The sequence below is a fragment of the Bacillus paramycoides genome (assembly GCF_001884235.1).
Lineage (GTDB): Bacteria > Bacillota > Bacilli > Bacillales > Bacillaceae_G > Bacillus_A > Bacillus_A paramycoides.
In genome coordinates this window covers 173,015-230,685 of sequence record NZ_MAOI01000101.1, presented here as the reverse complement: position 1 = coordinate 230,685, position 57,671 = coordinate 173,015, and the positions used below count along the sequence as shown (strand labels likewise).

Below are 57,671 nucleotides of genomic sequence, written 5' to 3'. Positions count from 1 at the left end.
TCTTTCTCCCCATGTTGTTCTGCATATCTTTGATCCTGATGTTGAGGGGAAAATGGTTGTTGTGGGTAAGGCGGTTGATTATTATAGAACATTTTTATTCCTCCTTCATGATGATGCCTACCACCTAGTGTATGGGCGGACAAGAAAATATGTGATGAAAAAATGCGGGCGTGTTACAATAAGAAACTGGGTGAAGATAAAATGATAAAACAAGAAAAAATTCAAAAAACAATAACTTTCGTAAAACATATTTTAGAAAAAGATGCGAGTGGGCATGATTGGTATCATATTGAACGAGTACATAAATTGGCGATTTCTTTATCCGAGCAAGAAGGGGGAAATCGTTTTATAATTGAAATGGCGGCATTACTTCACGATGTAGCAGATGAGAAGTTAAATGAGAGTGAAGAGGCAGGAATGAAAAAAGTTTCTGATTGGTTAGAAGATTTACATGTTGAACAAGAGGAAAGTAAACATATTCTCCACATTATTGCGAATATGTCCTTTAAGGGTGGCCATGGTGGCAAAGTGGAATCAATTGAAGGGGAAATTGTTCAAGATGCGGATCGTTTAGACGCTCTTGGTGCAATTGGAATAGCTCGTACGTTTGCATACGGAGGAGCGAAAGGGAGATTAATGTATGATCCAAATATTCCTCCTCGTGAAGTGATGACGAAAGATGAATACCGAAAAAATAACGATCCATCTTTAAATCATTTTTATGAAAAACTTTTAAAACTAAAAGACTTAATGAACACGAACGCAGCAAAACGAGAGGCTGAAGTACGTCATCGTTATATGGAAGAGTTTATTGAACAATTTATGAAAGAGTGGAATGCGCAAATATGAAAATGTTAACTGTGGAGAACTTATCGAAATCATACGGAGAAAAACCGTTATTTGATGGATTATCATGTAGTATTACAGAAGGACAACGTGTCGGAATTATTGGTGTAAACGGTACTGGTAAATCGACATTATTAAAAATTATTGCAGGGTTAGAAACTCCTGATACAGGTGATATGACGCATTCACGTGGTTATACAATTAGTTATTTATCACAGCAACCAGAGTTTGATGAAAAACTAACAGTATTAGAGCAAGTGTTCCATGGTGATACACCTTTAATTCGTCTTCTTCGTGATTATGAAAAAGCATTATTAAATATCGAAAAAGATCCAAGTAATGAAAAAGTACAGGAACAATTATTTGCAGTGCAGCAACGTATGGATGCAATGAGTGCATGGGAAGCAAATGCAAGTGCGAAATCTCTTCTAACGAAATTAGGAATTACAGATTTCACTGCAACTGTTGGAAATTTATCTGGTGGACAGAAAAAACGTATCGCAATGGCACAATGTTTTATTGAAACACCTGATCTATTAATTTTAGACGAGCCTACGAACCATCTTGACCATGAGACAGTTGAATGGTTAGAAGAATATCTAGCAAGATATACAGGTGCGGTATTACTTGTAACCCATGATCGTTATTTCTTAGATCGTGTGACAAACCGTATTTTTGAATTAGATAACGGTAAACTATATAGCTACGAAGGAAACTATAGTACATTTTTAGAAGCGAAAGCACTTCGTGAAGAGCAAGAATCGGCACAAGAATCAAAACGCCAAAATTTATATCGTCGTGAACTTGCTTGGATTCGCCGTGGTGCAAAAGCCCGTTCTACGAAACAAAAGGCGCGTATTCAGCGTTTTGATGAGCTAAAGGGACAAGAAGGACCAGCTGCAAAACAGTCAGTTGATATTGCACTAAGTGGAAGTCGTCTAGGAAAGAAAGTACTTGAGTTAAAAGATGTAACGAAAAAATTTGGCGATAAGACGGTACTACATAATTTTAATCATATTGTGAAACCAGGCGATCGTATCGGAATTATTGGGGCGAATGGAAGCGGGAAATCTTCTCTATTAAATATGCTTGCAGGCAAGTTATCTCCTGATAGTGGTGAAGTTGAAGTAGGACAAACTGTAAAAGTTGCTTATTATACGCAAGAAAATGAAGAGATGAATTTAAATCAGCGTATGATTGAATACATTAAAGAGATTGCAGAAGTTATTCATACAACAGATGGAAAAGTAATTGGTGCATCTCAAATGTTAGAACGTTTCTTATTCCCGACGCATTCACATGGTACACCGCTTGGTAAACTATCTGGTGGTGAAAGAAGACGTTTATATTTATTACGTATTTTAATGGGAGAACCAAACGTACTATTACTTGATGAACCTACGAATGATCTAGATACACAAACATTAACAGTACTGGAAGATTATTTAGAAGATTTCCCAGGTGTCGTTTTAACTGTATCGCATGACCGTTATTTCTTAGATAAAGTAGTAGATGAACTGTTCATCTTTACTGGTGGAGGCGAAGTGCGTGAGTTCCTAGGTAGTTATACAGATTATTTAGAAATGGAAAAAACGAAAGAACTTATTGAGAAAGCGGAAGTTCAAAAAGAGAAAAAAGTAGTAGAAGAAGCTCCAAAACAACAACGTAAACGTAAACTTTCATACAATGAACAACGTGAATGGGAAACAATTGAAGATACAATTGCCGAACTAGAAGAGAAACTTGAGTCAATTGGAGAAGAACTTGCGAAAGTTGGATCTGACTTTACAAAGGCACAAGAATTATCTGAAGCACAGCAGAAAACAGAAGAAGAGCTAGAAAAAACGATGGAAAGATGGAGTGAACTATCAGACATCGTTGAAGGATTAAAATAAAAACAAGCTGCATATATTGAAAAGTAAAGAGAAAAACTTTACACTATTGGTAGAACCTATTTTAGGAGGGGGAAAAATGAGAACATCTAATCCAATGTTGAAAAAAGAGGCATTCCGTAAAGAAGGAGCAAATGCTTCTGCGATGACTATTGGCGGAACAGTAGGCAAAACGTTTATCATGCTTATCTTACTGCTTGCAACGTCTGTCTATTCATACATACAGATGACGCAAGGTACGATGAAGATGCCAGTATTAATTGGTGCTTTAGTTATTGCGGCAATCGTTGCGTTTGCGTCTATATTCTTCCCGCGCATATCACCTATCGGTGCGCCAATCTATGCAGCGGTAGAAGGGGTAGTGTTAGGAAGTATTTCAGCGGTTTATACAATGAAATTTGGCGATACTATCGTTTTAAACGCTGTATTACTAACAATTTCTATTCTATTTGCGATGTTAGTTTTATATGCAACGCGCGTAGTAAAAGTAACTGATAAATTCCGTACAGGTGTAATTGCGGCGACAATGGGAATTATGGTTATGTATTTAATCGTATTCTTACTAAACATGTTCGGTGTAACTGTTCCGTATATTCACCAAGGTGGTACAATTGGTATTATCATTAGTGCAGTTGTTATCGTAGTTGCTGCATTAAATTTATTACTAGATTTCGATTTAATCGAAAGTGGTGCACGTAGCCAAGCTCCAAAATATATGGAATGGTACAGTGCAATGGGTCTAATGATGACTCTAGTATGGTTATACTTAGAAATTCTTCGTTTTGTTTCTTACTTTACGAAAAATGACTAATGAAAAAATCCTGCATGAAATGTGCAGGATTTTTTTATTTTCAAAGATAAATTGACAACATGGTATAATATCGACTCGAATTGAAGGGGATGGAATATGATGAAAGAGAAAAAAGGGATTATGAAAAAACTATTTTCTAAAAGTTTTTTCATAGAACTAGATGACGCTTTAACGTATCCATCGACGGAAGTGATTTGTTCGGCTATTGATAGATACGCGACTGAGTGTAATGAACAACTAAAGTTTGAGAGTAAAGTAAAACCGATTATTTTTTATTTAGAAAATGTACTTTATCGTGCTGAAGTTAAGTTGGCTCGTGGGGGATATTATATTTCTTGTAGCGAAGTGTAAAAAATTTTGAAACCCTATATGTTTGAAACATGTAAGGTTTCTTTTTTACTTTTATAAGGTATAAAATAAGTAATTTTATTTACAAACATACCATTTTGCAATTTTTACCTTTCACACATTTTTCTTTACAATGAAGAAAAATGTGTGAGGTGGTATAACTTATGATGAATCGAGTTGTATTAATCGGTAGATTGACAAAGGAGCCGGAATTATACTACACAAAACAAGGAGTGGCTTATGCACGAATATGTGTTGCGGTGAATAGGGGGTTTCGAAATAGTTTAGGTGAACAACAAGTGGATTTTATAAATTGTGTCGTTTGGCGAAAATCGGCTGAAAATGTAACTGAATATTGTACGAAGGGGTCCCTTGTTGGGGTTACTGGGCGTATTCATACGAGTAATTACGATGATGAACAGGGAAAGAGAATATATAGAACTGAAGTTGTAATTGAGAGCATTACATTTTTAGAGAGAAGGAGGGAGGGGGCATCGCAATAAAATGGGACTTTAAACAATAGGTTCGGAAGAATGTGGTGAAAAGTATTTTTATTAGGTGTTGCTTCGTAATGTTTCTCAGCTTGAAATTTGTGGGAAACCTGTACGATTCCACAATCATAATGGAGTATGGACATCAATAGGGGCGAGGCCACTATCAGTCAGTACATTCTCCCATATCTTATCTACAGTCTGTCGGTCTTCAGCACTTCCATTTGAATTATTTTGCAATCAGTAAACTTACGCGTATAGGATATAGTCCACTAAAAAAGATATATTCTTTTCTTTAAGCACTATAGAAACTTTATTATTCTATATAAAGAAAAAGAAAGAATGAAAAAGTATGATGGTGGGAAGAAAGTAGTAAAATTAAGCATCCGAGTAGGAGTATAGAGGGATAACATGTTACAATACAGCTAAGAACATGCAATAAAGGAGAGTTTATTTACGTGAAGATTAAAGCAATTGAACCGACGCCAAGTCCGAATACAATGAAAGTTATTTTGAATGAAGTATTACCATCAGGAGCACGTAATAATTATACAAATGAAAATAAAGAACAAGCACCCGTACAAGTACAAGAAATTTTGAAAATTGAAGGCATTAAAGGTGTGTATCATGTAGCAGACTTTTTAGCAGTAGAGAGAAATGCGAAGTATGACTGGAAAGTTTTATTACAACAAGTTCGTACCGTTTTCGGTGAAGAAATAGTGGAAGAAAGTGAAGAACAGCAACTTTCTCATTTTGGAGAAGTGAAAGTGTTTGTTCAAATGTTCTTTACTATTCCGATGCAAGTGAAGTTAACAGATGGAACGACAGAAGAGCGTGTTGGCTTACCTGATCGTTTTAAAGAATCAATTATGAAAGTGCAAATGTCTGCACCTAACGTTGTGAAAGAGCGTAAATGGGTAGAGCAAAGTACACGTTACGGTAATTTTGAAGAAATCGGGAAAGAAGTAGTAGAAGAACTTGTCGCTGCTTATTCAGAAGAACGTGTAAATCAAACGGTTAAAGAATTATTAGATCAAGCAGGTGCTATTGAAGTAACGATTCAAAAGCGTGAGCCATATAAAGTAACAGAAGAGATGATGGAAGATTCTGATTGGAAAAAACGTTTTGCAGCTTTAGAACAAATGGATCCTACTGAAGAAGATATTCCAGTATTGAAAAAGGCGTTAGATGATGAGAAAGTATCTATCCGCCGCTTAGCAACAGCATATTTAGGTATGGTAAAAGGTGATGAAGTATTGCCGTTATTATATAAGGCGTTATTAGATCGTTCTGTAAGTGTTCGCCGTACAGCAGGGGATTGCTTATCAGACGTAGGTGACCCAGCAGCGATGTTCGTTATGATTAAATCTCTGAAAGATTCAAGTAAATTAGTACGCTGGCGTGCAGCAATGTTCTTATTTGAACTTGGTGATGAAAGTGCAATTCCAGCACTAAAAGCAGCGCAAGATGATCCAGAGTTTGAAGTAGCGATGCAAGCACGTTTAGCTTTAGAACGTATTGAAGGCGGCGAAGAAGCAAAAGGTTCTGTATGGAAGCAAATGACGGAGTCTCGTAAAGGAGAATAATTTATGATTGTTTTCTATGATAGTTGGTGTCCGATGTGCACGGCAGTGGCAGACCGTACGAAAAAAGTAGATAAAAAGGGCAAGATGAAATTTGTTTCATTTCGAGATAAAGAGGTAGTGGATCAATACGAACTTTCTGAAGAATTACAGAGCAAGATGGAACAAAGACTGTATATATTAAAAAACAATAAATGGTACGATGGCATTCATAGTATATACGTCTTAGCAAAGGCTGTCCCGTCTTTTTGGTTTGCAGTTCCTTGCATTAAGCTATCGATAGCTCTTGGATTTGGAAGTAAAGTATATGATTATATTGCTAATAATAGAAAACTTGTACCCGTAGGTCATTGCCGTGAAGGGGTTTGTGAAATCCCATTAAAAAAATAGAGACATCACTATCTTTCTTTTGCACCTATTAATAGAGCGTGATATGATAAATTTGGAATGAAAGTTGAAGGAGAGATTACAAGATGTCAAATGCATATGAAGAATACATGCGTCAAATGGTAATTCCAATGCGCCAAGAGCTAGTGCGTTCTGGATTTGAAGAGTTAACTACAGAAGAAGCTGTAACAGAATTTATGGAGAATGCATCAGGTACAACATTAGTAGTTGTAAACTCTGTTTGTGGTTGTGCAGCTGGTTTAGCACGTCCATCAGCAGGTCAAGCAGTTGTACGTGCTGAAAAACAACCTGATAATCTTGTAACTGTATTTGCAGGTCAAGATAAAGATGCTACCGCGAAAATGCGTGAATACTTCGGAGAAATTCCTCCATCTTCACCATCTATGGCATTACTAAAAGGAAAAGAAGTTGTTCACTTCATTCACCGTCATGAAATTGAAGGTGCAACAATGGACGAAATTATTACAAACTTAGAACAAGCTTTCGAAAAGAATTGCTAAAGAAGGGGGAGAGTAAATCTCCCTCTTTTCTTTATATAGAGGTGAAACAATGATAGTAACAACAGCAGGAAGAACAAATAAAGAAATGACGGCATATGCAAAAAAAGTAGCAGAAGAATTAAATAGCGCTTTCGTTATTCGTAAGGATATACCTGTGTACAAACTACATGAGCAGTACGAACAAGATGTACTTGTCGTAGGTAAAAACCGATTAGCTATTTATCCAAAAGGTACGGAAGAGTCATTTTTCTTTCATCCAAATTCAGCAATGTTTCGTGTGAAAAGGTTAATGCGAGGTGAACATGATCCGTTTGTACAAGCTGCAAAGTTAGAGAGTGGAATGTCGGTATTAGATTGTACGCTCGGTATGGCATCAGATAGCATCGTAGCTAGTTATGTCGTTGGTGAGAACGGAAAAGTAACAGGGCTTGAAGGTAATGAATATATGGCTTACATCATGGAGAACGGTTTGCAAACATGGTCTTCATCAGTTTCAAAAATTGATGAGGCAATGCAAAGAATCGATGTAAAGCAAACGGAGCATTTCGCATTTTTAAAACAATGTGAAGATAATAGTTATGACGTCGTGTATCTTGATCCGATGTTCGAAGAAACTGTCATCGAATCAGATGGAATTAGAGGATTAAAACACTTCGCTTTGTATCATGATATTACTGATGAAACAATTGCGGAAGCGAAGCGCGTGGCGAGAAAACGTGTCGTTCTGAAAGATCATTTCCGTAGTTCTCGATTTGAAAACCACAATTTTCATGTATACAAAAGAAAAAGTGCAAAGTTTCATTTTGGTGTAATTGACCCTTGCTAATTGTTTGAAAAGATGTATAATAAGCAATAATTAATTAAATATTCTGTCTGTGATGAAGAGAGTAATCTTTTTCAGAAGGAAAGCGAGCTAGGGATGGTGGGAGCCTAGTGCGGAGAAAAAGATGAAGCGCACTTCGGAGATGCTTCTTGAACGAATAGTAGAGTAAGCCGGGGCCCCCTGTCCTCGTTACAAACGGGAAAGTGGTTCGAAATGAACAACAAGGGTGGTACCACGGGTTAAAACTCGTCTCTTTTTTAGAGACGAGTTTTTTGTGTTTTAAAAAATAAGGAGGTTGTAGTATGGAGTATAAAACGCAGTTTGCGAAAAGCCTATCAAGTATTATTACGAATGAATTAACACAAAATCAAATTTTAGACTTAATTGAAACGCCAAAGCAAGATGAATTCGGAGATGCAGCGTTCCCGTGTTTTTCACTTGCGAAGCAATATAAGAAAGCACCAGCTATTATTGCAAAGGAGATCGCAGAGAAATTAAATGATCCGTTCTTAACGAAAGTAGAGGCTGTTGGTCCTTATGTAAACGTATTTTTTAATCGTCAAACAGTAAGCGATGAGGTATTAAAAACGATTTTAGCAGAAAAAGAAGAATACGGCCAAAATCATTTTGGACATGAAAAAACGGTAGTTATCGACTACTCCTCACCAAATATTGCGAAGCCTTTTTCAATGGGGCATTTACGTTCTACAATGATTGGTAACTCGTTAAAGCATATCGCCGAAAAATGTGGATATGAAGTTGTAGGGATTAATTATATTGGAGATTGGGGAACGCAGTTTGGAAAGTTAATTACTGCATATAAAAAATGGGGCAATGAAGCAGTTGTTAAAGAAGATCCAATTCGTGAATTATTTAAGCTATATGTTCAGTTTCATGAAGAAGTAAAAGAGAGCCCAGAACTAGAAGAAGAAGGACGTGCGTGGTTTAAAAAATTAGAAGAAGGTGATGAAGAAGCAGTCGAACTTTGGAATTGGTTCCGTCACGAGTCTTTAAAGGAGTTCTCTCGTATTTATGAGCTTCTCGGTGTAGAATTTACAAATTTTCAGGGAGAAGCTTTTTATAACGATAAGATGGAAGACTTCGTTGGGATTTTAGAGGAACACAATTTACTTGAAGAATCAGAAGGCGCATTAGTCGTTAATTTAGAAGAAGAAGGTATGCCGCCTTGCTTAATTAGAAAATCTGATGGTGCGACTATTTATGCAACACGTGACTTAACGGCAGCTTTATATCGTCAAAACACATATGGATTTGATAAAGCGCTATATGTTGTAGGCCCAGAACAAAGTTTGCATTTCAATCAATTTTTCACTGTATTAAAAAAACTGGGCTACAACTGGGTTGATGGTATGGAGCATATACCGTTCGGATTCATTTTAAAAGACGGTAAGAAAATGTCCACACGTAAGGGCAGAATTATATTACTAGAAGAAGTACTTGAAGAAGCAGTTGCGCTTGCGAAACAAAATATTGAAGAGAAAAACCCTAATTTAAAACAAAAAGAAGAAGTAGCAAAACAAGTCGGTGTTGGAGCGGTCATCTTCCACGATTTAAAAAATGAGCGTATGCATAATATCGAATTCTCATTAGAAAATATGTTGAAATTTGAAGGAGAAACAGGACCGTACGTACAATACACACACGCGCGTGCTTGTTCGATTTTAAGAAAAGAAAATGTGGAATTTGAAACGTGTAATTTTGAATTAAAAGACGATTACAGCTGGAGTGTAGTAAAATTACTCAACAAATTCCCGGAAGTAATTGAAGCAGCCTTCAACAAAAATGAGCCATCCGTTATTTCAAAATACGTATTAGATGTGGCACAAGCGTTCAATAAATATTATGGAAATGTTCGTATTTTAGAAGAGAGCGAAGAAAAGGACAGCAGACTCGCATTAGTTTATGCTGTGACGGTTGTATTAAAAGAAGGGTTACGTTTACTTGGTGTTGGGGCTCCTGCGGAGATGTAAAATAAAAATGTGTTTATGTGCAGTGACAAATATTCACAGTACTTTAGTAATGAACTGCAGATCAAATTAAAGCTAAATATAGTAACAAAAAGACAAATCGGGCGACCATTAACCTGATTTGTCTTTTTGTATTTTCTTGAATAAAACTCTTAACTATAAGGAGTTATATGCTACGAAGTGTAAGAACTCTATAATTTTGTTGTGAAATCAATTAAAATATTTTTAGAGAGGATGGTTCGTATTGATTCGAGGTTTCATTTTACATATTCCTTGTCATAGAATACCGGAAAGGAGTTTCCTTAAACTACAAAAATACATACCTTTATGTGCACGATGCACAGGTATGCTTATTGGTTTCTGTATGTTCCCAATTTACTTTTTAATAACGCCTTCGTTTAGTCTCTCATTAATGCTATCCTTTTTTGCTCAAATTCCATTATTAATCGATGGATTCACCCAAAAGTGGAGATTGCGAAGCAGTACAAATTTGCTAAGAGTAACTACCGGCTTATTAAGCGGTAATGGTATGGGACTATTTATTGCATCTAATATTATATGGATTCTTTCATAATCCATATAACAATGGAGGTAGCTACTTATATGTTTTGGATTTACATAATTCTAATTTTTATATCAGGAGGAAGTGGAATTGGTTTTATCATTCATGAAAAATATATAGAAGCAACAATAGCTTTTGTTATTTGCTTATTATTTATGATACTACTATATTTTTATCTAAAAAGAAGCAAAAAAAAGAGAAATTTAGATTGTGACGTAATAGATTGTACCGATTGCTCAGATTGTGATTGTACTAACTAAACTTCTATTTATTTCGATATTTTTATAAAAAGGATTATATATCGTTTCAGGTATGTAATCTTTTTTGTTTTTCTCAAAATTAGTTTGTCAAATAGGTGGAGAGTAAAGAACATGTACAATTTAACGCTTTAATTAGAACTAAACATCTCTAAAATTTTTAGAAACATAGGAATACATATATTAAATGAAGAACTATAGTTTTGTAAATAATAGGGGGTGCTAGACTTGGAAGAGTATGATTGGAATAGTAAGTTAGCGTATTTAAGAAATACGAGAGATTTATATTATAACGATGATTATTTAAGCTTTCTAGTTAATTCAGTTTGGAAGATTTCTGAGCCAGTACATATTGTTGATTATGGTTGTGGATATGGTTATATAGGTTTGGCCTTGTTGCCTTTACTTCCAGTTGGATCAAAGTATACAGGGATTGATAGAGGGGAAACGTTAATAGCTGAAGCGAGAGAGTTGTTTCGTGCACTCCCATATGAAACAGAATTTATTGAGGGGGATGCTACAGAAAATGAATTGAAAAATAAATACGATATAGCGGTCTGTCATGCTTTCTTATTACATATGAATTCACCTAAAACGATATTACAAAAAATGATTAATTCAATTAAGGATGTTGGGAAAATAATATGTTTTGAACCACATTGGATTTCTAATATGTCTTCATATGTACTCGGTGGAGTAAACCAATCAGAAATCATCCAGCTTGGTGTTTTACAGAGGTTATTCGAACGAGACGTGCAAACAAGTGGTAAAGATGGCAATATTGGTATGAAAATACCGATTTATTTAAGTGAATTAGGTGTTAAAAATATTGAATGTAGAGTAAGTGATAAAGTGAATTTTTTAGATTCTAATATAAATCAAAATGATAAACAAGGTTTATATAATTCTCTAAAAGAAGAGGGGATTGCTAGTAATCCAGGTGAAAAACAACCATTTATAGACCGTTTAATGAGTCGGGGCTTAACATATGATGAAGCGCTAGCTCAATATGAAGCAGAACTATGCTTTTTTGAAACGTGTCATATACACTCTTCTATAGTTTACGCCCCAAATATGAGGATTACATATGGTGAAATAAGGAGAAGAATCTAATTTTAGAAAAGTAGGGATATAATGAGAATTGCTACTTTAAATATTTGAAAATTCAACATTAACTTAATCATGCGTAGTTCAAAGTGATCATTACGGTGTTTTTGTAGATTTAAAATTTGATAAGTGAAACAAAAGAGAGATTGTCCTACAGGACAATCTCTCTTTAACGTATGAAATAGAAGTAGCTATTATTGTCAAAGTTTGCAGGGGAATCGATATTCCTTGTCGAATCGCCGATATAATTTCATTTACTGAAATAAGGTTCTACAAAAAAGGAGACAAAATCCTCTTTTTAAGGTTATACGATATTTCATCAAATTAAACAAAATGCCGAGAGAAATCATCGTTTTTAAGATATTTAGTTATAAACTTGAATAATATTAAATAATATTGTTCATTATATGAGGTTTTAGTTGAATGCATACTATATGATGTGTAAAATCTAAGCAAGTAGGTTAGAATACTGCTTGCAAATGGCAGTATAAATAATTATTTGAGGTGAATGCATGCTAGATTTTAAGCAATTAGAAATTTGTTTGAAGGAAAAGAGATTTATAGATGGATTACAGGAGATAAATAATGAAATTGCACATATAAAAGAAACGAATAAATTATCATACGTGAAGAACTGGCTTTCTAACGTTTCATCACCTAAAGAGTTTGATATATTAATTCGCCTTGCTGATGAAGGGTTAATGCATCAATATAGCTCCTTTTTAATTCGTTACACTTATAAAAAGTTCCCAAATATGAGAACGCTCTCTTTGTATTGTGATGAGTTAATTGATGAGCGTAAAATCCTTGATGCAGAACAATTGTTAAAAAATTCTTTGGAAGAGGTAAATGAAGAAGAAACTGATGCTGATGTTTTAGCGAAAGCATATTTTACGTTAGTTAGATGTTTGTTAGATATGAAGCGAAATGAAGAGGCATATGCCTATATGCAAAAGGCAGAAAAGTATAGCACGCATGCAGTTTTTGATAAATGGGGTTACTTATATATACAGACCGGTGAGTGGGAGAAAGCAGAGGAACAACTTTTAGCTGGACAGCAGCATAAAGATTGTGAAGAATTAGCTACATATTTACTAGCACAATTATATGCATATAAAGGAGAACAGCAGCGAGCATTACAACTCATTAACGATGCGATTGCAAAGTTTCCACAAATACCATACTTCCATTTTGAAAAGGTGAAATATTTATTAGATTTAGAGCGTTTTGAAGAAATGTTAGCGGTAATAGATAATATGAATCAAATGCTTTCGTATCACGCTTACACAACTTATTTCATACATCTACGTGCGGAAGCATTGTATAAAATGAATGAGATTAAAGAGTTACAAGCACTATTGAAAGTAGAATCGAGTTTGAAAAATTCTTTATATCATCATATAGAAAAAAATCCAGATGGAAAAAAGGTCCGGTTACCGTTAGTTCCAATTGTACAAAAGGATAACTATTGTGTTCCGACGAGTTTGGAAATGATGTTAGGATTATGGGGAGAAAACCGCACGCAAGACGAAATTGCAAAGCATATTTTTGATGTAACAGGTTCCAAGTTTTCAGATACAGTTACGTATTTAGAAAATTTAGGTTACGAGTATCGTTATTTTAAAGGGAATGAAGAGAATTATAAGAAGTTACTTGATCAAGGTATTCCCGTTTTATTAAGTATAGATATTGAGCACGCTTCCCATGTACAAGTACTTTCTGGTTATGACAATGTGTTACAAGCTTTTTATATTCAAGATCCGAATTTCTTAGAACCGATTCTTGTAGAATATGATAAGTTGCAAGAAAAATATCGTTATACAGATTGTTTAGCTATTACGTTTACGCCAAAAGATAGAATAGGACAGCTTTCCTTTTTAAGTGTGGAAGAACATAATTATTTTAAATCAATTTTTTCTCTTACAGATCATTTAGATGAGCAAGATAAAGAGGGAATTGAAAAGTTGATACTATTTTTAAAAGAAACAAGTGAAAATCCAAACACTTGGTTATATACAATTAAACATTTAGATGCTGAAGTAGATAAAGAGTTTATTCAGTTTTGTATAGAAAAGTTAATGGAGAAGTTTCCGAGCTCTGACTTTGTGAAATTGCATAGTGCACAGTGTTTTATTCGCCTGCAAGATATGAAGAAAGCAGGACAAATGCTTCAAAGTGTGGAGAAGAAAAACAATCAAGCGTTATATCATTTTATAAATGGACGTTATTCTTTTGAACAAGATAATTATGCAGAAGCGATTGCTAGTTTTCGTTCATCATTACAATTGGATGCAGACCAACCAGTTGCGTGGAGTTTCTTAGCTTTATCATACATGTATATGGATCAACCTGAAAAGGGGCTAGAGTATTCTCTAACAGCTATAGAACGTAGTCCAGAAAGGTTTACGCTTGTAAATCACGGTTTAATATTAATAGATTTAGAACGATATGAAGAGGCATATGGATTCTTTAATGATTTATTAAAAGAATATAAATATGAAGCGCACATATGGTATGAACGTGCAAGATGTGCTCAGCATTTAGGAAAAGTGTATTTGGCGGTAAAAGGACTTAAAGTGGCGATTCAATTAGATAAAACGGCAGCGTATGTATATACGAAGCTTTCGGAAATCTATGAATCAGATTTGGATGATGGGAATAGTGCGAAGGAAATTTTATTACAAGGAATTCAAAATTGTGAAGATCAGGCGTCTTTATATGTTCGTTTAGGAGATGTCCATTTTCAAAATGATGAATTTGAAGAAGCAGAAACTATTTATAAGCGTTCTTTAGAAGAAAATAATGAAGATGTATATTCTCATTTCGGTTTAATTCAAGTTTATATGGCAAAAGAACAATATGAGGATGCCAAAAACTATCTTGTTAGTATCAATAAGCAATTTGAGGACAATCAAGATTTCCTTATGAATGCTGGCATGGTGCTATGGGATGCTGAAATTGCATTAGGCGGGGATGAAAAAGAATTAAAACTTGCACTTTCTAAATTAGAGAACGGTATACGAAGAGTATACGCTAATATATCCAGTGTGTTAGATGAGTATGTAAGTCGAATAAAAGACACAGCTTTTGTGCAACGAGGCATAGCGTTTTTAAGAACGTTAGAAAAAGAAAAAACGGAAGTGATTGAATACGGTTGTTACGCTGGTGTTTTATATGAATCTATTGGACAGTATGATCAGGCAATAAAACGATATAATGATGCACTTAAGAAAAAACAGGATTCATTGCCGTATTTCCGTATTGGTGAAACATTCATGGCGCTAGGGCAATTTCAAGAAGCGAAGCATGCATATGAAACATGTTTAGAAATGGATGAGAATTTCATAGGTGTACATTTACAGCTTGCTGAAATATATGAAAAAGAAGAGAATCGTTTCAAAGAACAAAGTCATATGGTACAGGCGATGAAAGAAGAGCCATTGCATATTAATATGGAATATTTGGCGCAGCTTTCCGTAGAAATGAATCTTCAAGAAGAATTGCTAATTGAATTAGAAAAATTAGCGGAAGAAGTTTCTGAAATATGGCGTTTAGATGCGATTGCATACGTGTTTGGTGCGATGAATGACATAGATAAAGAAAAAGAATATATCGAATACGCAATGAAGATAGATGAAGAGCATGTGGAAGTACTATATCATTATGCGAAAGTACTTGTTAAAAAGCAGAATGCAGAAGCAATCGAAGTTGCGTTGAAAGTAATGCATAAAGATTTGGAAAGTGAACGTATATTTGGTGTGTACGTAAAAGCAATGGAGCAACATAAAAAATTATCCCAAATAAGAGACACACTTCATACGTTAAAGGTGAGAAAAGCAGAAAGAAGTACAGCATTTGTTTATGCAGCTACTGCGGTTGCCGAAAGATTAGTAGAAAGGCAGCAAAATGAACAGCCGAAAAAATCTATATTTACAAGAGCATTTTATCGCATGAAAAATCGTGCGAAGGAAATTTCAATGATTACAGTTATTATTGATTTATTTGAGATTTCCTTAAAGTTAAACCCGAAAAATAGTATGGCAGCGCAGCGTTTCGCGATATTTTACGAGAATGCAGCGATGAATAAAGAAGCGATAGAGATATTACAAACGTCGTTAGAAAATAAGTGGGATTATGATGTAGCGAAGCAACTTGTAAGTCTTTTCATTGAGTGTGAGGAAGAAGATATGTTACGAGATGCTTTCGAATTAACGAAACAAATGGTTCGAGAGCTACCGGATGATTATGATACGCTTCTTTTACAAGCGAATGTATTATGTAAGACTGGAGAAGAAAGAAAAGCCGAAAAAATTTGCTTACAATTAATTGAGAAAACGCCATTCGTAAGTAGAGGATTCCTTGCTTTAGGAGAAATGTACCAAAGTCAAGAGAGGTTTGAGGATGCGATTCATTTATTAGAAGGTGCTACTATACATCATCCAAATGAAACGGCAATTCTTCTTACTTTAGCATCTTCATATCATAGAGCTGGACAAACGATAAAGGCAGAAAAGATAACAAGTGAAATATTAGATATTGATGTTACTAACTTGTTAGCAAGATATGATCATGCTTGTTACTTAGCTGTATTAAGCAGAAATGAAGAGGCAAGAGAAGAACTTGGAATTGTACTTCGTGAAGATGAAACCGGATTTTTTGCTGAACTTGCAGAGGAAGATGAAGATTTATCGGGATTGCGAGAATTTGAAAAATAAATGTATACGAATAGAGAAAAAGGATATAAATAAAAATATATTTTGAATTAGTTGACAATTAATTGTTAAATGGCATAAAATAACTTTTAATAAAGTATACAAATCTGAAGACGAGAAAGAGTAAAATAGTGAGCTGTTCCCCAGAGAGCCGGTGTATTGCTGAAAGCCGGTGTACAGACGTTATTTGAAAATCATCTCCGAGGAGCCGTGGCTGAATAAAGTAAGCTCGGACGGATGTCTACCGTTACAAAGAACGCGTATGTTAGTACGTTGCTAAGTGCTATTAGTGAAAAGCTAATAGAATTAGGGTGGTAACGCGGGTAAACCCGTCCCTACTTCATAGGGACGGGTTTTTTGTGTGCTTTTAAAAAATTCAAAGGAGTGATTGTAGATGAAGAAAGTAGATGTAAAAGAGTCAGCTGTAGGGAGAGAAACACGTATTCGTAAGCAGTGGAATGAACAAAGTATTTTCGAGCAATCAATTCAGAATCGAGAAGGTGCACAATCTTTTGTGTTTTATGAAGGGCCACCAACAGCGAACGGATTACCACACGTCGGCCATGCACTTGGGCGGGCGATTAAAGATTTAGTAGCGAGATATAAAACGATGGCTGGATATAAAGTATTAAGAAAAGCCGGATGGGATACACATGGATTACCTGTAGAATTAGGTGTTGAAAAACAACTGGGCATTTCAGGTAAACATGAAATCGAAGAATACGGAATTGAACCGTTTATTCAAAAGTGTAAAGAGAGTGTATTCACATATGAGAAGCAGTGGCGTGAATTTACGGAGAGCATTGGATATTGGGTAGATATGGATGATCCGTACGTTACTTTAGAGAATCCATATATCGAAAGTGTATGGCATATTTTAGGAACAATTCATGAAAAAGGCTTGTTATATAAAGGGCATAGAGTTTCACCATACTGTCCAAGCTGTCAAACATCGCTTAGTTCACATGAAGTTGCACAAGGATACAAAACGGTTAAAGATTTAAGCGCAACGGTTAAGTTTAAAGTGAAAGATAGTGAAAATGAATATTTCCTTGGATGGACGACAACACCATGGACGCTCCCAGCGAATGTTGCACTTGCCGTACATCCGAATATGGAATACGTAAAAGCAAAACAAGAAGAATCAGTGTATATTGTTGCTAAAGACCGTGTGCAAGAAGTGCTAAAAGAAGATTATGAAGTAATGTCTGTTCATAAAGGAGAAGAATTATTAAATATTTCATATACAGCACCGTTTCCGATGAAAGAAGTTACAAATGGATACCGTGTTATTGCGGCAGACTTTGTTACTGCAGATAGTGGTACGGGACTCGTTCATATCGCTCCAGCATATGGGGAGGACGATTATAGAGTCGTTCAAAATGAAGGGTTATCATTTTTACATGTTGTAGATGAGAAGGGTGAGTATACAGAAGCAGTACCATTTCTAAAAGGTAAGTTTGTAAAAGAATGTGACGTTGATATTGTCCGTTATTTAGCTAAAGAAGGTTTGTTATATCATAAAGAAAAATATGAACATAGCTACCCACATTGTTGGCGCTGTGATTCGCCGTTACTTTATTATGCAGGAGAAAGTTGGTTAATTCGAACAACTGAGATTAAAGAGACGTTTTTACAAAATAATGATACTGTCACATGGTATCCAGATCATATGAAGCATGGACGCTTTGGGAAGTTTTTAGAAAATATGGTGGACTGGAATATTAGCCGAAATAGATATTGGGGAACACCGTTAAACGTATGGGAATGTGAAAGCTGCGATCATCAATTCGCACCGAAAAGTATTGATGAATTAAGAAAGCATAGTACAAAAGAAACACCTGAAGATTTAGAATTGCATAAGCCATATGTAGATGAAGTGCATGTTTGCTGTGAGAAATGTGGAAGTTCAATGAATCGAACACCAGAAGTAATTGATGTTTGGTTTGATAGTGGTTCCATGCCTTTTGCGCAATATCATTACCCGTTTGAAAATAAAGAGTTGTTTGAAGAACAGTTTCCAGCAGATGTAATTGCAGAGGGAATTGATCAAACACGCGGCTGGTTTTATAGTTTATTAGCAGTATCAGCGCTATATACAGGGAAAGTACCATATAAACGAGTATTATCATTAGGGCATGTATTAGATGAAGAAGGACAGAAAATGTCTAAAAGTAAAGGTAACGCACTTGATCCTGTGGATTTAGTAGAGAAGTTTGGTGCCGACGCACTAAGGTGGGCTTTACTCGTTGACAGTGCTCCGTGGAATGCGAAACGATTTTCTGAAAGAACAGTACAAGAAGCGAAATCTAAATTTGTAGATACGTTAGTCAATGTGTATAGCTTCTATGTTTTATATGCAAATTTAGATGGATATAATCCGAAAGAAAAGTATGAAGTTAAACGTACGAAATTAGATGAATGGGTGTTATCAAGATTGCATAGCACAACGAGAAAGGTAAGAACTGCACTAGATGATTATCAATTTACGAATGCAGCTCGTGAAATTGCTGCGCTCGTAGATGAAGTGAGTAACTGGTATGTAAGACGTTCACGCAATCGTTTTTGGGAGTCAGGAATGAATCCTGAAAAAGCAGCTGCTTATGCAACTCTACATGAAGTACTTGTTACAATTAGTAAACTAATCGCACCATTTACACCGTTTGTAGCTGAAGATATTCATCTAAATTTAGAAGGAAGCAGTGTTCATTTAGCAGATTATCCGGTTGTAAACGAATCACTTATTCAGTCAAAGTTAGAAGCAGAAATGGACGCTGTTTTACAAGTTGTTGAACTTGGGAGAAGTAATCGCAATCAACATTCATTGAAAGTAAAACAGCCGTTAGCAGAGCTTGTATTACTTGAGCATAAGGAAAATGATATCGATTGGGAATCTTATCGTGATATCGTAATGGATGAGCTAAATGTTAAAGCGTTCCATGTTGAACTGGATGAAACGAAATACACATCATATCAATTAAAATTGAATTTTAAAACAGCGGGACCGAAGTTCGGTAAGAATGTGAATGCAGTAAACGGGTGGCTAAAACAATTATCGCAAGAAGAAGTACAGAACTTTGTTTCAACTGAAAGAGCAGCATATCAAGCAGCATCAGGGGAAGAAGTAGTTGTAACGTCTGAAGATGTATTAGTAGAAAAAGTAGCGAAATCAGGATTCTCAAATACGACTAATGGACAGTATACAGTTATGTTAGACACGAATGTAACGGAGGAATTGTTACAAGAAGGAGTGGCTCGTGAATTCATTCGAGCAGTGCAAGAATATCGTAAACAATTGAATTTACCGGTTAACTTACGAGTTGATGTTGTTCTTGATACAGAAGATGAATTGGAGCATACATTAACGAACCATAAAGGGCTATTAGAAGAAAATTTACTCGTAAAACAATTTACGTTTCGTGCATTAACGAAAGAAGATGATGAACTTTCATTAGGTGAGACAAAAGTTCGAATCAAACTGAGCCCAGCTAATTAAATAAAAAGGAAGTTGGAATGAACGATTCCAACTTCCTTTTTGTATGAAGAGAAATTATCCGGCTAAATTTCTCATAATCCATTCGATAGGGCCTCTAGAAAATTTCTTTCTCCATAAAGTGCTAAATAATACACTGAAAATGAAAAATCCAGTAGCAAATAATAAAACGAAAAGTAGTGTTTGATGTTCCATCTTATTTAATAGAATCAATGTCCCAATACCGATAAATACATGGCTTACATAATGAGTTAATGTGAGTTGGCCTGTTTGTACAATGGCCGTAATAAACCAATTCTTTTCATATTTTTCAGCAAGATGGAGGCAAATTATTAATATAGCAATAGCAGATCCTGTAGCTGATGCGACGTATAATATATTGGGTAAAATGGGTCCTGTGTCAAACAAAAATGTAGATGATTCTTCACCAATGTATGGGATAAATAGCTGTGTTAATACTTTGGATAATAGCTCTATAATTACGGTTGTTGTTATACCGAGTAAGAACAACCAATGTCTAATTTTTATATTATGAAGATCTAACCTGCCAATTATCATACCGATTAAGAAGAATGAAAACCATGGGAAAATAGGGTGATAGCCATTAAAGAATAAGTTGCGAAGGAATCCTTTTACTGTCCAAAAGTCTATATAGTTTATAAATGGAGTAGAGCCTCCCCATCCTTCGAAGGCATTAAAAGTAAGTTGGAGATATTGTGCAGTGAGTAGAATAATGATAGAAAGCCATATTAATATAGTTCTTCGTACAGTAATTAGTAATGCAGCAATGAAAAGATAAACGCCATAGTAGTGTAATATATCCCCCGTCCATTCCATTACGTACAATAATAGTCCTAAAATAAATAAGAATAGTGATCGTTTCCATATCATTTTTCGGCTATTACTAATTTTTATTTTCTCGTGGCTAGCAAAAGATGACTTAGTCATTAAAGTTATGCCAATCCCAGCAAGTATAACAAACAAGGCAGAAGCTCTACCTTCAAAAAGTGACATAAAGGTTTTTAACAGAGGAGGACCATTTCCTTCCGCCCCTGTTATCACCATGAAATTAACTAGTAACATTCCAAACATCGCCCAAGCTCTAGCAAAATCTAAGCCGATAATTCGTTTTTTACTTTTCATAAGAATCACTTCTTTCAAATATGCTGTTAACAGCTTCAATCCATATTTGTTTATAATCCATATTTATATCAAACATCATATAACTTCCGATATTATCAAGTACTAACGCTAACATATGAGCTTTTGAAACTAGATTTTTATTTTGAATGAGTTGAAGTTCATTTGCTTTTATGAGGAGTGATTCAAATCCGTTTAAATATTCTGTTTGCACAGTTAGTAATCGATCTTTGTACATATCGTTTCTAGAAGAAAGTAAAACATATTCTTGCAACACACGATTAAAATAAGGATCGTTACGTTGTTCATCAATCATTTTGAATCCAATTTCAATACATTTCTCAATAAAATTTTCATGCGTAAACTCTTCTGTATGGAAAAAAGAAGAGAATTGCATTGCTTTGCATAATTCATTAAAAATACCTTCGATTAATGCGTCTTTAGATTTAAAGTAGTAATAAATAGATGGTTTGGCGATACCAACTTCTTCAGCAATCATCGTGTAAGTTGTTTTAGCGATACCATTCTCAGCGAATAAGCGGTAACTCGCCTCAATTATCGAAGAGAGTGTTTCTTCACTTTTACTCATAATAAATCCTCCTAATAAAAAAGGTTACATAAATCGTATCATTCATTAATAATATTTTCAACCTACCGTTAGGTAAAAAACAGCCTGTTTTTTAATACATTAATTTAAAAAGTACATGGTTAAGGGAATTAATAAAGAAATATATTTCTACATTATTTTTCTCGTTTTACACATAAATATTGAGAAAATTTCACTCACCTTAAATGTAAAGGTAATATATTTGCTCATATAGAATTACTCGTAGATTCACTTTATTTCGTTACTTGTGGACAGTAATAGCCTTATAGGAATGGGGTAAAGGTTTCAATTTATTAGGGGGAGTGGTTTTATGTTAAACAAAAAAATGGTGGCAATGGCAATGACTGTGCCATTAGTAATGGGGACAATTTCTACTGTTTCAGCACTTGAAAAACAACAGGAAGTAAAGTTAGAAGCTTATTCACCACAGAAAAAGGCAATTGAATATTTAAAAGGGAATGCTGATCAGTATGGATTAAAGCCAGACCTTTCAGACTTACAATATATTTCTACAACAGAAACGTCAGTAGCTTCATACGTTAGGTTTCAACAAGTAGTCAATGGTGCTCCTGTATTTTCAAAACAAATAACAGTTACTCTTAATGGAGAGGGAAAAGGAGTGCTGGCAGTTTCTGATTATCAGTCTGTTAAAGGTGTAAAGGAAGTAACGAACAAGATTAGTGAAAAAGATGCGGAACAAAAATCAATGGCGTATGTTGGAGGAGAAAGTGAGCAAAATCTATGGGCTCCTACAGAGAAAGACTTCGGTTATATTATTGAAGAGGGAATCGCTATCCCAGTATACAAAGTTGTAGTCCATTCTAATAATCCATTTGGTGCATGGGAAACATTTATTGATGCGGAAAACGGAAAGTTAATTAAAAAGGTTGATATAAATCGAAAAGCAGAAGGAACTGGGAAAGTATTTTTACCTAACCCTGTCGTATCAAGTGGTAGTTTAGCAGGGTTAAAGGATAATAATGATGCAGATTCTACAGCGTTAAATAATCAACTAAAAACAGTTACTTTAAAAGGTCTAGATGGTACAGGATTTTTAATTGGGGAGTATGTCACGATTTCTTCAAAAGCGAAGACGAAATCTACAAATCTACAATTTAACTATACACGTGCAAATGATAGTTTTGAAGATGTTATGTCATATTATCATATCGATACATTACAGCGTTACATTCAAGGATTAGGCTTTAAAAATATTAATAATCGTTCCATTAAAGTGAATGTAAATGGTACAACTGATGATAATTCATTCTATTCTCCATCAACGAAAGCTTTAACTTTCGGTACTGGCGGAGTAGATGATGCAGAAGATGCTGGCATTATCGCACATGAATACGGGCATTCGATTCAAGATAACCAAGTACCTGGATTCGGAAGTTCAGCAGAAGGCGGAGCGATGGGAGAAGGATTTGGTGATTTCTTAGGCGCAACGTATGAAGATGCGGTATCAACGACGGGTTACGGAAAAGCATGCATTGGAGAATGGGATGCGACTGCTTACTCTAGTTCAGATCCAACGTGCTTACGCCGATTAGATAATAATAAAGTATATCCAAAAGATATAACAAATGAAGTACACGATGATGGGGAAATTTGGGCTCAAGGTCAATACGAAATGGCACAAGCTTTTGGACGTGATGTAGCAACAAAAATTATTTTACAATCACATTGGTCATTAACACCAAATGCGAAATTCCGTGATGGAGCAAAAGCGATTAAGCAAGCAGATGCTCTTTTATACGGCGGACAACACGCAGCTGAAATTGATCGTATTTGGACGGCGAGAGGAATTAGTACGAATTAATATAAAACGTCGTGGCATTTATAAGCCACGACGTTTTTGATTTGTTTAAGGACCGGTACTAGAAAATTTATTTATATCGGCGATAATGTAAATATATCAACAAGTTTACTTTGTCGCTTCTTTAAAAACAAAATGCTCTTTAAACTTTCTAGCTTCAACTTTTTGACCGTTTCTCATAGAGCGGAAAGGATGTTCTTGCCACGTAATGATAACGTCAACCTTATCGGCTTTTGTAGCAACAGGGAAATTAGCGTGTTCAAATCCAGTTTTTCCGCTTGCTAGACGACTTTCTTTTAGGGAAAAGAGTTCATATTTTGTTTTCGTATTTGGTTCATTGCGGAAGACTTCAACTTGTACGTTATATACTTCGCTTTTCCCAAGATTTTTTACAGAGAAATGATATGTTTGAAATACACCTTTTTTAGGTTGCAACAATTTTTCACCCGTTTTTTTCACTTCATCAATATTCACTTGCCATTGATTGGAGTTTTGAGAGACTGGTAAAGAGTTTGGGGAATAAGCATACGTTTCATTAACTGCAACTATGCATAACAATAGGAAAAAGAAACTAATCGTTTTTCTCATATGCACACCTCCGCTATAAAATTTATATTAATATGTGTAAAAAAAATAAATTTATGTAATAAAATGGAAAGAGTGATAGTGTGATTCAAATTAGTTTGAAAGAACTTGAAGAAGTAGTAGATGGTGAAGGGCTACATGAGTTGTTTTATAAATTAGTTGCAGTGGGAGTGTCAATTGATTCTAAAAAAACTCAAGAGGAAAATTTGTTTGTACCAATTATACGTGTAAAAGATGGGCATGATTACGTACAAGAGGCAATGAGGAATGGAGCAGTTGCGTGCTTATGGAAAAAATCTCACGGTGATCCACCAAAAGGAATACCGATTATATTTGTAGATGACACGCTATTCGCGCTACAACAATTAGCACGATTTTACCGAAATGAACTTAATGTGAAAGTAATCGGAATTACTGGTAGTAATGGAAAGACAACAGTAAAAGATATAATAGGGACGATTTTAAGTACAACTTATAACGTACATAAAGCGAAAGGTAATTTAAATAGTCAAATTGGATTGCCGTTAACGATTTTAGAAATGAAACGAGATACGGAGTTTTTAATACTAGAAATGGGAATGAGTGAAGAAGGGCAAATTCGAAAGTTATCAAATATAGCGCAGCCGGATGTAGCGATAATTACAATGATTGGACAGTCTCACTTAGAAACGCTTGGATCAAGAGAAGGAATTGCGAATGCTAAATTAGAAATTATAGACGGATTCAAAGAAAAATGTTTATTTTTATATAATGGTGATGAGCCATTACTTTCTCAAAATAATAAAATGCTAGGTATAGAATATAAGTCATTTGGTGAAAAGGATATTGTATTATTGAAAGGCTCTCGGGGAATGGCTTTAGAGGAGATTGTGCAAAGATGGATGTAAAAAATCAGAACATATTGAAAAAAAGGCTTGCGTTTTATAAAACAAAGAGATAGAATACTCTGTAAATATAAAAAGTGATGATCTGGAAAAGTACATGATGCAAGGGTCTACAGAGAGCAATCGGTTGCTGGGAAGATTGCGATACCGCATGATGGAAAGACACCTGTGAGTGTTGCTTTGAACGTGATAATTAGTAAAAGCAAACGGTACCTACCGTTATCAGGACTAAGATGGTCAGTATGACAATTTGGGTGGTACCGCGGAAAAAATCCGTCCCTATTTATAGGGGCGGATTTTTGTATTCTTTTAAAGGGGGTGAGTGACCGTGGATGATGACGATGACAACAATAATGTAAATAAATATAAAACTATTGGAGGGAAATATAATGGATCAAATAATGAAGCGTTCACTCACGCGAGAATGTACAGAGTATATTGGAAAGGTTGTATTACTACAAGGATGGGTAAAAAAAATCCGTCATCTTGGCAATGTTAGTTTCTTATTATTAAGGGACCGAACGGGAGTTATTCAATGTGTATTAGAAAACGAGTTAGCTGGATATAAAGTAGATGTTGAAAGTGTCGTTCAAGTTGTTGGTGAAATAGTAGAGACAACGAAAACAGAATTAGGCGTTGAACTACTTGCACATGAAATAAAAGTATTAAATGGTGCAGAATCACTTCCATTTGAAATAAATAAAAAGAAGCTACAAGTTGGCTTAGATCAACTGTTGAATGAGCGGGTAGTATCATTAAGACATGAACGAATCGCGGCGATTTTTAAAGTGAAATCTACACTCGTTCAAAGCTTTAGTGAATTTCTAGTAGAGAACGATTTCACACGTATATTTACTCCGAAAATTGTCTCACAAGGGGCAGAAGGAGGAGCGAATGTTTTTAAGCTTCCATACTTCCAAAAAGAAGCGTATTTAGCACAATCACCACAGTTCTATAAACAAATGATGGTAGCAGGAGGCTTAGAACGTGTTTTTGAAGTTGCACCTGTTTACAGAGCGGAACATCACAACTCTTCCCGTCATTTAAATGAATATATATCGTTAGACGTAGAGCTTGGATTTATTCATGATTTTCATGAAGTGATGGAATTAGAAACAGATGTTTTACGATACATGTTTCAACAAGTAGGAGAAACATGTGAGAAAGAATTACAACTATTACAAATAACAGGACCTGTCATTGCAGAAATTCCTAAAATCACATTATCAGAAGCACAAGAAATTTTGAAAAGGAAGTATCGAAAAGAATCTCCTGTAGGGGATTTAGATACAGAAGGTGAAAAGTTACTAGGGAAATATGTAAAGGAAACATATAATAGTGAATTTGTTTTCATTACGCATTATCCGAAAGAAGCGAGACCAATGTATACGATGCCGAATAAAGAGAATCCATCTATTACTGATTCATTTGACTTATTATATAAAGGATTAGAAATAACATCAGGGGCACAGAGAATTCATCATTATGATATGTTACTTGCTTCTTTTAAAGAAAAAGGATTGCATCCAGAGCAATTCCAATCTTATTTAAATACGTTTCGATACGGATGTCCACCGCATGGCGGATTCGGAATTGGATTAGAAAGAGTTGTGTATAAATTTTTAGAATTAACAAACGTACGAGAGGCGAGCGCTTTTCCGAGAGATTGTACGCGCCTTATACCATAACATTAGAACCCTTCTATAATATAGAAGGGTTCTGTGCATTTCGACATAAGTTAGAGGGAATAATAATGGTTTTTTGTGTGAAAATATGTAAATTATATCAAGAAAAAATTATAATGAATTGAGAAAAAGAAAATTCATAAGTTATAATAAAATATGAATATAAAAATAGTTCATATAATAATGTATGGAAGGGTATGAAACATGTTATATCAAACTCAAGCAACACAACAAACACCAGCTTATATAATCTATCTTCTGGATGTAAGCGCATCAATGAATCAAATGATGGATGCAGGCGGAGAAGAAAAAAGAAGAATTGATATTGTAACGGATGCTCTTTCTTTAGCGATTCGCCAAATGGTATTTCGTTCAACTAAAGGTAGTCGCTTACTTCCAAGGTATAAGTTATCTATTTTAGCTTATAGTGATCATGTTTTTGATCTATTGGGTGGTGTGAAAACAATCGACGAAGTAGCAAGACTGCGCCCACTAGATAAAATCCAAACGCATCGCTTAACTGATACAGCAAAAGCTTTCTCTGTAGTGGAGAAGTTATTGCAAAAGGAATTACCAAATTTACAAGATGGACCAGCTCCTGTTGTCTGTCATATGACAGACGGTGCTTCAACTGGTGAAGATCCAGAATTAATTGTACGAAGAATTATGGATATGTCTGTACCTGATGGGAATGTACTAATTGAAAATATATTTATTTCGGATGAAATTATGCAAGAGCAAATTACTAGTATAAAGAAATGGCAAGGTATTATGCCAAATACAGAAATTGCGGATGAGTACGGAGCAAAGTTGCAACGACTTTCATCACCTATCCCTCAAAGCTACCGTGAGATGATGACTGAGCATGGTTTTCATATTGCGGATGGTGCGGTGATGATGTTTCCTGGCACAAATGCGGATTTAGTATCACTTGGGTTTCAAATGTCCGCTGCAACGCCGGTTCGATAGGAGGGAGAAGTATGGTGAAATTTATCCTGTCGCAAGAGAAAGAAACGGTATTGCAAGAAAAGAGAAGCAAACATTTTACTTATCGATATAGCTATGTAAGAGCTAAAGAAACACAGGATTTAAATGAGAGTGGACAAGACTTTCTAGCATTACAAGATAATGGAACTAGTTTCATATTTGTGTTATGTGATGGTGTAGGAATGTCTTTTCAGGGGGAAATCGCTGCGAGATTTCTTGGTATGAAATTATTAAACTTATTTGAAATATTTCCGGAAACGAAACAGGATATTTCTATTCTATTAAATGAACAGTTGGCAAAGTGGAAAGAAGAAGCGTTAGAGGAAATAAGGTCTTTTCAATTGCCAAAAGAAACACCGTGGTTACTTCGCGATGTATTGGAAGAAAAGAGAAAACAAGGTAGTGAAGCTATGTTTATTGGTGGGAAAATAGCGCTCACTCCAAATCAAGACAAAGCCCATGTAACGATAGTTACACATGGTGATTCATTTGTACAATTGTTTCAAGAGCAGAAGGGTTGCTTGAATGTAATGAAGTTTGAGAGAAATATAGAGAAAAGATGGTCTACACATCGTGGTATTATTGGTGGCGAATTGGAGGTTTTTTCAAAGACATTATCCAGAGAAGAAGTAAATCGGATTGTTATTCATTCAGACGGACTAATGTCGCTAATGCAGTATAAATTTGAGGAAGTCTTAAAAGAAATCGAGAAGGCGCAGTACTCACCGACAAGCGATGATATTTCATTCTTAGATATTTCTTGGTAACAACATGATGGAAAAAGGTGAATAAACGTGGAAGAGATTATTGTGACGTACATAAAACAATCGAATGAAGAAATAGATATTGCAATTCCTAATGATGTAAAAACAGTACAAATTATTGAAGCGATTTTACATCATGAAAAAATAGATGAAGCATTAAGCGGTATCTATGAAATTAGAGTAGCAAAAGATAAAGAAGAGTGGCGTTCTATTCGGAATGATGAAACTTTACGAGATAATGATGTTTGGGATGGACAATATGTAATGCTATATAAAAAAGGGGCAATTATTCCTTCTTTTGAAATGCTATCGGCAGAAGAAGTTTATAACGAACCTATTAAATCAAATATATCTTCTAATGAAGAAGATTATGTATGGAAAATCATTGAGTAATAGTTTTTGGAATAGGGAAGGAGAAATGTTTCGTGCAAAAATCACCATATTTTCAGCGCTCTCCGCGTGTGAAAGTAGACATACCAACAGGGGATGTTATTATTCATGATCCACCGAATATACCAGAGGAGCCGAAATTTTCAATTGAAACGATGATATTGCCAGCGGCGATGACAATTTTGACGCTAGTATTATATTTTGTGATGATGAAGGTTATGAAAATGAATTCAAGCTATATGCCGCTTATGATGGTTTCTAGTATTCCTATGTTAGGGTCATATATATTTACATCGATGGGGCATTTACGTAGAAAGAAAGAACATCGTCAAATGGTTGAACAATTGCAAACAAGATACTTAGAGCAAATTCAAAAGCGCCGAGTGGAATTAGATACGTTAAAGGTTGAACAAGCAAAGTATTTAATTACACAAAATCCAAGTCCATTAAAAAGTGTGCAAAGAATTGAAAATCAAGAAAGTAACTTATGGGAGCGAACACCCGAAAGTCCGGATTTTTTAGATATTCGTATTGGAACGGGGGAAAGACCATTCCTTGTAGAGTTGAAAGTGCCTGAGCAGAAAGGCTACGAAGAAAATCCATTAGTTACAGAAGCACAAAATGTGAAAAGGGATTTTACTACAATTCCTAATGGACATATTTCAATCTCTTTGAAAAAAAATGATGTAATTGGTGTAGTTGGAAATAAAGAGGATAGGTTGAACTTTATTCGAATTGTAACGACGCAAATTATGACACATCATGCGCCAAATGAAGTGAAAATAGCAGCCTTTTATCATGAGAAGGAGAAAAAACAATGGGATTGGATGAGATGGCTTCCTCATGTATGGGATGAGCAGAGAAGTATGCGTTTTCTATCTGAAAATCAACAAGACGCTCAGAAATTAGCTGAAGCGTTGTTCACACCACTTAATATGCGTAGAATTTATAATTCCTCTGCACAGGCGGATGCGAAAATACCTTTAATCCCAATGTATGTCTTTTTCTTATCCGCGAGAGAATTTTTAGAAGATGATCCTCTAATTCCAATGTTACTTAGAGAAGGGGAAAGTGTCGGAGCATCTACGTTTATATTTGCAGAACAGAGAGAACGATTGCCGATGGAATGTGATCTTGTTATTAGCTTAAACGGAGAAAATGGTGAGTTAGTAGAAACATTTTCAAATTCAGCTGAAAATAGCGGGACAACGCGCGCTAGTTTTAAAGTAGATCGGCTTTCATTCGAAAGATGTGAATTAGGAGCGCGAAGCATTGCTCCAATTCGAATGAAAAGTTCTACAGCAGCTAACATACCGAAAGTATTAACATTTTTGGATTTGTTCCAAGCGAAGAAAATGGAAGAGTTACAGGTGTTAGAGAGATGGGGTGAAAATCGATATCCGACTTCATTACCGGTTCCAATCGGTGTAAGAGAAGGAAGTAAACCTGTTTTTCTAAATATTCACGATAAAATTGAGAAAAAAGGACATGGTCCGCACGGTTTAATGGCTGGTACAACAGGGTCAGGAAAAAGTGAAGTGATTCAGTCTATTATAGCAGCATTAGCGGCTACCTATCATCCTCATGAGATGGCATTTATGCTTATTGATTATAAGGGTGGTGGAATGTCAAACACATTTGCAGGGCTACCACATATTATTGCATCAATTACAAACTTAGAAGATCCAAACTTAATTGAACGTGCAAGAATTTCGTTAAAGGCGGAATTAGAGAGAAGACAAAAATTGTTTATTCAGGCTGGAAATGTTCAACATTTAGATGAATATTATGAAACAAGCTGGCGTGAAAAAGAGCCTTTGCCACATTTATTTATTGTCATTGATGAGTTTGCTCAAATGAAAAAGGAGCAACCGGAATTTATGGATGAACTCATAAGTGTAGCTGCAATAGGAAGAACGTTGGGAGTCCACTTATTATTAGCTACACAAAAACCTTCAGGGGTTGTGAATGATAAAATTTGGAGTAACTCACGTTTTCGAATTTGTTTACGTGTACAAGATGACGCAGATAGTCGCGAAATGTTAAAGATTCCAGACGCATCAAAAATAAATGTACCTGGACGAGGGTATTTACAAGTTGGTAGCAATGAAATATTAGAATTGTTCCAATCCGCATGGAGTGGAGCTCCATATAATCCAGATGAAGAGAAGGTTCTTGATATAGTTGACTTTACAGAAGTTAAGCTTTCGGGTGAAAGAATAAAAGTGAAGAAGCGTCCAAAACGAATGACAAATAGCCCAAAGCAATTACAAGCTTTTATTCAATATGTACAGAACGTATCCGAAAAAGAAAATATTACAGCTTTGCCAGGACCTTGGTTAGCACCTTTACCAGAGAAACTATTATTAAATCAATTCTATGAAATAGAGAATTGGAATGCGGATGTATGGAAGCAAAGAGAAGATGAATTGCAGTTAACGGTAGGGCTAATCGACGATGTGGCAAATCAAGCGCAGTATCCTTTGAAATTAGATGTTCAAGAGGGGCATTTAAATATTTACGGTATGCCAGGTACAGGAAAAACGACTCTATTACAAACAATTATCATGTCTCTGGCATTGTCTCATACACCAGAGGAAGTAAACTTCTATGTGGTTGATTTTGGTCGCATGTTTTTAGACTTTAGAGAATTACCACATGTGGGTGGAATTGTACAAGAAGACGAAATGGAAAAAATGCAACGGTTGTTTAGCTATTTGAAGAAGGAAGTCACATATCGAAAAGAATGTTTTTCTGATATGGGAGCAAAATCTTTCGCGATGTATAACCGAATGGTAGAAACAAAGATTCCAGCTATTGTCGTAATGATAGATGGTTATATTAGGTTCCGTAGTGAGTATGAGAAGGAAAATGCAGTCTTTGAGCAATTATTACGTGAGTCAAGTACGTACGGTATTTATTTTCATTTATCACTCAACCAAACAACTGATATGTTTGACCGTGTTCGTAACAATATTCCAATGGCAATTTCGTTTGAATTGCAAGATAGAACAGAATATTATAGTTTAGTTGGAAGACCAAACTTCCCGTTAATTGATGTACCATCTGGACGTGGTTTAGCGAAAGGGCAGCCCCCAGAGCTATTCCAGGCAGCATTGCCTTTCATTGGAGAAAATGAATTGGAATATTCTAAGCAATTAAAAACAATTATTCAAAAAATGAATGGAGCATGGACTGGAGAGAAAGCAAAATCAATTCCAATGGTTCCGAAACAGTTGTTTGTTGAAGACATGCTAGAGCAATCAGAATCATCGCAAATTTGTGCAGGTATCGAAACAGAAGATATTCGCTTGCAAAACTTTTCATTGGAGGAAATGACAAATATTTTCATTGGTGGAAGAATTGAAGGTGGTAAGACATCTTTATTACAAACACTGATTTTTTCTCTTACCTATCAACATGCACCTGAAGAAATTGAATTACTCATGATTGATCTAAGCGAAAAAACAACGGGTATTTTGGCTCTTGGAGAATTACCTCATGTTAAAAAGCGAATTACAGATGGAATGCAATTAAAAGAAATGTTAGATGAGCTGCTAGAAGTAATAAATAACAGAGAAGTGGTCATGCCGTCTTTAAATCCAAATGAAAAAATGAAGTTTCCATATTCGAGGATTATTATTGTTATTGATGATATTGATCAAATGCTGGCGTTATTATCTACTGATTTTGATGCGAAAAATAAAATAGAGCAAATTGTTCAAAATGGAAGAAATAAAGGGATCCATTTTGTTGTAGCTGCTACAACTTCAAGTGTAACTAATTATTCACATGAAAAATGGTTTGCGGAAATCAGAAAACGAAGCTTTAGTTATTTATTAGGCACTACGCAAAATAATGATGTGTATTTCTTTAATATAAAGCTCAAGCATACAGAAATGGATCAAGAGTTTCAGAGTGGGGAAGGATATTTTGTACGCAGGCAACCTATGAAAGTAAAATGTGCTTTTACGCCACTACATTTACTACATGATTTAATAAAAAAGATTGCTAGAAAATGGTCAGAATCGACAGAAAGAATATAAAGCTGGTGTAATTTACAAAAAAATAGTATTTTTTTGTAAATTACCCCTTTAAAAATAGAGTGAATATAGTTTATAATCTAATTGTTATGATATTAATAGATTGAAAGGGGAAAAGCAGGATGACAGAAATTAAAATTACACCTGAACAACTTGATCAAATCGCTGGACGCTTTACAAACGCAGCAGCTGAAGCTCAACAACAAATCAATAACCTTGGAAATGAAATTCAGAGTTTAGAGGGACAATGGTCTGGGGCAACACAAGATAAGTTCAGAGCGAACTTTGAAAGTGCTAGACAAGAAATGCAAAAATACATTCCGATTCTAGAACATATTTCTACTGATTTGAAAAACATTGCTACTAACTTCCGTAACGCGGATAGCTCATATTAATAGCAGAACAATTGCAAAAGACCAGGAGCTATTGTTCCTGGTCTTTTCTTTAAAAATCGTCATATGAGAGCAAGGGGATAAAATGGGATTCAGGCCAGAAGTAGGAGAAAAAATTGTTTTAAATAAAGATGCGTATCATTTTTCAAAGCATCCAGCAGTTATTGGAATTGATATGCCATATGGGCAAGAAGGTAGACAAGGAACGGTATATCAGCTACAACATGAAAATAGTGTAGAACGAATAGCATTAAAAGTTTTTAAGGAACGCTATCGTGATGAAAAACATCAATTAGTATTTTTGAAACCACTTTCTTCCTTAGCGGGTCTTAAAGTATGTTCACGCTACATTGTTACAAAAGAAGAACATACATCTGTAATTGAAAAGTCAGAAGATCTTGCGAATAGTATTGTGATGCCTTGGATTGAAGGGCCAACTTGGGCTGATATTTTACAAGAGCAACGAATGCTATCAAAGCAACAATGTTTTTTTATTGCAGAGGCATTTCTAACAACACTTAAAATAATGGAAGAAAATGAGATTGCTCATAATGACTTGTCATCTAGTAACGTACTAATACCTTTTCTAAGTGAAAATCCTATTGAAGGTCAACACCGTATTGAGCTTGTTGATGTTGAGCAAATGTATGGACCAAAAAGTAAAAGACCTTCGCTGTTACCGGCGGGTTCAGCTGGCTACGCGCCAATGTTTTTAAAAGGTGGAGTATGGCAAAAAGAAGCGGATCGTTTTGCTGCATCCGTTATATTAGGTGAAATACTAAGTTGGTGTAGTGAAGAGGTTCGAAATAAAAAATGGACAGATGCAAGCTATTTTAAAACCGAAGAAATGCAGACAGAATGTGAAAGATATGCATTACTTCAGCAAGTATTACATAATCAATGGAATGGGGAAATTGCACAGTTATTTAAGCAGGCATGGAATAGTAAAACTTTTGCAGAATGTCCAAGCTTTGCACAATGGCACGATGCATTTAATAGTGCAAGAGAGATAATAAAAATTGATACAGAAAAGCAGTCAGAACAAGAACAGTCTCTTTTTGTATCGAAATGTTTGGAAATTGCAAGATTATTAGAAGAGAGAGGATTTAAGCAAGCGGCATTATATGAATATAAAACAATTTTCAATTCACTTAATCCATCAACTGCTCTAAAACAAGAACTCGCATATATCATTCAAACAATAGAGAGTCAAGAGCCTGGAATAAACCCCAAAAAGGTGCTGCAAAGTTATTTGGAACTAGCTACTGAATTGGAGAGAGAAAACAATGCAGAATTTGCTTGTTTCGTCTATTCACGAATCGTACAATTTCCAAACATTGATCATGCGTTAAAAAAGGAAATTGAAAGCATTATTGAGGAGATAAAAGAAGAACAAGAAACATCATTTACAGAAGCAGCAGCTACAATTACAGTTCCAAATAGCATTCTACAGAGCCGGAAACAAACAAAAAAACAAGTTGAATATGATATAGATGATGAAATTTTAAATGCAAAAGCATCGAATCAACCTCTTACATTAACGCATGAACAAAAAGAACCGTCTGCCTTTTCAAAATGGTGGAGCAAAAATAAAAAACGTATTTTGATCATTGGTTCAATTACAATTGTCGTTATAGGTGGTGCTACGGCGTATTACTTCTATACAACGAATGCTAAATATCAACACTTTATGGAACAAGCAAGGCAAGCCTATCATGATAAAAAATATAAACTTGCAGAAGAGGCTGTTGGTCATGCAATTGCAGTGAAAGGAAAAGACGAAGCACATCTTCAATTAGCAACAATTTACGTTGCTGAAGGAAAGAATAAAATTGCAATCGACTATATTACCAAATTAATAAAAGATAGAGAAATTGATAAAGAAAATAATGAAGCCGCCTATTTATTAGCTTCAGCAAATTTCCGCATTGGAAAATATCAAGAAGCAGTTCCGAATTTCGAACTAGCATTAGCGAATAATGCAAAAGGAATTGAACCGTATAAAAAAGATGCAATGAGAGATTTAGCTGTAAGTCATATGAAAATGAAAGAATTTGAAAAAGCGGAAGACGTTATTGTCAAAATGAGCACGAAAACAAATGAAGATAAGGCGATTGTTTCGTATTTAAAAGGACAACTAGCCACGGCAACTGTGCAGTTAGACAAAGCTGAATCGTTCTTTAAAGAAGCTATTACACAAGATTCAAAGAACGCTATATATACAATTGAACTTTCAAACTTATATGTGCTTTGGAATAAAACAAATTTAATTGATAGTGCGAAAAAAGAAGCGAATTATCAACAAGCATCTCAAGTATTACAAGCTGCAATCCAAAAGGATATGAAAAATATAGAGTTACTAAATCAACTAGGAATTGTATATTATGAAGCTGGTCAATTTTACGAATCGCGAGATGGTGGAAAAAGTAATGCTGCGTATCAACAAGCATTAGAAGCTTACAATCGAGTTGTCAACAGTGGGACCCGAGATACAAATACACTTGTGAATATAGGGATTTTATACGATAAAGTGGGACAAGGAAATGAAGCCGAGAAATTTTTCGCAGAAGCATATTCGCAAAATGATGAAGATCCACATGTGAATTTTGCATTTGGGATGTTCAAAATTAAACAGAAAAAATATGAAGAAGCGAGCCGCTTCTTAAGAAAAACAGTACAAGCAAATGAAAATGAAACTGAAGTAAGAGCAGCACAAGAAAAACTAACAGAAATGAAAACAAACGGCTGGATTCAATAAAGATGGGAAAAGGGGAAAATGCATGGAAGAGAACAATAATAATTTAGGGATAAAAGTTGCTATATCAGTAATGTCAGCAGCTTTACTTGGAACATCAGGATATCTTGTGTATGACAAAGGCTTTAGCACAGCAGGAAGAGAAACCGTAAAACTAGCAAGTAATACAGAAGAGAAAAAAGATGATCGTATTACAGGAAGCAATTTACAGTCTATGTTCCCAAATTTAGTTGCTGATCCTACAAAAAAAGATGATAAACCTGGCGAAAAACCAAACGTTAATTTAGCAGACCTAATCGGAAATAATAAATCACCAATTACACCAGTGACGTATAAGCCAGATGATGTGTTGGTGGAAAAGAAAGATCCACTAATTAAATTATCAGATGCACCAACGCTACCAACGCCACAAAAGCCGGAACTGCCAACTAATATGGGTGGGCCTGTGGCGGAGCCGGGAAAGGTGAATGATAATAAACAGCAACCCAATGTACAAGAAGGAGACGGGCAAAAACCAGACACAGGTACAAAACCAGATACAAACACAAAACCAGACACAGGTACAAAACCAGATACAAACACAAAACCAGACACAGGTACAAAACCAGATACAGACACAAAACCAGACACAGGTACAAAACCAGATACAGACACAAAACCAGACACAGGTACAAAGCCAGACACAGGTACAAAACCAGATACAGACACAAAACCAGATACAGGTACAAAACCAGATACAAAACCAGATACAAAACCAGATACAAAACCAAAACCAGATCCAGAACCAACATACCCAACAATTACAGTATCACCAAAAACGGGTGATGTTTTAGTTGAGTGGTACGCTGGAAATGGAGAACGCTACTCATCTGTATTCTTTAATGATTATTATGCCAATCAAAAAGGGCAGGATTTAAATGCATTAAATACTTTGACGAACTATGATAGCAAAAAGGAAGACTGGGCGCTTGTTAGCCAATTGAATACACCATCAAAAGCACAAGCGGTAGCCGAACATAAGCTAGCATTAGATAATTTGGAACAAATTTTGGGAAGTGGTGACTACTCAAATCATAGAGAGTTATTTTATTTGCGTAATCAAATCAATGTACTGAATGAATCGGTTAGAACACAAGAAGAGTTACAAAAATATTTAAATGAAAATAAGAAAACTTACATTAAATTAGTAGCGGAAAAAGTGTATCAAACGGCAAAAGATGAAGAAAGTGTTTGGTTAAATAAAGGGGATATAGCATCTTTAGAACAAGCTTTAAGTAAATTTTATTTAATCACCTCGGTGTTTGAAAGTGTAGATCCTAAATTAGTAGAAGGTGCGAATCAACATGTAGAGAATATTTTCAACACACTATTACAAGAAGAATTAAGGAATCTTAAAATTGAAACACCAGTAATGGAGTCTGCAACTGAGACAAAAGAAAATACAAGCCTAGCAAAAGAAGTTGCTAGCAGTAATAAAGGAAAAGTGGTTAAAGAAGATAATACGAGTAAAACTGAGGTAACAGGTATATCTAGTGAGAAAGAGCTAAAAGACCCATTAACTGCAGGTGTCAAAGAAAGCAAAGATAATAATAAAGATACAAATGGGCAAATGAAACCAGAAAAACCAGAAAAACCAGAAAAACCAGAAAAACCAGAAAAACCAGATCCGATTAATCAGGCAATTGAGCAAGTTGAAGCATATTTAAATCCTGAAAGTCTACATTATGAAAATGCTTTACTAGTAGCAAATAAATGGATTGGTGAGGCAACAGGTGAACAAAAAGAAAAATTAAATCAGCAATTTAGTACAGCCGTAGAGGGACTTCGAGGACAACTGAAAGATCCTAATCTTTCAGTGGACGACGCTTTAAAGAAAGCAAATTTATTAAAAAGTACAGCAAGGGTAGAAAAATCGATTCAAGATGAAGCTAATAAAATGTTAATGCCACTTATGTTTGAAAGAAAAGCAAACGAAGCTGCAAATAAAGGAGAATATTATACAGCTGTATTGAATATTGCAAATGCAATTCGTACAAAACACCCATTGGAACGCTCAAGAGAAGAAATGGTTAGTTATGCGAATAAATTATGGGAAAATACAGAGAGCCAATGGAATGAAATTAATGGAACAACAGGATGGCAAAGTGAAGTAGGGAAAACTGTATTACCATCATACACATTACTGGCACAGCTAAAAGATATCGATAAGGCTATTGGACAAATTAGCGGTATGAGTATGATTGATAGTGCATCGAAAAAAATGGAGGGAATTCAACTTATCCAAATAGCGAGTGATGAGGCGAATAAAGGAGGACAAACGAGTCTTTATAACGCTTTACATTATTATGGTCAAGCGGCCTCCCGTGGTGTTATTGAGAAAAAAGGATTTTCTAATGTTGTTAATCTTGTAATAAAAGAAGCACAACAGTTAGAAGAAACTAAATATCGATCAGCTTTAAACATTTATCAGATTGTATATAAAACACCAGGAATTGAAGAAACAGGGGTTAAAGATGGAGTGAAAGTGGCAATTGAGTATTTGAGCACATTTGAAGCTGCGAATATAAGTGGGAATAAAGATACGATTGAAGATTTAGCTTCGGCAATTGAATTAACTTATCATTCTATGGAACTAGGATATCAGCAGGTACCTGCAAAAGAATGGATGAATACGGTAGCTGTAAAATTGTTTAAAAAAGGTGCAGGATATATGTCGACAAATGATACGAATAATGCATATAAATGTTTTGAATTTTTAACTCGTCAAAAATATGCAACCACAATTGATGGGAAAATAAGTGAAGAGGCAATGAAGAAAGTAAACGAAATTAAAGCTATGAACGTTCAAAAATAAATAGATGTAAAGTTCGCCATCTTACCCTAGGTAAGGTGGCGAACTTATTTCAAATAAGGAGTGAAAATTCATGAGTTTGCTAGAAATTTGTCCATTAGATGAGGCATTAGTGGAAGCGTTGCAGAACGAAGAAAAAAGAGGACACTTTTACGAGATATTACAGAAATCAAATTTATACGTTGTTGCTTCTGTTGAAGGGGATACAAATGTAGATGAAGAAGGGAATTTGATTTCTACTGATAATACACAATTACAAATTCATTATTTTGAAATGGAAGAAGGATTAATGTTACCACTGTATTCTGATTTGAAACATTTAGAAATGGTCATTCCTGAAGAATGTCCGTACGTCTCTATGAATGCAGTTGAGCTATTGAAAACGATAGATTTAAAAGCGAATGTAATTTTGAATCCGGGAACAAGGTTTCAAAAATTATTTGTAAAAGAAGAAATTGAAGCGATTTGCGATAACAGTATTTTTGATGTTTTCTCTAAAAAAGAATAAGTAAAATTGATGTAGTTCTATTTCTTTTTGGTATAAAGTAGAGGAAGGTGGGGGAAGGTTTGGAGATTAAAGTCAAACCTGAACAACACGAACAGATAGTAAATAATAAAATACAAAATATACAAGTAAAATCTATGTGAACATACACTAACTCGCTAATTTTACGAAAAAGAAACTGGCTCTTTATTTGAGCCGGCTTTTTTTATATACTCGTTTGTTTTGCTATACTCCGTATGTCATTTCTTCCAAAAATTCTCCACTATTTCTAAGACATATTACTATCCTAGAAATCGCACAATTAAAATAATGCTTTGTTGTTCCGATTGATTCTTCTGGAACAGGTTCTAAATCATAAAACATTTCCTCTTTTTTATGAAAATACATTTCCCCAACTTTTTCTGGTGATTCTGATGGATAATATTGATATACAACTATCTCCTCATCTTCAAATTCTTTATTCATTGTGATATGAATTGCTATAATTTATCTCCTCTATTGTTTATTCTTTATCTATTTTAGGTATCTTCCAAGGGCGACCTGATCTTAAAATTGTATCATATGCTGTTTTATAATCTATTTTAAAAATCCCTTCAAATCGAGGTGCAAATTATTCATGTTCAAGTAATTTCATATCATTTTCATGATGTAATAATTCTATATCACTTGGAAGGCGTTTACCTGACTCCAAGCGTTCTGTGCTACTGTCATAGGATAATAAATTCTTTAACATAAAAAAAAGACTAACGCCTTTTATATCAGTGTTAGCCTTCATTATTACTATAATATATATTTGATTTTTACTTTGGTTATATCTCACTACATTATAATAGCTATGCCGTAGTTGTGTATTTAGTTCCTATTATAAGTTGGTATTAAATATCTTAATTGAAGTACACTGTATTTCTACCCATACATTTGATATATCTTGCTCAATTCCTTCTAAATCAATTAGTACTACACTATCATAAATATTTAGTGACGCTAAGTCATCCTCGCTGTTATAATCTAGCTTAGCAATTACTTTAATGCCCTCATCATTCTGAATAATTGCATTAGCAGTTTCATCTGAAAAGGCTATATTTGTATTCCATATAAATTCATCATCTATATCTATTTCTACATTATAGTTTTCATTTTTTGCTGGCTTATCACCATCCCACTCAGCGATAAATTGATTGCTAGCTACTTGAACTAATGCTTTATATCCATCTAATAATTTTTCTGATATATCTACTATTTTAACATTCATTGTTTATTACTCCTTTTTTTAAAAATGAAAGTTTATCGAATTTTTATAGTATGTTATGAATTTTTTGTAATAAACTTTCTTTTTAAAGGATGCAGGGGATTTCTTTTTTCGTTCTTTTCCTTCGCTAAAACACTTAATAAAAGCGAGTTTTCCATATAATTTATATCTTTTTCCAATACATTTTGCATTCCGGATAACATCATGTATACAGCTAAAATAACGATAGTGAAAAATAAAACGGGGCCGAATGCTACCCAAGGTAAATCATTTAAAAACTGATGATTGTGACCAAGTAAAACAAGTGTACCAGCAACGTTAAATGATATGGTTTGAAATAGTGCTAAATTCAGTAATAAAACTAAAGTTTGCAGCATTTGTTGATTAATCCAAATGACAAATAGCTGTACACAAATGACGAAAAATAAGTCTGGCAACGCCTCTAGTACGTGCAAAATTTTAAGAATAATAGTTTGAATGTGTTTTGGAAAGTAAAATGTAAGAATTGTAAAAGTAGTAGAGAGGAGTATGGCAATAAGAAAAGCGCAAATCATAATAATTAATGTATGGTTATATGATTCTAGTAAGTATGGAAATAGGTCTCGATCCGGTGATTGAATCCCTGCATTGCTGATTTTGTAAGTAATTGTTGTAGGGTGAAATAAAGAAGAGATTACATTTAATATCGAATCTAAATAGTTACTCAAATTAAATTGTAAAGTTGGTGTTGGTTGCATTGCTAGTGAATTTGATGAATTTGGAGATTTACCAAAAAACAATTGTGGCAAAGAACAAATCGCAATAATACCAAAGATGATGAAAAATGAGCGGATAATAAAAAAACATCCATTCTTTAAATATGACATAATGTATTTTCTCCTTACAATTTATATTTGTAAATATTTTCTATAAGTATTTATAAAAATCCTTTTCGACAAAAAAGTAATATATATCTTGACAGTAACAAATATAAACGATATACTTCATATTAATTTCAAAAGAAAATATATTCTAAATATTAAAATGTGTTGAATAGGAGTAGTAAGGTCATGTATTTGTGCAGAGAGCTATGGGTTGGTGCGACATAGTCAAATGACATCCTGAACTCGCCTAGGAGCAGTAAGGTGGAACGGAATCACATTCTTAGTAAATCTTAACGGTTAACCTTCGATATTAGGTTTGTAATCAAACGATTACTACTAAGGTGGATTCAAAATGGAATCAATAAGGGTGGTACCGCGTTAAGTAAATGGCTTAGCGTCTCTTTATATAAAGAGATGCTAGGCCATTTTTTATTATATAGAGGAAGAAATGGAGGGTTTATTTGGATTGGTATATTAAATTTAATTATTTATATAAAATGATTTAATTAGGAGGAAAATGGGATGAAACAGACGGAGCAATGGACTTCGAAATTAGGTTTTATAATGGCAGCAGCAGGATCAGCAATTGGACTTGGCGCAATATGGAAGTTTCCTTATATCGCTGGGAAGAGCGGGGGAGGAGCATTCTTTTTAATTTTTATATTATTTACTGTATTAATTGGACTACCGCTACTTATAGCTGAATTTATGATTGGACGCAGTACACAGAAACAAGCAGTTGGAGCATTTAAAAGTATTGCACCAAATACAGGATGGCACTGGATTGGACGTCTTGGCGTTGGAACTTGTTTTATATTACTTTCGTTTTATAGCGTTGTAGGTGGCTGGGTATTAATCTATTTATTTAGGGGAGTAACAGGACAGCTTATTACTCCGGGACAAAATTACAGTACATTATTCACTGAAACAATTGGAAATCCAATTTGGGCTATCCTTGGTCATTTTGCTTTTATGTTTATTACGATATGGGTTGTATCAAAAGGTGTACAAAATGGGATTGAAAAAGCAAGTAAATACATGTTACCAGCGTTGTTCGTTTTATTTGTAGCTCTTATTATTCGTTCATTAACACTTGATGATGCGATGAAAGGTGTGAAGTTTTTCTTACAACCAGATTTCTCAAAGATTACTTCAGAAAGTATTTTGTTCGCAATGGGACAATCATTCTTTGCGATAAGTATAGGGATTTCGATTATGGTTACGTATAGTTCGTATTTAAATAAAAAAGAAAGTTTACCAAAATCGGCAATAACAATTGTTGGATTGAATTTATTCGTTTCTTTATTTGCAGGACTTGCTATTTTCCCAGCAGTATTTTCATTAGGAATGGAGCCAACAGAAGGACCTGGATTACTATTTATCGTATTACCATCTATATTTAGTCAAATTCCATTCGGTGGAGTATTCTTAACAGTATTTCTTGCGCTGTTTACATTTGCGACATTAACATCGGCATTTTCTCTACTAGAAACGGTCGTTTCAGCATTAGCAAATGGTGAGCAAGAAAGAAGAAATAAACTATCATGGATCATCGGTTTCTGCATTTTCCTAGTAGGTATACCATCCGCGTTATCATTTGGAGTATGGAGTGATATTACGATTTTTGGTAAGAATATTTTTGATGCAGTAGACTTCTTATCTAGTAATATATTAATGCCACTTGGAGCATTGTTTATCAGTATTTTCGTATCGTTTAAAATGGAGAAAAAGGTATTAGAAGCAGAATTTTATGTAGGTGGAAATTATGGAAAGAAAGTATTTACTTGTTGGGTATTTTTACTTCGATTTGTAGCTCCCCTTGCGATAGTCATCGTATTTTTAAATGTAATAGGGATTATTTAAGTTGAAATGTTATAATATTCAGTGAAAAAAGGAGGGCGAGGATGAAATTAAAATATGATTTTGCTGCAAAAGGAAAATTAATAAATATTAGAGGGAAAAAACTATATGTCGAAACACATGGATCTCCTGAAAATAAACCGATTTTATACTTACACGGGGGACCGGGTGAAAGCTGTTATGATTTTTCATTTCATCAAGCGGAGCGATTAAAAGATTCATTGTATTTAATTTCGTTAGATCAAAGAGGAGTTTGTCGTTCAGAAGTAATTACTGAAGAAGAACATTTTAGATTAAGTGATTTAATTGAAGACTGTGAGGAACTAAGAAAAGTATTACAAATTGAAAAATGGTCTGTAATTGGGCATTCTTTCGGTGGCTTTTTAGCGTTGTTATATGCGGTGACGTATCCAAATTCAATAGCGAAAATAATATTTGAAGGGCCGACTTTCGATTTTGCTCTAACAAGTAGAGCTTTGTTACAAAAGACAGGAACTTTATTAATAAAGTATGGAAAAGAAGAACATGCAAAAGAGTGCCTTGATTTAGCAGCTAGTAATGCTAGTTCAGAAGAGTTGTTAGAAGCTTATATAAGATTAAGTGGTGAGCTAGCGGAAAATAGAATGGAAATTTACAGTTATAAGGAAGATAAAACAGATAAAACAGACGATAGTTTATATAGTTACGAAGAGTGGGAAGAATTTTCTAGTCGTTCGCAGATCCATTTTGTAAGATTAAAAGAAGAGGGAGAAATTTATAAGTCATTGTTATCAAAACTAAAAGAGGTAAAGAGTCCAATGCTTTTACTTGTAGGGCAACATGATGCAGTAACTTGTGAAAAGCAAATTCTAACATTTAATCAAGATACTCAAAATGGTAAGTATATCGTGTTTGAAGAGAGTGGTCATACACCACATTATGAGGAAGCAGACCGATTCGCTGAAACAGTCATTCATTTTTTGAAATAAAAAAAGAAAGGGTGCTTCTAATAATGAGAAGCACCCTTTTTAAATTTCTGGATAAGTGATCGTAATGTTAGGCCATTTGCTTTGCCAATTCTTTTTAATAACTCTTTTCTTGTACATATGTATACGTTCTTTCGTTTCAAGAAAATGAGGTGTGGGTTTCACTTGTAACGAAAGTACATCTTCTATTCCGCAAGGAGATGTTAATATGACATTGTTTTTCTCGTCTAATGTAACCCCAAGAGCAGTTGCTGTTTCAGGAAATTTAGAAATAGCATCAACAGAAGAAGAGTAAGGTAGCATTTTATTCACTACATGCATGCGAGCTTGATTTTTTACTGACCAAGGGATAGTGGCATCCATATTTGTCAGCTTCATTTCTAATAATTGTTCATATGCCTCATCTTTCTGCATTGAATCATAATAAATAACATCAACGTCTGGTGTAGCCGTTCGTACTTCGTAGTTATGTAAAGTATCCCAAATTTTAGAGCGAACAAATCCGGCGCAAACCCACCAATCAGGTAGTTGTAGTGATTTTGCCATTTGTAATACGTTCATCATCCACGGATCATTTTGTATGAAATGGATAATATCTTGCTCGGTTTTTATAGTCATTGATAAATTCCCCTCTATTTATAGAGTTAGTGGATTAATGCATTAGTTCAATAATCCATAAAATCCAGTAAGCACCTGGTACAAATAAAAATTGTGCTAATAAGGTGCCGAGAAGTCTAGAAATCATTAGCCAACCATACATTTTACTCATTGCCTCAGCACCGTCCTCTGATTGAAGAGCGCGCTCTGTTAAAAGGGCGATACGTGGATCGAGTAATACTGTTAATAAAATAGTAGCAAAACCATTCACGAGACCAGATGCTGTACTTGCATTTGTTGCGTAATCTGGATTTAAAAAAGAAGCGTAAAGAGCTGAAAGGACACCCGCTGTATAAATTGCAGTTGCGAACATGTTAATAAGCATAATACGCTTTGGGATACCACCGATCCTTAGTCGATGAATCATTTCTAACTTTGGAAAGCGTACATATTTTTTTGTGCGCTTTAATTTTTGGATGTTATTTGTTTTCATCATTCGTATGAAAGAACCGTCTGTTTCAAAGTTTTGAATGACATATCCAAATAGCTTTGTCAAAGTTGGATAGAGTATAATTGCCAACAATGTACCGATAGAGGCAGATAATAGAACGAGCCGTATAATATGCTCTAAATTAATAGAAGAATCTAGTTTTGCTTCATCGACCATACCACCAATTAAAAAGGCTTGTAGTAAGTTAGATGTTCTTGAAATAAGCAGTACCATTCCTACGACAGATAAGGCAACGGCAATCTTTTTTAAACGTACACCAGCTAATCGAATACTATAAGAGCTTGTTTCAACTGCGTGGATAACAATTGTGAAAGCCATAATAAAAATTAACGTAATTGACATGTGTTTCACCAGTTTCTATGAAATTAATTGTAACTTTTTCACTTTATCATATCTTTTGTATTTTTGTAACTGAAAGTATGAGGAATAGAAAAAGTAATTTTCTGAAAAAAATAAAAATGGTATTATGGAAAGGATATGATTTGTTTAATAGAGGGGGAGCTTTTCTATGTATACATATTATAGTAATCGTGCAAGTGAATATGAAGCGGTGTACAATCGGGAAGATCCAGTAAGGCAAGCGGAACAAAAGATGCTTGAACAAAAATTAAAAGATATATGTATAGGAAGAAAAGTTCTTGAAGTTGCTTGCGGAACAGGGTATTGGACGAAGTATGTAACAGATGTAGCTGCACATATAACAGCGATTGATTATTCTGATGAAGTACTAGCGATAGCAAAGGAGAAAGAGCTTTCTAAGGAAAAGGTTACCTTTCAGAAAGGTGACGCTTTTAAACTAGAACAAATGAAAGACATCTTTCAAGGGGCATATGCAAACTTTTGGTTTTCACACATTAAAAAAGAAGAGATTACTAGTTTTTTAATACAGTTTCATCATGTATTAGAAAAAGGAGCGATAGTTTGTTTTGCAGATAATTTGTATAACGAAGGAATTGGCGGGGAGCTTATTCGTAAAGATGGAGATATAAATACATATAAAATTCGTACACTCTCGACTGGTGAGAGGTATGAGATTATTAAAAACTATTATACGCAAGAAGAATTGCAATCTATTCTTGAACCATTTGCATTAGATTTAAATTTTCATATAGGTGAGTGTTTTTGGTGGGTTACATATAAAGTAAAATAAGTGGAGGAATGAAACATGTATAAAACTTTTCTATTTGATTTAGATGGAACATTAACGGATCCGAAAGAAGGGATAATAAACTCTGTTCTATATGCGTTAGAAAAGATGGGAATAGAAGAAGGGAAAATAAGTGAGTTAGATTCATTTATTGGTCCACCGATTCAACAATCGTTTGCAGAAAGATATAATATGAGTGAAATAGAAGTTGAGGAAGCTGTCGTTTATTTCCGGGAATATTTAAAGAAAAGCGGTCTATTAGAAAATAAAATATATGATGGGATTCCGACTCTATTACAAGAATTAAAAGATGCAGGTAATCGTTTGTATGTAGCAACTTCAAAGCCTACTATATTTGCAAAGCAAGTAATAGAGCACTTTCAGTTAACATCATTTTTTGAAGAGGTTGTTGGGAGCAATTTAGATGGGACAAGAATAAAAAAGGAAGAAATAATTGCTCATATATTACAAACAAATGAAGAACTCAAAAAAGAAGAAATTGTAATGATTGGAGATAGAAAGCACGATATAATAGGGGCTAATAATAATGAAATCGCTTCTATTGGTGTATTGTACGGTTATGGAAGTGAGAAAGAACTGAGTGAAGCTAGGGCGACTTATATAGTGAAAGATGTCGAAGAGTTGCAAAGCTTCTATTTAGAGAAAAGTATGGTAAACCTATAAAAAGAGAAACTAACAATCCCTTTATAACGTATGACGATGAAATCGTTTTTGTTTAAAGGGATTTTTCGTATGTAATCGAATAGTTATAATTAGACATTTTTAGCATGAAAAATTTGTTATAAAAAGAGGAGGAATGTCATGAAATAAAAGGATACGAGATGTTAGCAGAAGTTTATTATTAAAAGATTGAATTTTCAGTTTAAAAGGAGGGGTATAATTGGAGCTAGTTATTATTTTATTAGCACTTAGTTTACTCATGTTTGTAGCATATAGAGGATTTTCTGTAATATTATTCGCACCGATTTTTGCATTATTTGCGGTATTTTTGACAGAGCCTAGTTATGTATTACCTTTCTTTTCTAATATTTTTATGGAGAAAATGGTAGGGTTTATTAAACTATATTTTCCTGTTTTCTTGCTTGGAGCCATTTTTGGTAAAGTAGTAGAAATGTCAGGTATTGCTGATTCTATTGCAAAGACAATTATAGAGTTAGTTGGGGAAAAGCGTACAATTTTAGCCATTGTTTTAATGGGGGCTATTTTAACATATAGCGGTGTAAGTGTTTATGTAGTTGTATTCGCTGTATATCCGTTTGCAGCAAAATTGTTTCGACAAGCTGATATCCCAAAACGGTTAATTCCCGGTACAATCGTTCTTGGAGCAGTAACTTTTACAATGGATGCACTACCTGGATCACCACAAATTCAAAATGTAATACCTACAACCTTTTTTAAAACTGATATTTATGCAGCTCCGATACTTGGTATTGTAGGAGCAATTTTTGTTCTCACGTTAGGTTTACTATATTTAGAGAGTAGGCGAAAGAAGGCAAAAGCTGCAGGAGAAGGATACTTCGGCTTTAACGATGGAAAGTCTGAAATGGCAGCATCTTTGCAATTAGAACAAAAAGATATGCCGATACTAAGTGGTATGGAAATCACAAGAGTACAGCAAGTAATTGCGTTTATACCACTTATTTTAGTAGGTGTAATGAATAAGGTTTTCACAATCATGATACCAAAGTGGTATCCAAATGGCTTTGATTTCTCAGCTATTGGTATGAAAGCATTTGGAAAAGTTGAATTAAGTGCGGTAGTTGGAATTTGGTCTGTAGAATTGGCACTTATTATAGGGATTTTATCAACGCTTTTATTATATTGGAAACGAGTAGTAACTGGACTCCAAGCTGGATTGAATACAAGTATTGGGGGAGCACTACTTGCAACAATGAATACAGGAGCTGAGTTTGGGTTTGGTGGTGTTATTGCAGCACTTCCAGGATTTGCGATTATGAGAGATAGCATCTCTGCAACGTTCACGAATCCATTAGTAAATGGAGCAGTAACAACTAATATTTTGGCTGGGATTACTGGGTCAGCATCAGGAGGAATGGGAATAGTTTTAAGTGCGATGGGAGATAAATTTATTGCTGCAGCAACGCAATATAACATTCCGTTAGAAGTTATGCATCGCATTGTATCAATGGCATCAGGTGGAATGGATACATTACCACATAATGGGGCAATTATTACTATTCTAACGGTAACAGGATTAACACATAAGCAGTCATATAAAGACATATTTGCTATTACAATTTTGAAAACGGTTGCTGTATTTTTAGTCATCGTGTTCTATACTTTAACAGGAATCTATTAATAAATAGTTAATAGATGAAAAGAAAAGATTTATCAGATTGATAGTTTATATAATAAAATATTTATTAGAAATAGAAGGGGTGGAGTACTTGCAAGAAGTTGCTGAATTTCGTATGCCGAAGTCTGTATTATATGGGAGAAATTCGCTTGAAAAACTAGGGGAGCAATCAAAGAAGTTAGGGAAAAGGGCTTTCATAGTTAGTGATACAATTATGGAGAAATTAGGGTATGTTGAAAGATGTGTGAAGCAATTAAATGCGAAAGGGATCACAGTTATTACGTATAATAAAGTGAACGCTGAGCCTACAAATTTACACGTATTAGAAGCGCTATCTATTTGTAAAGAAGAAAAATGTGATTTTATTATCGGTATTGGCGGGGGAAGTTGTATTGATGCTGCGAAAGCAGTAGCAGTGTTATACACAAATGGTGGAGAAATTGAAGAATATGTCCAAAAGGATATCGAAATAAAAAATGATCCATTACCTCTTATTGCAATCCCAACAACTTCTGGTACTGGATCGGAAGTAACGAGTGTAGCTGTAATTACGAATAAAAAAACGGATGTGAAAATGATGATAAAGCATCCGAGCTTTACCCCACAATTGGCGATAATAGACCCTATTTTGACAAGTTCAGTACCACCTCATATTACTGCAGCAACAGGAATAGATGCATTATGCCATGCGATTGAAGCTTATATTTCTAAAGTTTCACAACCACTAACAGATGTTCTCGCACTTTCAGCTATTGAAAGTATAATGAAATATTTACGTTTTGCATATGAGGATGGGGATAATATGGAAGCAAGAGAAGCACTGATGATTGCTTCATTGCAAGCTGGAATTGCTTTTTCAAATGCTTCTGTTACATTAGTCCATGGTATGTCTCGTCCTGTAGGAGCATTATTCCATGTGCCACATGGAATATCGAATGCAATACTATTACCTACAGTTCTAGAGTTTACAAAAATGAATGCAGTAGAAAGGTTAGCTGAAGTAGGACGTGGCTTAAACAAAGATTTGTATTCGTATTCTGATGAAGAAGTGGCGAACTACACGATTGCTGAAATTCAGAAACTTTGCTTTGATCTTCGAATTCCTAATTTAAGAGAATACGGAATCGATGAAGGTGAATTTGAAAATGCTATTTCTAAAATGGCGAAAGATGCTATTGCAAGTGGTAGTCCAAGTAACAATCCACGAGTTCCATCTTATGATGAAATAAAAGAGCTATATCGAAAAAGCTTTGATTATCAATATAAGATAACCACAAAGGTTGTTTTCTGAATATTCTATAATTATTTCCGCGGAAATGAAAAAGAACTACTATAAATGTAATAGATAACTAGAGGAAGGTTATTGTTTTTATAGGATTTAAACGTGATTAATTATGTATAAATTATATGATAAATCACGTTTTTAAAATGTTATTTTGAAGGAGGATATATGAAGTTAATAGGTCTTATTGGCGGAATGAGCTGGGAATCAACTACTGAGTATTACAAAATGATAAATGAAGAAATAAAAATGAGATTAGGTGGATTACATTCAGCAAAATGTCTTCTTTACAGCGTTGACTTTGAAGAAATTGAACGATACCAATCTGAAGGAGATTGGGATAAAGCGGGAGAGGTATTAGGAAATGCAGCATCTTCTTTGGAGAAGGGTGGCGCTGCTTTTATAGTAATTTGTACAAACACGATGCATAAAGTTATTAAGCATATAAAAAATAGAATCAGTATTCCGATATTACATATTGCTGATGCAACAGCGAAGGAAATAAAACAACATAGAATTCAATCAGTTGGTCTACTTGGGACAAAATACACGATGGAGCAGGATTTCTATAAAATACGTATAGAAGAAAATGATATAAAAGTAATTGTACCAAAAGAAGAGGATAGAGAGAGAGTAAATAAAATAATATATAACGAATTATGCCTAGGAAAAATAACCCCACAATCAAGGGAGTATTTTAAAAATGTAATGGAAGATTTGGCGCAAAGAGGAGCAAAAGGCATTATATTAGGGTGTACAGAAATAGGACTATTAGTAAAACAGGAAGATGCATTAGTTCCTTTATTTGACACAGCCCGCATACATGCAGTTGAGGCTGTGAATATGTCTTTAGAAGATGAAGATAATTTTATTATGTAAACAATGACCGTGTAAGTGGAAAACATTCAGAAAATATTTTATAATGTAAGTGGTTACATTTGAGGGGGAATGCGGATGTTCGTTCAACCAATCGCATTTGTACATAATGAAAGAAAGGAAATAGTAGATGATGAGTGGGGAGAAATAAGATCACTTATTACTTTAAGTGATTCGTATACAGAGGAAAGTATACAAGGGATCGAAGATTTTTCTCATATTGAAGTTATTTTCTATTTTCATAAAGTAACAGATGAACAAATTCAGTATTCTGCTAGACACCCTAGAAATAATAGTAATTTTCCAAAGGTAGGGATTTTTGCACAACGTGGAAAAAATCGTCCGAATCGACTAGGAGCGACAATTGTTAAAGTGATAAGAAGAGATGGAAAAACAATTGTTGTTGAAGGATTAGACGCAATCGATGGCACACCTATTTTGGATATAAAGCCTGTTATGAAAGAGTTTATACCGAGAGAAGAAATAAAACAGCCCGAATGGGCAACAGATATTATGAAGCAGTATTGGAAGGGGAATGGAGTAAAATGAGAATATATGAAGCAACAATTGCAGATTTAGATGGACTAGCATCTGTTTTTAATAACTATCGCGTATTTTATCGACAAGATTCCGATATTGAAGGAGCAAAAGCATTTTTACGAAATCGAATTGAGCGAAAAGAATCAGTCATTTTTGTAGCGGTAGAAGACGGGGAATATATTGGTTTCACACAATTATATCCATCATTCTCATCTATTTCGATGAAAGAATTATGGATATTAAATGACTTATTTGTACAAGCGAAGAAACGCGGGGCAGGAACGGGTAAAAAGTTGCTGGAAGCTGCTAAAACGTTCGCATTAGAAAATGGTGCAAAAGGTTTAAAACTACAAACAGAAATTGATAATTTATCAGCACAGCGATTATATGCTGAAAATGGATATTTGAGAGATAATCGTTATTTCCATTATGAATTAACTTTTTAAACTAATCTATAAAAGCTCGGCCTACTCTTTTCGTAGGCTGAGCTTTTATTATTTTTCATACCTTTTGGCATTTAGGAAAAGAATAGTCAAAAGGAGAAAGTTATGAGGAAAAATTTAACTTATCTTATCGTTGATTTAATATCCAATTCGTAGCATCTTCAAAGTTTTCTGCAATGTAATTCGGCTCAATATGCGCCCATTTATCTCGGTACGTATGTAAGGCGTCATATCCAGCGCCAGTTTGAACTAATATTGTCGTTGCATTTACTTTTGCACCAGCAACAATATCAGTCCAGCGATCACCAATTATAGCGCATTTTGTTAAATTAAGCCCATGTTTTTCCGCTGCTTGCAGGAGCATCCCTGTGCCTGGTTTGCGGCATTCACATCCTTCACCATGTTTATGAGGACAAAGGTAAATATCATCAAAACCAAACTCTATTAACTCTTTCGTAAAATCATTTACAGTCGCTTTTCCATCTGCGATACCCGGTTGATTCGTAAAAGAGAAAAGTTTTATATTTTGAGCTTTTAATTTTTGTAAAGATTCCTTCGTAAAAGGAAATAATGTGAAAGAGCCTGGATAATGTATTGTAGTATCACCTCCAATTGTTCCGTCACGATCAATGAAAATTGCTTCGATGTTGTTCATAGTTACAGCCCTTTCTATGTGTATGTAGTTTAAAAATGTTTAACAAATCGATATCCATTTACTTCATATCCTAATTTTTTATAAAAAGGATGAGCTTCTAATCTATTTGTACCACTAACTAGCCACGTTCCAATGCAATTATGCTTCTTTGCTAATTGTTCTGCATAATCCATTAAAACTTGTCCGATACCTTTTCGGCGTATTGTAGAATCTACGCTAATAATTGAAATCTCGCCATAACGCGTTACATCCTCTAAGTTCTCGCGTATACGAAATCCTAGTAATCCGAAAATAGTATTGTCTTCTTCGTAAACATATAAAAAATCAAAAGGACTCGTTCTCACAAATTGCAAACGATTTTTCATATCCTCATGTGATATAAAAGAGCCTTTTAACTCTTTTGTAAGAGAACATAATGTATCTATATCATTTATGACTGCTTCACGAATTTGAAATGACATATGATCAACTCCATTTAAATTAAAAACTTCAAACATTAAATATTCTGTTAAAATGTGTTTTTTCCTGCTACCGAAACAAATATTTTAGAAATGGTATAATACTATATTAAGAGGGATATGTTATCATTTTCCTTGATTGTATTGTAAATGGAAAGAAGGGGAATGTATGCTAGAAGTGAATATCCGTTCAGCCGGATATGAAATTGGTGAAAAGACAGTTCATGATATTGCATTTGCAATTGAAAAAGGAGAGTTAGTTGCTCTTATTGGCGCAAATGGCGCAGGAAAGAGTACGACAATTAAATCGATACTCGGTTTACTTGTCAATATGGATGGTGAAATCTCGTTTGGTGAAAAGAAAAATCCATATGCATATGTACCAGAGCATCCGACGTATTATGAATATTTAACTTTATGGGAGCATATTGAATTGTTAATGGCTGCACGTGGAAATGAAGTAGGAAGCTGGGAGGATAGGGCAAAGGGATTATTACATACGTTCCGAATGGAAAAACATATACATGAATACATATCGAAGTTTTCAAAAGGTATGAAACAAAAATCGATGCTAATACTCGCGTTTTTAACGGAACCGGATTTTTATATTATTGATGAGCCTTTTATCGGTTTAGATCCAGTGGCAACTCGAGAATTTTTAAACTATTTATATAAAGAAAAAGAGCGGGGCGCAGGAATTTTACTTTGTACACACGTACTAGATACAGCTGAACGAATTTGCGAAAGGTTTTTACTCATTTCGCAAGGTATTTTAGTAGCAGATGGGCATTTAGAGGCGATACAATCGTTAGCAGAGATGCCAGGAAGCACACTGTTAGATTGTTTTGATGCAATTGTAAGGCGGGAGCAGCATGATTAAACAACAGTTTAATAAAAGGCTACGTCATGAATTGCAAAGAAAATGGAAGTCAATTCGTTCTGTAGCTGATTGGACAGTAGCGTTATATATTATTATTCCAGCACTTATATTTATGGGGATATATTATCGTTCACTTTGGATGAAGGAAATATCTATGGAAGAGACCGTTTATTTTGGATTAGGTTTACTCGCGTTTTACTTTGTTACATTTTCAAGAGGAGTTCGCTCATTTTTTGAGCAAGCAGATAGTTTATTTTTAATTTCGTACCCAAATCATATGCAAAGATTAATGAAGTTCGGCATGATATATACGTTTATTCGGATTGCAATAACGAACGTAATTGTAGTATTCATTATGCTACCGCTATTGATGAAAAGTATGGGAGCGACAATTATACAAATCGTACTATTTTGGATTTTCTTTACTGTTTTTCGATTTATGTTATCGTTGTTGATGAGATTCATAAATGTACGTGTAGGGAAACGATGGGTTTTATGGATTATAAAAAATGTTCTATTTTCTTTTGGATTAATTTTCTTTGGAATCAGTTTATTTTTCATTTATAAAAATCCACTGTTCTCCATACTCTTTATCGGTCTAGCAGCTTTACTTACTGTAGTCTTAGTAAAAGAAAAGATGAATTATAAAAATTACTTTTTTAAAGAAGTCGAGAAAGAAAAAGAAGAAAGTATGCGCTGGACGAGAGGGATTATGCAAGTTGGTGGACATGCGGCGAAACCGAGTAATTCGAATAAAAAACCGTGGATGTTCCCTCATTCTAAAAAAATATTAGGTAAAAAAGCTGATTCACGCATTATTGAATCTTTTTTAAAAGAATTTTTGCGTACAAGTAGTGCTTTAATGTTTTATGTTCAAATTGTATTAATAAGTAGTGTAAGTATTATCGTGACTCCGAGGTGGATAACAGCTATTATTCTTGTATTTGCTTTACTTGCAATTGCTCACTATGCACGTGATTATTGGAATGAATTCACGAAGAAAATGTTCCTTCATTTATATTGTGACGAAGGAAAATTACTATTGTTAAGATGGAAGATAAATCGTTATTTATTACTTCCAGCGATAATTATATACGGGACAGTTATACTTTCTCAGTTTTATTTATTGTCAGCAGTAATCATTGGAGTTATTTTCATATTATTAATTGGATGGATTGTATTTTTACCGTAAAAAAGAGCCGAATAGGCTCTTTTTTAGTCTGTGATGCATTGGTAAATAAAATATACTAAAACGAGAATACTTACGGCGGAGTACATGACATCTAAAGTCATCTGATCGCCTCCTCATTGTTGTTGTATATATAGTGTATGAAATCTTACAATGTCATATTCAAGTGAAAAATATGTGAACGTTAACAAATTTGTAAAGTGCAAAAATTACAATCATTTTGTATAATAGAAGAAACAACCGTTATATAAGATATAATGAGTAAAAGGGGAGGGAATATAAATGCCAAATTGGTTTAGAAAAACCTTAGTCGCATTAATTACCGTATTTACATTTGGTTTAGTGACGCCTCCTTCCATTTTGCTTGATAATGCAAAAGCGGACAAGCCTACTACAACTAGGCAACAAAATTTGGAGCAAACGTCCTATACATATGAAGAAACGAATGAAAGGTTAACCACCGATACTTTTGTTAACTATGCGATGCAAGAAGCTGAGAAGCAATCTATGCAAAAGTTCGGCTCTAAAATTGGGCCTGTAATTGAAGATGAATTTAAAGATATTGTATTACCTAAAATTGAAGAAGCAATCGCGGAACTTGCAAATGATGTGCCAGAAGAATCGTTACAATCATTAGCAATATCCCAAAGACCAGCTGGTGGAAATAATGAAAAGATTTTTCATGTATATGATACGAAAACAGGAAATGACTTACTGCGATTTCACGTGAGGAGAGATCATCCACCGCAAGATGGATATTATTTTAATTTCCACTATCATCGTTTTGATGATGGATACTCAGGACATCATGAACTAGGAAATATTTATTGGAATACGAATGTGCCGCCGAAATGGCTGTCTTAATGAAGAACAAGAGAAAATCTTGTTCTTTTTTTATGTTTATCCCGCTATTTGCGGGCATTAAGACTCCCACCTCAAAATTTGGCGAATGCAAGGAAGTTAGGTGGGAGTAGGGCTGCCCGTAAAAGCCCGATTGGTGTGGGCTAATAATCAGTAGGGAAAGTAGGTGTGTTATCTCACACCTACTTTTTAATTACCATTCTTCTTGGTTTAAGAGCTGTAAAGCTACTTTCAAGTCTACATCTTCTTGTATATGTTCAGGCGTCCAAGGGATATGTAAATGCGGTTGTATTCCAACACCGGACATTCCTTCCCCTTTATCAATAATAGAAAGCCTTGAAGTGGGATAGTAAAGAGCAAATGTATCAGCCCATTCCATTACTGCTAAATTAGAATAATCATTTACACCAGCGGTAGGGCGACCTATTACTTTCACTTTAGATGATTTTTTTGCTACTTCTACAAAGGAATCGCCAGAGCTTGCGCATGTTACGTCTGTTAGTAATAATACTTTACTTGGCATTTTTCTTCCGTGTATTTTTAATGTTTGCAGTTCTAATGGTAATCCAGAGGTATCAAATGTAACGAACCCTTTATTATAATTCTTTTTTAAATCTTGAATAAACATATCAGTGAATAATTTTGAAAGTTCGTCTAAAGAATTATAATTTTCTTTTTCGAAATCTTTCATTCGTAAATGATAGTTTCGTACTGTATGATTTAATTGCATTGTATCTGAAGAATCGAAGAGGGAGATCTCTTTATCTTCAAATAAATAAGGAAGTAATTTAAAAAACGCGTCATCACTTCCACCGAGATTCATTCGGACGTCTATAATTAAGTTCGGAAAAGAATCAAGCTCGTTTTTGTATGTATCTATTAATTTATTAACAGCTTCAGTATTTGTGAAGTCCGTCAAAGTAATTAAGAGTGTATCCTCATTATACTTTTCTAATGAATAGATAGGCGTGTAATCACTTCGTTTATACTTTAGTAAAGTAATAGTTTGGATTACTCCATCTCCATCTATAATTGTACAATTGGATGACTTTGATAAAACGTAGTCCCATTTTTCACGCTCATATGTAGTCTCATTTAAATATTTTTTATATTTTATTAATAGATCAGGAATTTTTATGTTATCTAATGCAAGAATAGCTTGTCCTTTTTTTATTCGTTTTTCTTGGTTAGCTGATGTAATGTACAGCTGATCTTCAAATCGTTTAACTTGAAACCCGACACTATTAAGTGGTTGTTTTTTTGAAGTCATTTTGAAAAACATATGATTATCTTTAAAGTCTAATAAGTAATCTCCTACAATTTCAGTAAATTGTACTGGTGTTAACTCTCCGTGTTTCTCTAATTGTTCAATCTTGTTTAAATATGGAGTAGGGTCGTCCCATCCCTTTTTATCAAGGCATCCCGAGTAATCGTGGTGAGTAATTGAAACAACTTCTTTAAAAATTTCTGTGTACACAACTGTTCCTCCTTATAATTTGATTAGTTGAATAAAAGAATTCTGTGCTGTACATTTATTATCCTTTATTTGGATGGAGAAAATTAAATGAAGTGGCATATAGCACAGGAGAAAGTGAAATATATTTTAAAGAAGTAGACGAGGAAATTGCAAAATCATTAGGGCCGAGACATATTTGTTATCAAGCTATTAATAGAGGAGTAGTTGATGACGTAGCAGAGTTTCTTGCTAGTACTAAGATGAAGGTTATAC

General features: G+C 34.5%; 50 protein-coding genes, 1 pseudogene and 4 other annotated features (2 of these 55 running past the window's edge). Of the genes and pseudogenes, 39 read left to right on the top strand and 12 right to left on the bottom strand.

The window, feature by feature from the left end:
* On the bottom strand, positions 1–92 hold the 5' end (the start) of the coding sequence (locus BAU28_RS22130; protein ID WP_071720001.1) for a hypothetical protein. It extends 796 nt beyond the left edge of the window; 92 of the gene's 888 nt are visible here — the first part of the coding sequence; it begins with the start codon at positions 90–92; the stop codon falls past the left edge of the window.
* Between the two features lie 109 nt (positions 93–201).
* On the opposite strand from BAU28_RS22130, the gene BAU28_RS22125 reads away from it, so the two are divergent.
* From BAU28_RS22125 to ileS, 15 genes are all read left to right on the top strand, one after another.
* The gene (locus tag BAU28_RS22125) at positions 202–849 is read left to right on the top strand and encodes an HD domain-containing protein (RefSeq protein ID WP_033718919.1); all 648 of its coding nucleotides are present in this window, start codon (positions 202–204) and stop codon (positions 847–849) included.
* Positions 846–2,741 carry an ABC-F family ATP-binding cassette domain-containing protein gene (locus tag BAU28_RS22120; RefSeq protein ID WP_071720000.1) on the top strand — a complete coding sequence of 632 codons (1,896 nt, stop codon included), beginning with the start codon at positions 846–848 and terminating at the stop codon, positions 2,739–2,741. The genes BAU28_RS22125 and BAU28_RS22120 overlap by 4 nt, the downstream gene beginning before the upstream one ends.
* Before the next feature lie 76 nt (positions 2,742–2,817).
* Entirely contained in the window at positions 2,818–3,549 is a 732-nt protein-coding gene (locus BAU28_RS22115; protein ID WP_048372457.1) for a Bax inhibitor-1/YccA family protein, read from the top strand.
* 96 nt (positions 3,550–3,645) lie between these two features.
* Positions 3,646–3,900 carry a DUF4318 domain-containing protein gene (locus tag BAU28_RS22110; protein WP_071719999.1) on the top strand — a complete coding sequence of 85 codons (255 nt, stop codon included), beginning with the start codon at positions 3,646–3,648 and terminating at the stop codon, positions 3,898–3,900.
* A 161-nt stretch (positions 3,901–4,061) separates the two neighbouring features.
* Positions 4,062–4,400, top strand: a complete 339-nt coding sequence (locus BAU28_RS22105) for a single-stranded DNA-binding protein (RefSeq protein WP_071719998.1) — start codon at positions 4,062–4,064, stop codon at positions 4,398–4,400.
* 446 nt (positions 4,401–4,846) lie between these two features.
* Positions 4,847–5,974 carry a conserved virulence factor C family protein gene (locus BAU28_RS22100; RefSeq protein WP_071719997.1) on the top strand — a complete coding sequence of 376 codons (1,128 nt, stop codon included), beginning with the start codon at positions 4,847–4,849 and terminating at the stop codon, positions 5,972–5,974.
* A 3-nt stretch (positions 5,975–5,977) separates the two neighbouring features.
* Positions 5,978–6,361, top strand: a complete 384-nt coding sequence (locus tag BAU28_RS22095; RefSeq protein WP_071719996.1) for a thiol-disulfide oxidoreductase DCC family protein — start codon at positions 5,978–5,980, stop codon at positions 6,359–6,361.
* Positions 6,362–6,444: 83 nt separating this feature from the next.
* Positions 6,445–6,879 carry a BrxA/BrxB family bacilliredoxin gene (locus BAU28_RS22090; RefSeq protein WP_048372447.1) on the top strand — a complete coding sequence of 145 codons (435 nt, stop codon included), beginning with the start codon at positions 6,445–6,447 and terminating at the stop codon, positions 6,877–6,879.
* 49 nt (positions 6,880–6,928) lie between these two features.
* Positions 6,929–7,705: a class I SAM-dependent methyltransferase gene (locus BAU28_RS22085; protein WP_071719995.1), complete on the top strand. Its 777-nt coding sequence runs from the start codon at positions 6,929–6,931 to the stop codon at positions 7,703–7,705.
* Positions 7,706–7,745: 40 nt separating this feature from the next.
* Positions 7,746–7,959, top strand: a binding site (T-box leader).
* Positions 7,960–8,004: 45 nt separating this feature from the next.
* On the top strand, positions 8,005–9,693 hold the full coding sequence (gene argS, locus BAU28_RS22080) for an arginine--tRNA ligase (RefSeq protein WP_071719994.1): 1,689 nt from the start codon (positions 8,005–8,007) through the stop codon (positions 9,691–9,693).
* A gap of 241 nt (positions 9,694–9,934) precedes the next feature.
* Complete coding sequence (locus BAU28_RS22075; RefSeq protein WP_071719993.1) at positions 9,935–10,264, top strand: DUF2085 domain-containing protein; 330 nt, start codon at positions 9,935–9,937, stop codon at positions 10,262–10,264.
* Between the two features lie 29 nt (positions 10,265–10,293).
* Complete coding sequence (locus tag BAU28_RS22070) at positions 10,294–10,512, top strand: hypothetical protein (RefSeq protein WP_002171713.1); 219 nt, start codon at positions 10,294–10,296, stop codon at positions 10,510–10,512.
* A 225-nt stretch (positions 10,513–10,737) separates the two neighbouring features.
* Positions 10,738–11,622: a class I SAM-dependent methyltransferase gene (locus BAU28_RS22065; RefSeq protein ID WP_071719992.1), complete on the top strand. Its 885-nt coding sequence runs from the start codon at positions 10,738–10,740 to the stop codon at positions 11,620–11,622.
* Positions 11,623–12,128: 506 nt separating this feature from the next.
* Positions 12,129–16,331 carry a bacteriocin-processing peptidase family protein gene (locus tag BAU28_RS22060; protein ID WP_071719991.1) on the top strand — a complete coding sequence of 1,401 codons (4,203 nt, stop codon included), beginning with the start codon at positions 12,129–12,131 and terminating at the stop codon, positions 16,329–16,331.
* 98 nt (positions 16,332–16,429) lie between these two features.
* Positions 16,430–16,668: a binding site (T-box leader), on the top strand.
* A 54-nt stretch (positions 16,669–16,722) separates the two neighbouring features.
* Positions 16,723–19,824, top strand: a complete 3,102-nt coding sequence (ileS, locus tag BAU28_RS22055; protein ID WP_071719990.1) for an isoleucine--tRNA ligase — start codon at positions 16,723–16,725, stop codon at positions 19,822–19,824.
* A gap of 54 nt (positions 19,825–19,878) precedes the next feature.
* Here the strand turns inward: ileS and BAU28_RS22050 are convergent, their stop codons facing one another.
* Both BAU28_RS22050 and BAU28_RS22045 read right to left on the bottom strand, forming a co-directional pair.
* On the bottom strand, positions 19,879–20,964 hold the full coding sequence (locus BAU28_RS22050) for a DUF418 domain-containing protein (RefSeq protein WP_071719989.1): 1,086 nt from the start codon (positions 20,962–20,964) through the stop codon (positions 19,879–19,881).
* Positions 20,954–21,550: a TetR/AcrR family transcriptional regulator gene (locus BAU28_RS22045; RefSeq protein WP_071719988.1), complete on the bottom strand. Its 597-nt coding sequence runs from the start codon at positions 21,548–21,550 to the stop codon at positions 20,954–20,956. Before BAU28_RS22045 ends, BAU28_RS22050 begins: the two co-directional genes overlap by 11 nt.
* A gap of 328 nt (positions 21,551–21,878) precedes the next feature.
* Between BAU28_RS22045 and BAU28_RS22040 the strand changes: the two genes are divergently transcribed.
* Positions 21,879–23,390: a M36 family metallopeptidase gene (locus BAU28_RS22040; protein WP_071719987.1), complete on the top strand. Its 1,512-nt coding sequence runs from the start codon at positions 21,879–21,881 to the stop codon at positions 23,388–23,390.
* Between the two features lie 105 nt (positions 23,391–23,495).
* On the opposite strand, the gene BAU28_RS22035 is transcribed toward BAU28_RS22040, so the two are convergent.
* A complete protein-coding gene (locus BAU28_RS22035) occupies positions 23,496–23,975 on the bottom strand; it encodes a hypothetical protein (protein WP_025149358.1) in 480 nt (159 codons plus the stop codon).
* 80 nt (positions 23,976–24,055) lie between these two features.
* Between BAU28_RS22035 and BAU28_RS22030 the strand changes: the two are divergent.
* The 10 genes and pseudogenes from BAU28_RS22030 to BAU28_RS21980 form a co-directional block, all read left to right on the top strand.
* Positions 24,056–24,793 (top strand): annotated as a pseudogene (locus BAU28_RS22030) (UDP-N-acetylmuramoyl-tripeptide--D-alanyl-D-alanine ligase); the annotation flags it as partial.
* Positions 24,794–24,927: 134 nt separating this feature from the next.
* Positions 24,928–25,140, top strand: a binding site (T-box leader).
* A gap of 105 nt (positions 25,141–25,245) precedes the next feature.
* On the top strand, positions 25,246–26,544 hold the full coding sequence (gene aspS, locus BAU28_RS22020) for an aspartate--tRNA(Asn) ligase (RefSeq protein WP_071719986.1): 1,299 nt from the start codon (positions 25,246–25,248) through the stop codon (positions 26,542–26,544).
* A 201-nt stretch (positions 26,545–26,745) separates the two neighbouring features.
* Positions 26,746–27,510, top strand: coding sequence for a vWA domain-containing protein (locus BAU28_RS22015; protein ID WP_002171724.1), 765 nt, complete (start codon positions 26,746–26,748; stop codon positions 27,508–27,510).
* Between the two features lie 11 nt (positions 27,511–27,521).
* On the top strand, positions 27,522–28,295 hold the full coding sequence (locus tag BAU28_RS22010; RefSeq protein ID WP_071719985.1) for a hypothetical protein: 774 nt from the start codon (positions 27,522–27,524) through the stop codon (positions 28,293–28,295).
* 27 nt (positions 28,296–28,322) lie between these two features.
* The gene (locus BAU28_RS22005; RefSeq protein WP_071719984.1) at positions 28,323–28,685 is read left to right on the top strand and encodes a ubiquitin family protein; all 363 of its coding nucleotides are present in this window, start codon (positions 28,323–28,325) and stop codon (positions 28,683–28,685) included.
* A gap of 32 nt (positions 28,686–28,717) precedes the next feature.
* The gene (gene essC / locus BAU28_RS22000) at positions 28,718–32,728 is read left to right on the top strand and encodes a type VII secretion protein EssC (protein WP_071719983.1); all 4,011 of its coding nucleotides are present in this window, start codon (positions 28,718–28,720) and stop codon (positions 32,726–32,728) included.
* 119 nt (positions 32,729–32,847) lie between these two features.
* Positions 32,848–33,120 carry a WXG100 family type VII secretion target gene (locus BAU28_RS21995; RefSeq protein ID WP_071719982.1) on the top strand — a complete coding sequence of 91 codons (273 nt, stop codon included), beginning with the start codon at positions 32,848–32,850 and terminating at the stop codon, positions 33,118–33,120.
* Positions 33,121–33,202: 82 nt separating this feature from the next.
* A complete protein-coding gene (locus BAU28_RS21990; protein WP_071719981.1) occupies positions 33,203–35,875 on the top strand; it encodes a tetratricopeptide repeat protein in 2,673 nt (890 codons plus the stop codon).
* A gap of 22 nt (positions 35,876–35,897) precedes the next feature.
* Complete coding sequence (locus BAU28_RS21985; RefSeq protein ID WP_071719980.1) at positions 35,898–38,726, top strand: hypothetical protein; 2,829 nt, start codon at positions 35,898–35,900, stop codon at positions 38,724–38,726.
* Between the two features lie 70 nt (positions 38,727–38,796).
* On the top strand, positions 38,797–39,231 hold the full coding sequence (locus tag BAU28_RS21980) for an SseB family protein (protein ID WP_071719979.1): 435 nt from the start codon (positions 38,797–38,799) through the stop codon (positions 39,229–39,231).
* Between the two features lie 222 nt (positions 39,232–39,453).
* On the opposite strand, the gene BAU28_RS21975 is transcribed toward BAU28_RS21980, so the two are convergent.
* The 3 genes from BAU28_RS21975 to BAU28_RS31090 all read right to left on the bottom strand — a co-directional run bounded on the left by BAU28_RS21975 (position 39,454) and on the right by BAU28_RS31090 (position 41,343).
* Positions 39,454–39,711, bottom strand: coding sequence for a hypothetical protein (locus BAU28_RS21975; protein ID WP_071719978.1), 258 nt, complete (start codon positions 39,709–39,711; stop codon positions 39,454–39,456).
* A gap of 379 nt (positions 39,712–40,090) precedes the next feature.
* Positions 40,091–40,480 carry a hypothetical protein gene (locus BAU28_RS21965; protein ID WP_071719977.1) on the bottom strand — a complete coding sequence of 130 codons (390 nt, stop codon included), beginning with the start codon at positions 40,478–40,480 and terminating at the stop codon, positions 40,091–40,093.
* 53 nt (positions 40,481–40,533) lie between these two features.
* Positions 40,534–41,343: a hypothetical protein gene (locus BAU28_RS31090; RefSeq protein ID WP_116500446.1), complete on the bottom strand. Its 810-nt coding sequence runs from the start codon at positions 41,341–41,343 to the stop codon at positions 40,534–40,536.
* Positions 41,344–41,496: 153 nt separating this feature from the next.
* Positions 41,497–41,745, top strand: a binding site (T-box leader).
* Positions 41,746–41,862: 117 nt separating this feature from the next.
* Here BAU28_RS31090 and BAU28_RS21955 point away from each other — a divergent pair.
* Together BAU28_RS21955 and BAU28_RS21950 are read left to right on the top strand one after the other, a co-directional pair.
* Positions 41,863–43,203: a sodium-dependent transporter gene (locus BAU28_RS21955; RefSeq protein WP_071719976.1), complete on the top strand. Its 1,341-nt coding sequence runs from the start codon at positions 41,863–41,865 to the stop codon at positions 43,201–43,203.
* A 41-nt stretch (positions 43,204–43,244) separates the two neighbouring features.
* Entirely contained in the window at positions 43,245–44,168 is a 924-nt protein-coding gene (locus BAU28_RS21950; protein WP_071719975.1) for an alpha/beta fold hydrolase, read from the top strand.
* Positions 44,169–44,207: 39 nt separating this feature from the next.
* Here the strand turns inward: BAU28_RS21950 and BAU28_RS21945 are convergent, their stop codons facing one another.
* Positions 44,208–44,783 (bottom strand): nucleotidyltransferase family protein, encoded by a 576-nt coding sequence (locus BAU28_RS21945; RefSeq protein ID WP_071719974.1) that lies wholly within the window; start codon positions 44,781–44,783, stop codon positions 44,208–44,210.
* Positions 44,784–44,817: 34 nt separating this feature from the next.
* Complete coding sequence (locus tag BAU28_RS21940; RefSeq protein ID WP_071719973.1) at positions 44,818–45,615, bottom strand: lipid II flippase Amj family protein; 798 nt, start codon at positions 45,613–45,615, stop codon at positions 44,818–44,820.
* Positions 45,616–45,781: 166 nt separating this feature from the next.
* Here BAU28_RS21940 and BAU28_RS21935 point away from each other — a divergent pair, with 166 nt between their 5' ends.
* The 7 genes from BAU28_RS21935 to BAU28_RS21905 all read left to right on the top strand — a co-directional run bounded on the left by BAU28_RS21935 (position 45,782) and on the right by BAU28_RS21905 (position 51,902).
* A complete protein-coding gene (locus BAU28_RS21935) occupies positions 45,782–46,423 on the top strand; it encodes a class I SAM-dependent methyltransferase (RefSeq protein ID WP_071719972.1) in 642 nt (213 codons plus the stop codon).
* A 15-nt stretch (positions 46,424–46,438) separates the two neighbouring features.
* The gene (locus tag BAU28_RS21930) at positions 46,439–47,104 is read left to right on the top strand and encodes an HAD family hydrolase (RefSeq protein WP_071719971.1); all 666 of its coding nucleotides are present in this window, start codon (positions 46,439–46,441) and stop codon (positions 47,102–47,104) included.
* Between the two features lie 217 nt (positions 47,105–47,321).
* Positions 47,322–48,761 (top strand): GntP family permease, encoded by a 1,440-nt coding sequence (locus BAU28_RS21925; protein WP_071719970.1) that lies wholly within the window; start codon positions 47,322–47,324, stop codon positions 48,759–48,761.
* Positions 48,762–48,849: 88 nt separating this feature from the next.
* A complete protein-coding gene (locus tag BAU28_RS21920) occupies positions 48,850–50,049 on the top strand; it encodes an iron-containing alcohol dehydrogenase (RefSeq protein ID WP_071719969.1) in 1,200 nt (399 codons plus the stop codon).
* Between the two features lie 159 nt (positions 50,050–50,208).
* Positions 50,209–50,919: an aspartate/glutamate racemase family protein gene (locus BAU28_RS21915; protein ID WP_071719968.1), complete on the top strand. Its 711-nt coding sequence runs from the start codon at positions 50,209–50,211 to the stop codon at positions 50,917–50,919.
* A 69-nt stretch (positions 50,920–50,988) separates the two neighbouring features.
* Positions 50,989–51,465: an SAM-dependent methyltransferase gene (locus tag BAU28_RS21910; protein WP_412675910.1), complete on the top strand. Its 477-nt coding sequence runs from the start codon at positions 50,989–50,991 to the stop codon at positions 51,463–51,465.
* The gene (locus tag BAU28_RS21905) at positions 51,462–51,902 is read left to right on the top strand and encodes a GNAT family N-acetyltransferase (protein ID WP_071719966.1); all 441 of its coding nucleotides are present in this window, start codon (positions 51,462–51,464) and stop codon (positions 51,900–51,902) included. Before BAU28_RS21910 ends, BAU28_RS21905 begins: the two co-directional genes overlap by 4 nt.
* A gap of 124 nt (positions 51,903–52,026) precedes the next feature.
* Here the strand turns inward: BAU28_RS21905 and BAU28_RS21900 are convergent, their stop codons facing one another.
* Together BAU28_RS21900 and BAU28_RS21895 are read right to left on the bottom strand one after the other, a co-directional pair.
* The gene (locus BAU28_RS21900; protein ID WP_071719965.1) at positions 52,027–52,554 is read right to left on the bottom strand and encodes an HAD-IIIA family hydrolase; all 528 of its coding nucleotides are present in this window, start codon (positions 52,552–52,554) and stop codon (positions 52,027–52,029) included.
* Between the two features lie 29 nt (positions 52,555–52,583).
* On the bottom strand, positions 52,584–53,015 hold the full coding sequence (locus tag BAU28_RS21895) for a GNAT family N-acetyltransferase (RefSeq protein ID WP_071719964.1): 432 nt from the start codon (positions 53,013–53,015) through the stop codon (positions 52,584–52,586).
* A gap of 166 nt (positions 53,016–53,181) precedes the next feature.
* Here BAU28_RS21895 and BAU28_RS21890 point away from each other — a divergent pair, with 166 nt between their 5' ends.
* From BAU28_RS21890 to BAU28_RS21880, 3 genes are all read left to right on the top strand, one after another.
* On the top strand, positions 53,182–53,892 hold the full coding sequence (locus tag BAU28_RS21890; protein WP_071719963.1) for an ABC transporter ATP-binding protein: 711 nt from the start codon (positions 53,182–53,184) through the stop codon (positions 53,890–53,892).
* Positions 53,885–55,084: an ABC transporter permease gene (locus BAU28_RS21885; protein WP_071719962.1), complete on the top strand. Its 1,200-nt coding sequence runs from the start codon at positions 53,885–53,887 to the stop codon at positions 55,082–55,084. The genes BAU28_RS21890 and BAU28_RS21885 overlap by 8 nt, the downstream gene beginning before the upstream one ends.
* A 279-nt stretch (positions 55,085–55,363) precedes the next feature.
* Entirely contained in the window at positions 55,364–55,945 is a 582-nt protein-coding gene (locus tag BAU28_RS21880; protein ID WP_071719961.1) for a YpjP family protein, read from the top strand.
* Positions 55,946–56,135: 190 nt separating this feature from the next.
* On the opposite strand, the gene BAU28_RS21875 is transcribed toward BAU28_RS21880, so the two are convergent.
* On the bottom strand, positions 56,136–57,419 hold the full coding sequence (locus BAU28_RS21875) for a S41 family peptidase (RefSeq protein ID WP_071719960.1): 1,284 nt from the start codon (positions 57,417–57,419) through the stop codon (positions 56,136–56,138).
* Positions 57,420–57,463: 44 nt separating this feature from the next.
* Here BAU28_RS21875 and BAU28_RS21870 point away from each other — a divergent pair, with 44 nt between their 5' ends.
* Positions 57,464–57,671, top strand: the 5' portion of a protein-coding gene (locus tag BAU28_RS21870; RefSeq protein WP_338062017.1) for a VOC family protein. Its footprint extends 110 nt past the window's final position; 208 of the gene's 318 nt are visible here — the first part of the coding sequence; it begins with the start codon at positions 57,464–57,466; its stop codon lies beyond the right edge, outside the window.

Coding starts and splice junctions, on each gene's coding strand:
- BAU28_RS22125 (WP_033718919.1), top strand. CDS start 202: ATGATAAAACAAGAAAAAATTCAAAAAACAATAACTTTCGTAAAACAT.
- BAU28_RS22120 (WP_071720000.1), top strand. CDS start 846: ATGAAAATGTTAACTGTGGAGAACTTATCGAAATCATACGGAGAAAAA.
- BAU28_RS22115 (WP_048372457.1), top strand. CDS start 2,818: ATGAGAACATCTAATCCAATGTTGAAAAAAGAGGCATTCCGTAAAGAA.
- BAU28_RS22110 (WP_071719999.1), top strand. CDS start 3,646: ATGATGAAAGAGAAAAAAGGGATTATGAAAAAACTATTTTCTAAAAGT.
- BAU28_RS22105 (WP_071719998.1), top strand. CDS start 4,062: ATGATGAATCGAGTTGTATTAATCGGTAGATTGACAAAGGAGCCGGAA.
- BAU28_RS22095 (WP_071719996.1), top strand. CDS start 5,978: ATGATTGTTTTCTATGATAGTTGGTGTCCGATGTGCACGGCAGTGGCA.
- BAU28_RS22090 (WP_048372447.1), top strand. CDS start 6,445: ATGTCAAATGCATATGAAGAATACATGCGTCAAATGGTAATTCCAATG.
- BAU28_RS22085 (WP_071719995.1), top strand. CDS start 6,929: ATGATAGTAACAACAGCAGGAAGAACAAATAAAGAAATGACGGCATAT.
- argS (WP_071719994.1), top strand. CDS start 8,005: ATGGAGTATAAAACGCAGTTTGCGAAAAGCCTATCAAGTATTATTACG.
- BAU28_RS22070 (WP_002171713.1), top strand. CDS start 10,294: ATGTTTTGGATTTACATAATTCTAATTTTTATATCAGGAGGAAGTGGA.
- BAU28_RS22060 (WP_071719991.1), top strand. CDS start 12,129: ATGCTAGATTTTAAGCAATTAGAAATTTGTTTGAAGGAAAAGAGATTT.
- ileS (WP_071719990.1), top strand. CDS start 16,723: ATGAAGAAAGTAGATGTAAAAGAGTCAGCTGTAGGGAGAGAAACACGT.
- BAU28_RS22050 (WP_071719989.1), bottom strand. CDS start 20,964: ATGAAAAGTAAAAAACGAATTATCGGCTTAGATTTTGCTAGAGCTTGG.
- BAU28_RS22045 (WP_071719988.1), bottom strand. CDS start 21,550: ATGAGTAAAAGTGAAGAAACACTCTCTTCGATAATTGAGGCGAGTTAC.
- BAU28_RS22040 (WP_071719987.1), top strand. CDS start 21,879: ATGTTAAACAAAAAAATGGTGGCAATGGCAATGACTGTGCCATTAGTA.
- BAU28_RS22035 (WP_025149358.1), bottom strand. CDS start 23,975: ATGAGAAAAACGATTAGTTTCTTTTTCCTATTGTTATGCATAGTTGCA.
- aspS (WP_071719986.1), top strand. CDS start 25,246: ATGGATCAAATAATGAAGCGTTCACTCACGCGAGAATGTACAGAGTAT.
- BAU28_RS22015 (WP_002171724.1), top strand. CDS start 26,746: ATGTTATATCAAACTCAAGCAACACAACAAACACCAGCTTATATAATC.
- BAU28_RS22010 (WP_071719985.1), top strand. CDS start 27,522: ATGGTGAAATTTATCCTGTCGCAAGAGAAAGAAACGGTATTGCAAGAA.
- BAU28_RS21995 (WP_071719982.1), top strand. CDS start 32,848: ATGACAGAAATTAAAATTACACCTGAACAACTTGATCAAATCGCTGGA.
- BAU28_RS21990 (WP_071719981.1), top strand. CDS start 33,203: ATGGGATTCAGGCCAGAAGTAGGAGAAAAAATTGTTTTAAATAAAGAT.
- BAU28_RS21985 (WP_071719980.1), top strand. CDS start 35,898: ATGGAAGAGAACAATAATAATTTAGGGATAAAAGTTGCTATATCAGTA.
- BAU28_RS21980 (WP_071719979.1), top strand. CDS start 38,797: ATGAGTTTGCTAGAAATTTGTCCATTAGATGAGGCATTAGTGGAAGCG.
- BAU28_RS21965 (WP_071719977.1), bottom strand. CDS start 40,480: ATGAATGTTAAAATAGTAGATATATCAGAAAAATTATTAGATGGATAT.
- BAU28_RS31090 (WP_116500446.1), bottom strand. CDS start 41,343: ATGTCATATTTAAAGAATGGATGTTTTTTTATTATCCGCTCATTTTTC.
- BAU28_RS21955 (WP_071719976.1), top strand. CDS start 41,863: ATGAAACAGACGGAGCAATGGACTTCGAAATTAGGTTTTATAATGGCA.
- BAU28_RS21950 (WP_071719975.1), top strand. CDS start 43,245: ATGAAATTAAAATATGATTTTGCTGCAAAAGGAAAATTAATAAATATT.
- BAU28_RS21945 (WP_071719974.1), bottom strand. CDS start 44,783: ATGACTATAAAAACCGAGCAAGATATTATCCATTTCATACAAAATGAT.
- BAU28_RS21940 (WP_071719973.1), bottom strand. CDS start 45,615: ATGTCAATTACGTTAATTTTTATTATGGCTTTCACAATTGTTATCCAC.
- BAU28_RS21935 (WP_071719972.1), top strand. CDS start 45,782: ATGTATACATATTATAGTAATCGTGCAAGTGAATATGAAGCGGTGTAC.
- BAU28_RS21930 (WP_071719971.1), top strand. CDS start 46,439: ATGTATAAAACTTTTCTATTTGATTTAGATGGAACATTAACGGATCCG.
- BAU28_RS21915 (WP_071719968.1), top strand. CDS start 50,209: ATGAAGTTAATAGGTCTTATTGGCGGAATGAGCTGGGAATCAACTACT.
- BAU28_RS21910 (WP_412675910.1), top strand. CDS start 50,989: ATGCGGATGTTCGTTCAACCAATCGCATTTGTACATAATGAAAGAAAG.
- BAU28_RS21905 (WP_071719966.1), top strand. CDS start 51,462: ATGAGAATATATGAAGCAACAATTGCAGATTTAGATGGACTAGCATCT.
- BAU28_RS21900 (WP_071719965.1), bottom strand. CDS start 52,554: ATGAACAACATCGAAGCAATTTTCATTGATCGTGACGGAACAATTGGA.
- BAU28_RS21895 (WP_071719964.1), bottom strand. CDS start 53,015: ATGTCATTTCAAATTCGTGAAGCAGTCATAAATGATATAGATACATTA.
- BAU28_RS21890 (WP_071719963.1), top strand. CDS start 53,182: ATGCTAGAAGTGAATATCCGTTCAGCCGGATATGAAATTGGTGAAAAG.
- BAU28_RS21885 (WP_071719962.1), top strand. CDS start 53,885: ATGATTAAACAACAGTTTAATAAAAGGCTACGTCATGAATTGCAAAGA.
- BAU28_RS21880 (WP_071719961.1), top strand. CDS start 55,364: ATGCCAAATTGGTTTAGAAAAACCTTAGTCGCATTAATTACCGTATTT.